Raw genomic sequence first — 57,671 nt, 5'->3', positions numbered from 1 at the left:
GCTTTGACCTTTTCCCGCCTTATTGGTGGGCTTTTCTTGGGATGCAGAAAGTGAGTCGTGAGGCGGGCATTTTTTAAGCGAGGTGCTGAGTGCCACGAGGGAAAACTTGTAAGGCAGTTTGTCTGTGAACGGTAAGGGCAGTTTAGTGCCAATAGGGGCCCTCAGAAAGACCCCAAGCAAGGGTGAAAATATTGCTTTAGGACCACAAGCACTTGTTAGAATGCATTTCTGAGCACTACACGTGCTGCCTTTGTTACTTCGGCTTGCGCTCCCAGAATACGGTGAACGTTCCGGTCGCCTGTTTCAGCTGCTTGCACCGCAAACCCGAGTTGGCCAATAGCTTTGTTCAGCCGCTCCTCATCAGAGTTACTTGGGTCGATGAGAAGTTCGATGCGATGGATAAGAGTTACGACTTCTGAATAGTTGAATGTGGTGTGTAATTCTGGGTCCGCAGCGGCCAGGAGTTTGGGCACTGCTTCGAGAAGGCCGTCCTGTTTTCGCGCGAGAAAGCGGGTTCTAGCTTCTCCTTCAAGCTGCACTCTCAGCTTGTTTAACTCAGCAACAATGAGGGTCTTGGTATTCGATCGCTGGAACCAGCCTGTCAGCAGACCTCCGAGCGCTACGCCGGCTAGGGTAAGTAGGGCTGTTTGTAGCGCTTCAGTCATAGATACCCCTTGCAAATTCTAACGCCCTGTTCACCGAGCAATTTTTTGACGGCGGCTTTTATGCGCCTTTTTACACAAAAGGTGACACCGAAAATTTGTCCGGTGCAGCCGCTTGTTATGCCCCTTTGCATTTTGTGAAACTGAAAATACAGCTACTCCTTAGATTTTCCATCCACGAGTGAGCGAATCACCAACCTAAGAATCATCCACCAAGCATAAATGGTATGTATTGATGACGAAGTATTATCATCCAACAAACCATGGGCAACTTCATTGCGCAAATTAAATCCAAGCGCATCTGTAAAAACACTCTTTATCTCAAAGGTTAAATCTTCACCGAATAATCTATGCGCTTCTTCCATCTCCATCAATGTACTTAATCCATTTTCATTTTCAATGCCTTCCCTATCAATATTACTCGTATGGGCACCAGCTTCCTTTAACTGTGAACGCACGATATGTTCAACCTGCGGACAAAGTAAGTGAATTGCAGCTCCAAATTCGTACTCAAAACCTAACCAAAGCGCATATCCAAGTAGCTGCTCTCGACTTTGGGGAACTATAGGCGAGTGATGACAAGCGGCCACCATAAGCTCTTTTGTAAACCTATGCTCCATTAGTAATTGTCTAAGTGCTGGCAATATTTGACCTTCAACCACAAGCTGAATTTCAATAGAAAGCTGTTGTTGAATTTGTCTATGGAGCGCTGCTTGATTAGCAGGGTCATCTTCACCAGCCCCCAAATTCATGGCAGGAGTTTTTGCGATCACACGCCCATCACTGCTCATGTGGCTTGATCCAAACAAGCTGCCAAGCAGGCTGTTCTGCATTACTTCTTTCGCGCTTTCACTAAGATCCTTGTATTTTGGGCCGCTAAATAATCCCGTGAAATATATCAGTGCTTCTTCTGAACTTCGCTTCCCAGAGACATGTTCAATAGATTGCTTTGCCATGTCGGAAATATCGATCCCAGGGGTCTTTATCATACCCATTTCGTCTAGGGACGCTTTTCCTGAGACTACTATTTTGTCACGAATTGATATTATCTTTTCATCGACGCCATAATTAGCTCGATGCTTAGTAGGAATACGGCGATATGCTTGAATTGCGTTTTCATAGAAAGAGTTAGCCACCATATTGCTCCCACTAGATCGCGAATCTGCTTCTAGCTCAAAACATTCAGCTATCGCAATTAGACATTCCAGCCAGCCATTCTTGTCATCGCATTGCTGGTACTTCTTTGAAGCCAATTCAAAGTACGATCTGGCAGAGTGGAAGTCACCATCTCCCAGCAAGTCTTTTGCTTTTCCGTGGAGAGAAGGCGCTATATCCTCTCTAAAATCACTATCAATTTTAAGATTATCCAATAAATCTGCTATCCAAAGCGTCATAAATTTGCTTCTTGGATATTCAGAACAAAAGGCTGAAAATAGCTGCCTCTTGATTGCGCTCAAGCGATCAAAGTCTCTGATTTGCATACACAGCCGTGCAGCTCGTTCCCAACAGCCGTTTACATCGCGATGCCACGTTTCATCGTCAATTGGTTGGGTAACATATGAATCTATTGCCGCCTTCGCATGCTCTGTTTTTTTTGGTTTTCTCAACAGCCAAAGAAGATCAGCAAGCCTTGCCTTTAACCATGGTTCATTGACGTCATTCAGAATCTCCTCAAAAAACACCAACTCTTCTTGCGTAAAGTCATCAGGCAGAGCCGATCTACGCCCTGCCTGAAAGTCTTGAAAGTACGCTTTGAAGGGTTCGTTGATACTGTTCGGCACTATCATCATTGACGCTGATCGTGCTAGCAGTTCGAGAACTTCGGAATGCTCTTTCTTTCCCTGCTCTAACATTTCCTTTGAATACTTCTGCAGACACCGCATAACCGAAGAATACCCATAGCGGTCATCTTGGGGAACGTCATAAACCCAGTTGCATTCTAGAAATAGATCTCGAGTTAACTCTAAGGAATTTGTCATAATTACTTTTTTGCTTGGAGAGTCAGGTAATCACATAACAGTGTATTACCATGAATTCGTGGTATGCTACAGGCTACGCAGTGCCGCTTATTCACAGTTTCTATTTATTTTTCCCATACTAACAATAGCTTGGAGTCAGCTACCAGCGCTTTGCGCATAACCTGCAGTGGGGAAAGCGAGAATTGGTATTTATATTAGTCCGGCATGCCTGTACAGCAGCGAATATCAACTATTCGCTCGTGGCAACCAGTCAGATTGGCTCTAAACCTCGAAGGAAAAGCGCCAGGTCATACACAACCCGCCACTCCTCACCCCTAACGCCTCACTCCCGCACCTCAAATCCCAAATGCAAATAAGCGCGCTGGGTGGCAATACGGCCACGGGGGGTGCGCTGTAAGAAACCCTGTTGAATAAGGAACGGCTCTATCACATCTTCGATGGTGTCTTTTTCTTCGCCGATGGCGGCGGCGAGGTTATCCAGGCCTACGGGGCCGCCGCTGAATTTATCGATAATGGCGGTCAGTAGCTTTCTGTCCATATAGTCAAAGCCTTCCTTGTCCACATCCAGCATATCCAGGGCGCTGGCAGCCACTGCTTGGTCGATCAGGCCATCGGCTTTGATTTGCGCATAATCCCGTACACGGCGTAGCAGGCGGTTAGCGATACGAGGCGTGCCGCGGGAGCGGCGAGCCACTTCCACCGCGCCTTGTGGCTGCAGATCCAGGTTCAGATAATTGGCCGAGCGCTGCACTATGGTGGTCAGATCCCTGACATTATAAAACTCCAGGCGCTGTACTATGCCGAAGCGATCACGTAGCGGTGATGTCAGTGAGCCGGCTCTGGTGGTGGCACCCACCAGGGTAAAAGGGGGTAGGTCGAGCTTGATCGAGCGTGCCGCCGGGCCTTCGCCAATCATAATATCCAGTTGGTAGTCTTCCATGGCCGGATACAGGATCTCTTCCACCACCGGACTTAGGCGGTGGATCTCATCGATAAAGAGCACATCGTTTTCTTCAAGATTGGTGAGTAGCGCAGCCAGGTCACCGGCTTTTTCCAATACCGGCCCCGAGGTGGTTTTAATACTCACGCCCATTTCATTGGCGACGATATTGGCTAATGTGGTTTTACCCAGGCCCGGAGGACCGAATATCAGCAGATGATCCAGGGCATCCTGACGGTTTCGGGCAGCCTGGATAAAGATTTCCATCTGCGCGCGCACATGGTCCTGACCGGTATAATCGGCCAACAATTTGGGGCGTATAGCCCTGTCCACCACTTCATCTTCACCCCTGGCACCGGGTTGTACCAGCCTGTCTGCTTCAATCATAGGTTACTCTCAGCTTGCCTTTGGCTATTAAAGCATGGAGCGCAAGGCTTCACGAATTATGGTTTCGCTGGTCATGCCGTCTTTATAGACAGTGTTGACCGTCTTACTGGCTATCGGCTGCTTATAGCCTAAGGCTAGCAGCGCGCTGACGGCTTCGTCTTTGGGGCTGTCAGAGACCACAAAAGTGTTTTCGATACTTTTGCCTTCAGGCATGGGCAAGGAAACGCTATTACCTTCAGGAATAAAGTCTGCCAAGCGGTCCTTAAGCTCCACCAGCAGACGCTCGGCGGTTTTGCGCCCCACGCCAGGCAACTTTATTAGGGCGTTGACGTCCTGATGCTGCACACAGAAGATAAAATGGCTGGCCGACATGCCGGAGAGGATAGTCAGCGCCAGTTTCGGTCCCACGCCATTGGCTTTGATCAATTCCCTGAAAAGCGCACGCTCGCCTTTAGTGGCAAAGCCAAACAGCAGCTGGGCATCTTCGCGCACTACAAAGTGGGTGTAGATCACCGCTTCCTGGCCCACGGCCGGCAGCTGATAAAAACTGGTCATCGGCATCTGTATTTCATAGCCAACCCCATAAGCTTCTATCAGCACCTCGGGCGGCTGCTTCTCAATGACGATACCTCTAATCCTGCCTATCATTTTTTACCTTCATTTTTCTTTTTTTCACCACAGAGACACAGAGAGCACAGAGTTTTTGAAAACCTGATTTTGACTCCCCTTAATCACCTTCGGATATCTCTTTCTAGTGAACTTCTTTCTTAATTGAACCACAGAGACACGGAGGACACAGAGAGATTCAAAAAATAACACAACCTAAAATCTCCGTGCTCTCTGTGTCTCTGTGGTTATTTTTCTAATCCCGTTTGCTTACTTTCTTAACCTGCACCTAACCGTCTTACTGGCATGTCGTTGTCATTGGGTCAATGTACTTACTCTTTGAACCACAGAGACACAGAGGGCAGGGAGGGGTTCTATTCAGTAACCAATATCAATTCATTAGTCTGCAGATGCCTTTGGTTAACTGGGCTTCGTTGAAATTCAGTATCAATCCGCATCTAAGTCCTTTGAGTTTCTAATACGTCAGCAGTTGCGCTTTATGTATTGGAAGGATGGATTCTACTGCTTTTAGCTCCACCACTACTTCCTTATCAACCAGTAAATCAATCCGATAACCGGCATCAACTTTGTGCCCCTTGTACATAACGGGCAATGCTAACTGACTCTCAAAAGCCAGTCCTGACGAGTCCAATTCCAGCTTTAGACAGGCTTCATAGGCCGACTCCAATAAGCCAGGCCCCAAATGCCGGTGCACCTCGATGGCACAACCAATAATCTTGCCCGTCAGCTCATCCAGATCCACTTCCTCTCCTTCGTACTTTCCATGCAGCTGCGTTTTTAAAACTCTGATTGAACCACAGAGACACGGAGGACACAGAGAATTCTAAAAACAACAAAACCTAAGATCTCCATGCTCTCTGTGTCTCTGTGGTTAGTTTTTTTATTCTCTTGCTTACATTATGAAGCAGCTTCTAACCGTCGTACTGACATGTCTTTATCATCGGTTTAATGTTCTTAATTTTTTGAACCACAGAGACACGGAGGACACAGAGAGATTCAAAAAATAACACAACCTAAGATCTCCGTGCTCTCTGTGTCTCTGTGGTTTTCTGTCCTTACCTACTTGTTGCGACTACAGCCTTAGCGGTTTTACTGACATGTCTTTGTCATCGGTTTAATGTTCTTAATTTTTTTGAACCACAGAGACACAGAGGACGCAGAGAGAGCAATAGCTAAACCCCTTAAGATCTCCGTGCTCTCTGTGTCTCCGTGGTTCACTTTCTTATTCTCTAAGGTTCACTTACGAAGTCGGCCGCGCACGGTTTTGCTGGCCTGGCCGGCCATACGAATCAGGCTTTGTTGGGTTTGTCCGTGGCACAAGGCCACGGCCAGGGCATCGGCCGCATCGGCCTGGGGCTGGCCCGGAAGCTTTAACAAATAGGCCACCATATGCTGGACCTGGTTTTTCTCGGCGCTGCCTTTACCCACCACCGCCTGCTTAATTTGCCTGGCCGAATATTCCGCGACAGGCAGATGCTGATTGGTTGCCGCCACAATGGCCGCGCCCCTCGCCTGCCCCAATTTGAGCGCTGAATCCGGGTTTTTAGCCATAAACACTTGTTCGATGGCAAAGAGATCGGGGCCAAACTGGCTGATAATCTCCGTTACCCCATCGTATATCTGCTTTAAGCGCTCAGGCAACTCGCCCGATAACCGGATGCAGCCACTGCCAAGGTACTCAAAAACGCCGCTGCGCTGACGAATAATGCCATAGCCGGTTACCCGTGAGCCTGGGTCAATGCCAAGGATAATGCTCAATGCTCACGACTCCTGTGTTTCTTGGCTTAACAGACGCAGAATCGCTTCTTGATTGGTGGGTGACCAGGCAAGGGCCGCCGCCTCTTTAGCCGGCAACCAGCGATATTGGCTATGCTCGGAAAGCTCGACGGCTTGGCCCTTTTTGACCTTCAGGGCAAAAAGGTATTCGGTGTTAACTGTCACTTCGGGTGCATAACGATAGCGCCAGGCTTCACGAATGGCGTATTGGCTGACCAGGCGGCAATCCACAAGAGCATAGCCTTGGGCTTCAATATCGATGCCCACTTCTTCATTGACTTCACGCAGGGCGGTCTGAAAGGGAGTTTCCCCTGCCTCCAGGGACCCGGTGACCGACTGCCAGAAGTGAGGATCATCGAGACGCTGCAACATCAGTACCTGGTGGTCATCGTCATAGATGACCACCAATACTGATTCTGGCCGTTTAAAGGGCATCAGGCAGGCTTGTGGACCTGGATAGCCAAATCCTTAAGTGCATCCGGATTGGCCGGGGATGGTGCATCGGTCAGCGGGCACGCGGCGGTGGTGGTCTTGGGGAAGGCCATCACATCACGAATCGAGGTAGCACCAGTCATCAGCATCACCAGACGATCCAGACCGAAAGCCAGACCGGCGTGCGGCGGCGCACCGTAGCGCAGCGCTTCGAGCAGGAAGCCGAATTTCAGCTCGGCTTCTTCGTCGCTGATACCGAGGATTTTAAACACCTGGGCCTGCATGGCTTGGTCGTGAATACGCACCGAACCACCACCCAGTTCAACACCGTTCAGCACCATATCGTAGGCATTGGAGATAGCGTTTACCGGGTCGGCGACCAGCTGCTCAGGGGTCATATCACGGGGAGAGGTAAAGGGGTGGTGCAGCGCATGCAACTGACCGTCGATTTCCTCGAACATGGGGAAATCCACTACCCACAGCGGACGCCACTCACCTTGCAGCAACTGCAGATCTTCACCCAGCTTCAGACGCAGGGCGCCCAAGGCTTCGGTGACCACGTTCTTGCTGTCGGCGCCAAATAGCAGGATATCGCCATCCTGTGCACCCGCGCGCTCGATAATGGCCTTGGCCACGTCTTCACCGAGGAATTTAAGGATGGGAGACTGAATGCCTTCGGCGCCTTTGGCCAGTTCATTGACCTTCATCCAGGCCAGGCCTTTGGCGCCATAAATGCCGACAAAATTGCCATAGTCATCCAGCTGCTTACGGGACAAGCTGGCGCCACCCGGCACTCGAATCACCGCCACACGGCCTTTGGCATCATTGGCCGGGCCGGAGAACACCTTGAACTCAACGTCTTTGACCAAATCGGCCACGTCGGTCAGCTCCAGCGGGTTACGCAGGTCCGGCTTATCGCTACCGAAACGGCGCATGGCTTCGGCGTAGGTCATACGCGGGAATTCGCCTAAGTCCACCTCCAGCATTTGCTGGAACAAATCGCGGATCATGGCCTCGGTAATGGCCATTACGCCTTCGGCATCGAGGAAAGAGGTTTCAATATCAATCTGGGTAAATTCAGGCTGACGGTCGGCGCGAAGATCTTCGTCACGGAAACACTTCACGATTTGATAATACCTGTCCATGCCGGACATCATCAGCAGCTGCTTAAACAGCTGTGGCGATTGTGGCAGGGCAAAGAATTCGCCTTTGTGGGTGCGGCTTGGCACCAGATAATCACGGGCACCTTCCGGCGTGGCCTTGGTCAGGATGGGCGTTTCGATATCCAAAAAGCCCTGGGATTCCATAAAGCGACGCACGGCGCCGGTGACTTTGGCACGGAACATCAGGCGCTGGGTCATCAACGGACGGCGTAGATCCAGATAACGGTACTTCAGGCGCTGCTCTTCGGAGTTTTCCTGATTAAAGTCCAGCGGCAATGGCGCGGCTTTGTTTAAAATGGTCAGGCCTTTACCGAGGATTTCGATTTCGCCGGTGCTCATGTCTTTATTAACCTGCCCCTCTGGACGGGGACGCACCAGACCGGTGATCTGCACGCAGAACTCACCACGTACTTTGTTGGCCATGTCGAATAACTCAGGCAGGTCGGGATCGTACACCACCTGTACAATGCCCTGGCGGTCGCGCAGATCCAAAAAGATCACGCCGCCCAGATCGCGGCGGCGGTTAACCCAACCTCTAAGAGTGACTTCTTGTCCGATATGAGAGGCATTGATATTGCCGCAATAGTCTGTGCGCATGAAACCTACCTAGTTAATTGTCTTGGCTGATGTCGGCAGGCATTTACCTGCCGTGCCTTTCGCTGGCGGGCTCTTCTTTTCCAGCGGCGAAAGGCAATAGAATAAAGGCCGCATAGTATAAACAAATCGCGGTTAAAGCACAGCTTGATTAGTGCCTTTAACATCAGCGTATTATTGCAATTTAGCTAAAGGAGTTTGCGATCAATCCAACCGCTTCAAACAAGCAAAACAGGCTCTTTTATGGCTGCCCCATGTGGCAACATCCCTTTTGGGCCAAACAAGGGTTTGTAAAAAACAGTACGCTGTCAGAATACGCGCGCACCTTTAATTCGGTGGAGGGCAATACCACCTTTTATCAAGTACCAAGCCGCGAACAGATGACACGCTGGATGGAGGCTGTACCCGATGGCTTTCAATTTTGCTTTAAGTTTCATCAACACATCAGCCATCAGAAGTTACTTGTCGACGTGGCAGCGGAAACCCATGACTTTTTGCAGTTGTTTGCCGGCTTTAAGGAGAAGCTGGGATGCCTGATGTTGCAACTGCCTGCCCACTTTGGTCCTGAGCATTTGTCCCGTTTATCCGCTTTTTTGCAGCATCTGCCAGAGGACTTTCACTATGGCGTTGAAGTACGCCATCCGGCCTTTTTCCAAAAAGGTGAAGCTGAGATAGCTCTTAATCGCTTGCTAATGGAGCAGGACGTTAATCGGGTGATAATGGATACCCGCGGGCTGTTTGCCAGCGAGAAAAACAGCGGGCTGATAGCCGAAGTGAAACAGAAAAAACCCAGAGTGCCGGTGAATGTGATTGCCACTGGCAATCGCCCTGTCGTGCGCTTTGTCGGTCATCCTGAGCTTGCCCAAAATCAGGCTTTTCTTAATCCCTGGCGCGCCAAACTGGCAAGCTGGATCCAGGAAGGCAAACAGCCCTTTATGTTTTTTCATATGCCGGATAACGGTTTGGCTCCCTGGCTGGCCCAGCAGTTCTTCAACCATTGGCCACAGGCTCAAGTAAAGCTGGATCTCCCCTCCCTGAGCGAACAAACCACTTTATTCTGAAGACTTGGCCTCTGGCTTGGCCTCCAGCTTGGCTTTAATAAACTGGCTATGGGGAAGATGCAGCAAATCGGCGATACGGCGGATTAGGTGCTCCTCATGGGCATCCAGATGATTGTCGGCAAAGGCGAGGTGCCAGAGGTTTTCAAGGATCCGGATTTTTTGCGGCACATCGCACTTGGCATTGATTTGACGGGTGAAGCTGACCAGATCGGCAGAATGTTCAGCCTTTTCAGAAGATTGCGTTACCAACGTATCAGCTTGTTCAGTACTGAGAGCAAATTGCTGCTTCAGTAATTTGACCATCATGCTTCGCTCTTCCTCAGCAAGCACATTATCAGCCCTGACAATTTCGCAGTAGAGCACGGCGGCGGCCAGATCCAGGCGCTGTTGCTGGTCTGTGGTCGCAGGCTGTGCCAGGTTTTCCTGGATCCAGCGAGAGAATGCTTTAATCATTAAGGACCTTTAATACCTCTTCGGTCTTGGCTAAAGCCATAAACTGTGGTCGGCAAAAGTAATAGCCCTGCATATAGCGAATGTCGTGATCTTTGAGGTACAGGTATTCCTCACGGGTCTCCACTCCTTCTGCCAGCACGGTGATACCGAGCAGACTGGAAGTGAGTACGATCCCTTTTAAGATCGCCTGCTTGGCACTGTCTTTGTGAATATCTCTGATCAAGAGCATATCCAGTTTCAGAATGTTGGGTTGGAATTGCGCCAACAAGTTCAATCCGGCAAAGCCCTCACCAAAATCATCGATGGCAGTCAAAAAACCACGTTGTTGGTAAGTGGAGAAAATTTCGATCAGCTTCTTGCTGTCTATGCGCTCATGTTCGGTCACTTCAAAGATGATATTTTCCCTTGGAAAATCATATTCATGGGCCGCCTTGAGTGTTTCCCTTAAACAAGCCGCCGGCTCATACACCGCATTGGGCAAGAAGTTGATACTGATCTTGGCGTCCCTATCCAAGCTACTGGCAATACGAATGGCAGTGACCCGACAGGTTTGATCGAAGCTGTAACGGTTTTCATCGTTGACTTTGGATAGCACCGTCCCTGCCCCTTCGCCATTGGGGCCCCGGACTAAGGCTTCGTGAGCAAAAATACAGCGCTGCTGAATGTCCACTATGGGCTGAAAGGCCATGGCAATTTCAAAGCCTAAGGCCTTCTCGCACTCGCACTGCTGACAACTGGACATGATTTTCGCTCCACCGAACTTTGCAACCAGCTTATCAAGTTCTGCAACAAGCATGGAACCCATGTGCAAGCTGATATATTGTTTTTTAAAGATATTACACTATGTTACGGCACAAACGAATGAACAGCCCACCCTTCAGTCATCGACTTTATCGATTGCTGGCCCAGGCTAAAGTCGATGCCGACAACAATGATTTGCAAGCCCCAGCCCAAAAGGCGCTCGGCCTTAACTTCTCGTTGATTGTCTGTAGCCAGATATTGACCAAGCTTGGTGACCTGCTCTCCTCGCCTAAAATCGTGCTGACCTGGTTATTGGGCAGTATTGGTGTGTCTGCGTCCATCATTTCTTATTTGGTGCCGGTGCGCGAATCCGGCTCCTTACTGCCACAAATATTTGTCCAGGCCTGGGTTAAGCGCTTTGCCTACCGCAGACAGCTGTGGGTTTTGGGCGCGGGATTGCAGGGGCTCAGCGTACTTGGCATGGCCTGGTCGGTGTGGGCCTTACCGGCTGATATTGCCGGCATCTGTGTGCTGACGCTACTGGCCATGTTTAGCCTGGCCAGGAGCGTTTGTTCCCTGACCAGCAAGGACATTCTTGGTAAAACCATTCCCAAGAAGCGCCGGGGGCGGCTCTCAGGCATTGCCGCCACCTTTGCCGGTCTGCTTACCGTTAGCGTAAGTTTAGTGTTCTTGCAGCACCAGGAAGACAACGCACAACATCAGTATTTGCTGTTATTACTCTTTGCCGCTTCCCTGTGGTTTGTAGCCGCCACCCTCTTTTACCAAATCCGTGAGCCCGCGGGGGAGCAAGATCAAAAAACGGCCCCTATGGCGCAATTAAAGAACGGGTTATCCCTTTTGGGGCGGGACCCTACTTTTCGTCACTTTGTTTTGTCCCGTGCACTCGTCATGGGATCAGGCTTGTCGGCTCCTTTTATTATCCTGCTGGCACAAGGCAAAGATCAGGCACTGTCCACCTTTGGTGCGTTTTTATTGGCCGGTAGCCTGGGTAGCAGTCTGTCCGCGACTGTTTGGGGCTTTATGGCCGACAACTCCAGTCGATTGGTGCTGTTTAAAGCCGCCATGGCCGCTGCTAGCTGCTGTTTGCTGGTATTTGTGTCTGAATACTGGCTGGCTATTGACGGCGTGTGGCATTTTGCCCTGCTGTATTTTTTGCTCAGCATCGCCCATGCCGGTGTGCGGATCGGGCGAAAAACCTATCTGGTGGATATGGCTGAGGGTAATCAACGCACAGATTATGTCGCCGTCAGCAACAGCATCATTGGGCTGCTGCTGTTATGTATGGGCGCAATCACATCGTTTCTGGCGGCCTGGTCTGTACCCATGGTGGTGTTATTATTGGGGCTACTCTGCTTTATCGGTGCGCTGTCGGCATTGCTCATGAAAGAGGTGGAATAGTCTCAGGATAGTTCCTGCCATCTTGCAAAAAAGCCCTCTGTGGCGCGCCAGGCGGCATCCAGGGAGCCGCCCGTAGACCAATCGCCCAGCGCCGCCAACCCCAATTGCGGATGCATCACAATACCCGGCAAAGGTGCACTTCTGCTGGCTCTGGCGTAGTGCCAGTAGTGCTGGTAATGACCTTCTATTGATAGGTTTTTCAGTCCGAACAGGGATGTCAGTGCCTCTGCTGCCAAGAGCCAGACATCTTCCTTGGCGTTTTCTCTCAGGTACGCCGAATAATCATGAGCAAACTGCAGCACCCAAACCTCATTTTCACCCTTGCGACCGGGCTTGGCACTGTCTTTTACCAGCATTTGTACTTTGCCGTGCGCCGGATAAGCCAATTGGATGGGGGTATCCAATGGTTTACTCAATTGCAATGCCACCGACCAACAACTTAACCAGTGCTGCTCGTCCAGCGCAGGCAAATCCGCAATATGCGGCGCCAAAATCGGACAGGTTTGCGGCCAGGGTGCGGTCAGTATGACCCAGTCAAAAGGCCCTTCAAAACGCACCTGATCATCCCATAGCAACCAGCCCTTTTTGTTTTGCTGCAGATGTTGCACTCGGAATTCGGTGGTGACATCTATGTTTTCAAGCAAATGCCGGCAAAGGCTGTTCATGCCCGGGGCGAAAACATAGTGCCTGGCGTTATCTTTCAGGGGAGACCAGCCAGAATCATTGCTGTAGGCAGGCACATTCCATTGCTGCACCAGCTTTTCAGCCTCAAACTGGGATAGAAAATTGATAAATGCCTGATCGTTGGTGCGCACCAGCCCTGCGCCCATATCGGCAACGCCCCATGACAGACGCTTATGCGTGCTGCGACCGCCACAACCCCTGGATTTCTCCAGCACGCTGACGTAATGCCCCATCTGCCTGAGCCTATGGGCAACCAGGCTACCGCTAAATCCCGCACCTACCACTGCAATCTGCATACTTCGCCCCCTGATTTTACGAGCAAAGCAATACGTCGGAACAAGCGCAGGGATCAGGGCTTAGAGAGTTGGTTGTTGAGCAGGTGGGCCAGGCGCACGCCGGCTTGTTTGATGCGCTCAAGAGCCAGTTTCTGATCCTGACGTTGACGGGCGTTGGAGATTTTACTGACTTTACCAACGTAGATACGCCTTGTGATGTCATAGGATTCGTTAATCCATTGATTGACCGATGCTACCTGCCACTGTTGCCAGGACTGCTGGTTAGAGGCATTCACCCGCGCAGAAAGGCGACTCAACATATTTTCTTCAGTGCCAGCGCCACGCAGCACCACAGTATCCCAGTAGTGGTGCAGATTAATCATTTCTTCATCCACTTTGACCTGATAGTCGTTGCCGCCCCGATCGAAGGCATAGCTGACATGCAATGGCTGATGAATATCGCCAACCAAATGAGAGACAAAGGCCAGGGCTTCAAATTGCTTGTCGGGATCAGGATCCTGGAGCTGCTTAATCATGTCTTCCAAGGCACTGACAATACAGGGCTTAACACAATCACGCGCGCGGTCAAAGTTAAGGGCATCTCTGGGCAGATTCACAAAGTGCCAGGGACCGGTGTGCTCATAGCCGATGGCTTTGGTGTCCCGCAGCACATCCGGCCAATTGGCGGCGCTGCCAAGGTTTTTAAAACCTTTATGGGCAAGCAGCGCATCAACCTTAGTGCGCACCTCGGGAGTCAAATGCTCATAGGCAATCGCTGCAACAAGATTGTGTCCTGTTTGTCCCCAGGCAAAGACATTGGCGCTGACCAACAACGCCAATACCCCAACTACCAACTTGCTACTGCACTTTCGCATTTAACTTCCTCATCAACCTATTGTCTTGAAGTCTGCCACAGCCGGGACACTTAAGCATCTGCTTACGCCAGTAGCGTCAAATCGGTTTTGTTTAATGTCAGGTTAACGGCCTGGCCAATCTGTACAAACTGCCTGCCGTGGCAACGAATAAGCAGCTCAGTGCCATCCTCAAGGGCAACCCGACAAAGGCTTTGCGCCCCCTGGTAACTGATGGAAACGATGGTGGCTGGCACGCCGTCATCCCCCATTAACACATCCTCCGGGCGCACCAGACAAACGGATGCCTTTTGTATGTCTTTATTGCCCAAGCCCCCCAACACACAATGCCAGGCGCCAGATTCCTGCCACAGGGGTAACAACGTACCCTTGCCTACAAACCCGGCAACCATGGAATTTGCCGGTCGCTCATACAGGGCCTGCGCACTGCCCCACTGTTGTAATCTGCCCTGGTGCAACACCCCTATTTCATCAGCTATGGCAAAAGCTTCGTTTTGATCATGGGTGACCAATAACGCGCTGATCCCCTCCAACTTCAGAATATCCCTTACCTGTGAGGCCAGACTCTCTCTCAGCTCCAAATCCAGGCCGGAGAAGGGCTCATCCAGCAGCAACAGATCAGGCTTGGGTGCCAAGGCTCTGGCCAACGCAACCCGTTGCTGCTGACCGCCGGAAAGCGCATGACTGTAGCGCTTGCCCAGCGATTGCATGCCCACCATTTCCAGCAACTGTTCGACCCTGGCTTGGCTGGCACCGCTGCCCTTATCTTTCAGTCCAAAGGACACGTTTTGCGCCACGGTAAGATGAGGAAACAAGGCAAAGTCCTGAAAGACCATTCCGATACGCCGCTTCTCTGGCGCCAGCATGGTTTCATTGCTGGTGACCAGACGTTCGTGCAACAGGATCTCACCGGCTACAGGCCTTTCAAAACCAGCGATGGCACGCAAGATAGAGGATTTACCGCAGCCAGACGGTCCCAACAAGCAGCCAATGCCACCATTGGGAATGGCAAACGACACATCAGAAACCACCTGATGCTGGCCATAAGCAAGACATAATCCATCGATCTTAAGCATCGGCAGTCTCCATGGATGTGGCTTTTTCGATGGCACGGGACAAGATGATCACGGGGAATATGCCCACCAGCAAAATAGTCAACGCGGGCAAAGCCGCATCGGCGAGGCGTTCATCGGAGGCCATTTCATAAGCACGGATGGCCAGCGTATCGAAATTAAAGGGACGCAGGATCAGCGTGGCAGGCAACTCTTTTAACACATCCACAAAGACCAACAATAACGCACCCAGCAGACTTGGCGTTAGCAGCGGCAAATGAATACGGGTTAACACGCCCTGGGGACTCAGGCCCAATGTGCGTCCGGCCTGGTCCATACTGGGCTTTATCCGCTCAAGACCGGCTTCAACCTGATGCAAGGCCACTGCTAAAAAGCGCACCGCATAAGCCAATATCAGGGCAAATACAGTACCTGACAACAACAGGCCAGTGCTTATTCCCAGCCAGGATTGCATCAGCGCATCCAAGGTTTTGTCAAACCAGACAAGGGGCACCATGGTGCCTACCGCGATAACTGTGCCGGGAATGGCATAACCCATGGCCACCAGCGTGACGGGAGCATGTACCCAACGGCTCGCACTGAGGCGACGGGCGTAGGCAAAAATGAGCGCTACCAACAAGATCACCAGTGCCGCCAGAGCCGCCAGCGAAAAACTATTCCAAGCCAAGGCCAAGAAGCGCGAATTCCAGTGCCCCTCTGCGGTTAACCAGGCCCAGTGGATCAGCATGCAGACCGGGAGCAAAAAACCCAGCGTGACAGGCAAAGCACAAAATAGCCACAGCCACAGCGCTTTGAAGCCCGAAGCCGGTACCCGTTTAACCTGATGCTGTCCACCCAGATGGAAATAGCGTACCTTGCGCCGCGACCAGCGCTCGAGCAGCAACAGGAGTAAGACAAAACTGCAGAGCAACGCTGAAAGCTGCGCGGCGGCCAGCCCATTCCCCAAACCAAACCAGGTGCGAAAAATGCCGGTAGTAAAAGTACTGATGCCGAAGTACTGTACAGTTCCGTAGTCGGCCAACGCCTCCATCATGGCCAAGGCAGTACCGGTCAGAATAGCCGGTCTCGCCAGGGGAACAGCCACTTTTACAAAATGCGCAAAGGGCGAAAGTCCCGCCACCCGACTGACCTCCAGCAGGCTTTGCGATTGCTCCCGAAAGGCGGTCTTGGCAAGCATAAACACATAGGGATACAACACCAGCACCAGCATCAATATGGCGCCGTGTAAAGAACGGATTTCCGGAAACCAGTAATCCCCATAGCCCCAACCAAAAACCTCGCGCAAGGCTGTTTGCAGCGGTCCGGCGAAATCCAGCAGGCCGGTGTAAGAATAAGCAATGATATAGGCTGGCATGGCCAGTGGCAGTAGCAACAACCACTGTAATGGTCGGCGGCCCCAAAATTCATAATGATGGCAACACCAGGCTAAACAGGTGCCCAGCACTAAGGTGCCCGCACCGACACCAAAAGCCAATATGAGACTGTTTTTGACATAGTCACTGAGCACGGTCTCGGCCAGATGCTGCCACACCTGCCACTGTGGCTGTAGGAGACTAAGCAGCACCACCAATACAGGCAGGGCCAGCACTAAGGCTGGCCCGATGGTAAGCATGCCCCAAAGCCCGGGGCCTGAGTGCGGGCGTTTTAGTATCAAGACAAGCCTACTTCCAACCGGCTTTGTCCATCAGTTTCAGCGCAGTGGCATTTTGCGCCCCGACTTTGTCGAGAGGGATGTTTTCGGCTTTAAATTCTCCAAATGACTTAAGGACATCACTTTGCTCAACATCACTGCGTAGCGGGTATTCGCCGTTATGCTCGGCATACCAGGCCTGAGCTTCTTTACTCAGCATAAAATCAAGCAATGCCTGGGCATTGGCTTTGTTTGGGGCATGACGGGTGATCCCCGCACCGGAGATATTGATATGGGTGCCACGATCGCCCTGATTGGGCCAAAGCACCTTAACCTTATTGGCAGCTTCCACCTCCTGACTGTCGGCGCTGTTTAGCATCCCAGCCAGATAATAGGTGTTGGCAATGGCAATATCGCATTGCCCGGCCGCCACGGCTTTGATCTGATCCCGATCGCCGCCTTTGGGCGGACGGGCAAAGTTGGCAACCAGGCCCTTAGCCCAGTTCAAGGTGTTTTCTTCACCAAGCTGCTCAATCATGGCAGAGACCATCGACTGGTTATAAATATTGCTGGAGGAACGCACGCAGATACGGCCTTTGAAGCGCGCATCGGTGAGTTCTTCCATTGTCGTCAGCTGCTTTACATCCACGCGTTCAGGCGCATACATAATGGGGCGTGCACGAATGGTCAGGGCAATCCACTGTTGATCGGCATCACGCAGGTGGGTGGGTACCTGACGTTCAATCTCTTCAGATTGCACCGCTTGCAGTAAGCCCAACTCTTTGGCGCGCACCAAACGACCAACATCTGTGGTCACCAGCATATCTGCAGGGCTGAACTTACCTTCATTGGCAATGCGGGAAATCAGGGCATCGGCATCACCGGTGATTAAATTTACCTTAATACCGCTTTGAGCACTGAACTGGTCCAAAACCGGCTTGATCAAGGCTTCCTTGCGGGCAGAATACAAATTGACTTCATTGGCTTGCACCAGAGGGACAACCAGAACAGAGCAAATCGTCAGCGCCAGGAATTTTTTTAACATGATGATCCTTATTTAGAACAAAGAATGGCAAGCATACTATCGCCAATGCGAACCATTCTCAATATCACTCAAGTGCATTAACCGCAGGAAATAGACATGTGAACCCGGTTCAGCCTTTTTTACTCTGATACATGTAATACTGGCACTCTTCCATCCCCAGCTTTTGATAGGTAGCCTGGGCAGGCAGATTTTCCTTCTCTACATACAGACGGAAACCACACACATTGCCCTGCTCTGTTGCCATTTCTTTGACCTTCTCATACAAAGCGGAGTAAATGCCCTGGCGGCGGCAATCGGGACGCACATAAACGCTTTGGATCCACCAGAACAGACTGTTGCGCCAATCGCTCCATTCATAGGTCACCATCAAGCTACCCACCAACTGTCCCTCGCGTTCGGCCACCAGATAGAAACCATATTGTGGTTGATTTAACAGGCCGGCCACGCCATTACCCAAAACATTTTCATCCAGGCGTTTACCTTCGGTTTCCAGGGCCATAGCCTGATTAAACTGGGTAAGGGCTTGTTGATCGGAGGGCACTGCGGCGCGAATAGAATACGTAGTCATATGGAACATTGGTTCGTTGTTGTGGGTTGATTCTATCCTATTGATACCCTGTAAAAAACCTGGTTTCTTGGTACACTTGCCGCAAATTTTCAACAGTGCTTGGATCATGAAAGAGAACAATCTGGTCTATTCTACCGAGACAGGCCGTATTAAATCAGAAGCCCCCACCAACGCCGTGCCAAGTGGCGATGGGATCGCCCGCATCCGGCGCGAAACCAAAGGCCGCAAAGGTAAAGGGGTAACCACTGTCAGTGGTGTGTTAATGGCGGAAACAGAGCTTAAAATGCTGTGCGCCGAACTCAAGAAGCTCTGCGGTACCGGCGGTACACTGAAAGACAATGTAATTGAAATCCAGGGCGACCACCGTGACAAAATCAAGGCCGCACTGGAGAAGAAGGGCCTGCAGGTCAAACTGGCCGGTGGCTAACATTTAGTAAAGGATAAGTCATGGTTTCCATCTCCCGCTCCGAGCTCCAAATTCTGTTGGTAGAGCCATCGGATACACAACGAAAGATCATCAGCAATATGCTCGCCAAAGAGCAGATTGGTCGTATCGAAACCGCAGGCTCGGTTAAAGATGCGCTGGATAAGATCCACGCCCATCAACCCGACTTGGTGGTCAGCGCCATGTACTTTGAAGATGGTACGGGCTTGGAGCTGCTGACCCAGATTAAACAAGACAGCAAGACCCAATCGGTGTCTTTTATGCTGGTATCCAGTGAGTTTCGCCCAGCCAAGTTAGAGGAATTTAAGCAAGCGGGCGTCGTCGCCATTTTGCCCAAACCCTTCGAGCCCATTCACCTTAACCGTGCGGTGAACGCCACCTTGGACTTGATCAATACCGAAGAGTTGGAACTGGAGTTGTTCGATATCGCCGAAGTGCGGGTGCTGTTAGTGGACGACAGCCGCCTGGCGCGCAACCATATCCGCCGGGTGCTGGAGGGCATGGGCCTGGAGAAAATCACCGAAGCGGAAAATGGTGCTCAGGCGCTGACTCTGCTTAAAGATTTTACCTTCGATCTGCTGGTCACCGATTACAATATGCCGGAGATGGATGGTCGCGAACTGTCCGAGTTTGTGCGCTTTAATCCCGATACCGCCCATATTCCCATCATTATGGTTACCTCCGAGGCCAACAGCGCGCATATGGCCAATATCCAGCAAACCGGCGTCAATGCCTTGTGCGACAAACCCTTCGAGCCTGCCGAAGTACGTAAGATGCTCTCCACCCTGCTCGGGCATGTCTGATTTATAAGCGCCCCCCTCACTGTGGGGCGCCTTTACTAGCCAACCTTATTAATCCTTCGTAAGATGACTTCTGCAACTTGCTAAGTGCAGGTAAAACCTAGAGGTTTAATTCAAAAGAAGGAACTCACTGTGGCTAAGCTCTCCAAGCGATTGTTTCAGATCGCCCTGGCTCTTCTGCTGTTGTTGATACTGATGATATTGGCAGGCTATGGCGTACTGCGAGCCAGCCTACCGCAATTGGAAGGTGAGCAAGTCTTACCGGGCTTGCAAGGACAAGTCAGCATTGAGCGGGACGCCGGTGGCATGGCCGTGTTGCATGCCGAGGATCGCATCGACTTAGCCCGGGCCCTTGGCTATGTGCATGGACAGGACCGATTCTTTCAGATGGATCTGCTAAGGCGCAGCGCCGCCGGTGAGTTATCAGCATTATTTGGCGAAGCAGCATTAGAAAGAGATAAAGAGATCCGTCTGCATCGCTTCCGTCATCGTGCACAAGATCAGTTACAACGCCTGCCAGGTGAGCATTTGCGATTGGTTGAGGCTTATGCCGAAGGGGTTAACCAAGGACTTGCCAGCCTTAACGCCAGACCCTTTGAGTATTTCCTGCTTGGCACTAACCCATCGCCATGGCAACCCGCTGACAGCCTGCTAAGCCTGTTTGCCATGTATCTGGATTTGCAATATCACGATGGCAGACGAGAGTTTTCCTTAAGTCTGATGAAAGACGCCCTGCCCTATGATCTCTATCATTTCCTGCATCCTGCAGGCAGTCAGTGGGATGCTACCATTGATGGCAGCGACGCCAGCATCAATCCGCTACCGCAAAGCGCCTGGCCTAAGCGGCAGGGTGACCTCAATGCCAAGACCTCCCCTCCCATGGACGGCGAAGCGGAAGATCTTTTGCCCGGCAGCAACAACTGGGCTGTAGGCGGGGCACTGACCCCCTATGGCAGTGCCATGCTGGCAGACGATATGCACCTGGGTATTCGTGTACCCAATATCTGGTTCAAAGCCCAATTCAACTGGCAACAAGATGGCCAGCAACATCAGGTCACCGGTGTCACCTTACCGGGCACGCCGTTGATGGTGGTAGGCAGCAACACAAAACTGGCATGGGGATTTACCAACAGCTATGGGGATTGGAGCGATCTTATCCGTTTACAGTTGGATGAAAGCGGTCAGCAGTATCTGACCCCTGAGGGATATCAGTCTTTTACCCTGGCAGAAGAGGAAATCGCCGTTAAAGATCAACCTGCCTTCAAGCATGTGGTAAGAGAAACCATCTGGGGCCCGGTAATTGGAGAAGACGCTTCGGGCAATCTGCTGGCCTATCGCTGGGTAGCCCATGATCCGCAGGGCGCTAATCTGAACTTGATGAACCTGGAAACCGCCAAAGATGTGTATGAAGGCGCCAAAGTCGGTGCCAGTGCCGGTATTCCCGCACAAAACCTGATGATGGCAGATGCAAAGGGCAATATCGGTTGGACCATTGCCGGACCAATGCCTGTCCGAATTGGCTACAGCGGCGACTACATCAGCGATTGGAGCGATGGCAGTCAGCGTTGGGACGGCTATCTGAGTGAAGATGAGTATCCCAGGATCATTAACCCTGAGCATCATCGCCTGTGGACCGGCAACTCACGGGTAGTCGGTGGCGAGATGTACGACAAAATTGGCAATGGCGGTTATGCCCTTGGGGCACGTAGCAAACAAATCCGTGATGACTTGTTCGAAAAACAACATTTTACCGAACAGGATTTACTGGCCATCCAGCTTGACGATGAAGCCATTTTTCTCACGCCCTGGCGCAATTTGTTGCTGCGTGAAGTACTGCCCCGCTCTTCCCATCGGCACAAAGAACGGCTTACACAGGTACTGGAAAACTGGTCGGGTCATGCCAGCATAGAAGATTTGGGCTATCTGGTGGTGCGTCAGTTCCGCTTGCAGGTGCGCGATAAGGTTTATCGTCCACTGAATAACGCCATGACTGACCAATCACAGCATTTTAACTTCAATGCCGTGCGTAATCAGTTGGAAGCACCGCTTTGGCAACTGGTGTCGGAGCGCCCCAATCATCTGCTCCCGGCTGATTACGATAGTTGGAATGAATTACTGGAAAACGCCCTGGGGCGAAGCTTAAGTGAGTTGGATAAGCAATATGGCGACTGGCGGGATCTGACCTGGGGTGAATTTAACAAGGTACAAATCCAACACCCCATGAGCCGCTTTGTACCGCTATTGGGCAAGCTTACCGATATGCCGCAAGAGCCACAGGCTGGCGATACTTTTATGCCAAGAGTCGCGCGCGGGGATTTTGGCTCGTCACAGCGATTGGTGGTTTCCCCTGGGCATGAAGACAAAGCCATATTCCATATGCCGTCCAGCCAAAGTGGGCATCCCCTTTCGCCTTTCTTTGGCAAAGGCCACGAAGCCTGGCGCAGCGGTACTTCGCAACCACTGTTACCTGGCCCGGTTACCCATAAATTGCAACTGATGCCGAACAACAGTTGACAAGCTACGACGGGCACAATAGATTCGAGAGCATGAAAGCGACAAATTTTGCCTTTACCCTGTTTTTTACCTCACCCGACTCGGGAGGTTAATGGCTGGGTAAAAGCCATAAGTTAGAAACCTCCCCCTCGGGAGGTTTTTTCGTTTTGGGGCCAAGAAAATAATCAAGGGGACATGATGACAGACTACCAAGCACAGCTAAACGGGATCCGACAACAGATCAGCCACTTGGATGGCGAGCTGTTGGCTTTGTTGGCCAAACGCCAGGGCCTGACCAACGAAGTAGCAGAAACCAAAATCAAAGCCCATATGCAGGTGCGCGATGCCGCGCGTGAAGAAGCGCTGCTGATCAAGCTTATCCAGCAAGGACAGGCATTGGGCCTTACCCCACAATATGTCACCGCACTGTTTCATGTGATTATCGAAGACTCGGTACTCAATCAACAGATGCTGCTGGCCCAGCGCGCTAATCCTGACAATGCCCAGCCCCTTAATCGCGTGGCCTTTTTGGGTGACAAAGGCTCCTACAGCTATTTAGCCACACAGAAATACTTTGCCCGTCGTCCCGGCGAACTGCATGAAATTGGCTGCCAGAGTTTCAGCGAAATCATTGATACCGTGGAGTCCGGTGAAGCCGATTATGCGGTGCTGCCCATTGAAAACACCTCATCTGGCAGTATTAACGAAGTCTATGACGTGCTGCAGCATACCAGTCTGTCCATTATCGGTGAGCTGACCCACCCGGTGGAGCATGCGCTGTTGGTAGCTACCGATACCGACATCAGCCAGCTGAAAACCCTGTACGCCCATCCCCAGGTATTTGCACAGTGCAGTTTGTATCTGTCGAGTCTTGGCCTTGAACATAAAGTGATGGATGCCAGCTCTGCCGCCATGGCTAAGGTAGCCGAACTCAAAGATCCCAGCGTAGCCGCCATCGCCAGCGCCGCAGGCGGTAGCCTGTACGGCCTGCAAGCGATTAAATCCAATATCGCTAACCAGAAAGAAAACCATAGCCGCTTTATTGTTATTGCCCGAAAAGCGGTCAGCGTGCCACTGCAGATCCCGGCCAAAACCACCTTGGTGATGAGTACCGTGCAAAAGCCAGGTGCCCTGGTGGAAGCCCTGCTGGTTCTCAGGGACAATCAGATCAATATGACCAAGCTGGAATCCCGGCCAATCACCGGTAACCCTTGGGAAGAAATGTTTTATATCGATGTGGAGGGCAATCTGCAGGACGGTCCGATGCAAACAGCCCTGGAGCAACTGAAAGGTATGACCCGCTACCTGAAAGTGTTGGGCTGCTACCCCAGCGAGCAGATTAGCCCCACCCGTGTGGCCGCCGCCAAAGCCCTGCAGCAGTAATCATTGGGGGGCAGAATCATTAGGGGTCACATTAGGGGTCAGGTCTTGAAATTTGCAGTATTGCTGCAAATTTCAAGACCTGACCCCGTTCCAAAAGCTACACTTCGTCGAAACGGAAATACGATCACGCATTAGAACTTCTCTTTGGCTTTTTCCCAGGCCTCAGCGAGTTTTTCGTAAGCATCGGCAAAGCCGGCTTTGAGTTCACCCCAAGCCCCGCTTGAACTGTCTTTCATCTTAGCCAGCCAATCGGCTAATTCGGCCCGTTGGACTTTCAACTTATCCAAAAAGGCCTGGCGCTCCTGTCGGGTTGACTCATCCAGATCCTGCCACTGTTCCGCTAATTGCTTGTCCAGTTTGTCGATGCGCTCATCAAGCTTTTCCAGCGCTTCAGCGGTTTTGGCAATGGCTTGCTCTTTTTGTTCGGCCGAATACGCTTTGATGGCCTGCATTAATTCTTCGGTTTCTTTTCTGACTTCTTCAAGGTTGGAGGTGCTTTGTTCAGCCATCAATGATGGCGCCCATAGTTGTGCCGTGGTCGCGATCATCATCGCGGCAAAAATACTGAGGGGTTTCGTCATCTTTAAATCCTTGGTCAGTGCTCAAGCCAATAATGCCATTGTGCTTCCTTATAAATGGGGATAGGCAGAGAAATAGCAAGCCATGGGACGGATAAAGAGGAGTCAACAAAGGCGCTATCAGGTATTTAATAAAAATTTTGGGGATATGGGGACAATTGCCAAGACCTCATGTCAGACTGAGTACTTTGAATAATTTGCCGCCCTTATGACCAAAACCACCAAAGCTGTTCTGCTCAGTGCCCTGTTGCTTCCCGGTTCGGGACAACTGTTACTAAAACGTTATTTTACTGGCGTGGCTTTTATTGTTATCGCGCTGTTTTCAGTGACTGTAGTTCTTTCTGCGGCCCTGGAGCAGGCGCAGGAAATAGCCAATCAGATCCTGCAAGGCAAGATAGCACCTGATTCTGCGGCCATTGCAGAGGCCTTGGCGCAACAGTCACAACAAGCCGATAGCACCATGCTACAACTTTGCACCTATCTTTTGATTGCCAACTGGGCCATCAGTATCCTCCATGCGCTGTGGATTGGTTACAAGTCACCCAAGCTTCCGCCCCCTAAACATTCGACGTCCCATTAATGGTACAGGTGCAATTCAAAAAGCGTCCCATTAATGGGATGCCTGTCACCGACAAAAATTTAAATAACCTTATAATTCAATCAGATAACCTTTGGCACGAATACTGCGATAGACACATCATCATTAGCAGTGAACGTGGCAAACCATGGATATCAGGAAAGAAACCGTTAAACCCGCACACTGGCGCAAATTTCTGCTGCCGGCAGCAGGTCTGTGCCTACTCGGCGGCATTTATTGGGCAAGTCAGTCCTATTTAACCGGCGGTTATATGGTCAAACAGGACAACCTGCTACTTGGCGAAGTGCAGCAGGGCCCCATGCAGGTTACCGTGCGTGGCGCAGGTGTACTGGTGCCTCGCGATGTGCGTTGGATCGCGGCCACCGTAGAAGGGCGCGTGGAGCGTATTTTAGTCAAGCCCGGCGCACTGGTCAGTAAGGGTGAAATGCTGCTTGAAATGAGCAACCCGCTGCTGAACCAGCTGGCCGAAGAAACACAGTGGGAACTCGAGGCACTACAAGCGCAAAGTCATGCGCTGAAAGTGGAACTCGAGTCAGTACTGTTGGACCAACAAGCCTCCCTGCTCAATGCCAAGCTGAATTATGAAAGCGCCAAGCTTAAGCTCGAAGCGGAAACCGAACTACTCAATAAGGGCATGGGCACGGTATCGATGCTGGAGTATAAAAACAGTCAGCTTAACACCCAGCAATTTCTGGAGCGCTGGGATATCGAAAAAGCACGGCTGGCCAAGATGAAGGAAAACCTGGAGGCACAGTTAAGCGCCCAGGCAGCCAAGGTCGCCAAATTGCAAAAGACCCTGGAGCGGGCACAGGAACAAGTGGACTCGTTACAAGTGCGAGCCTCCATCGACGGTGTGTTACAAGCGCTGCCTTTAGAGCCCGGTCAGCAGGTATTGCTGGGTGGCAATATTGCCAAATTGGCACGCCAGGATGTGCTGTTGGCTGAGCTTAAGATCCCAGAATTACAAATTCGCGATGTACGCATTGGTCAGCGAGTGGAAATCGACACCCGCAACAGCAAGATAGAAGGCCAGGTCATGCGCATTGATCCGGCAGTAGACAAAGGTACCGTGCAGGTAGACGTCGCTTTACCCGGCACCCTGCCAAAAGATGCACGGCCGGATCTCAGTATCGAAGGCACCATCGCCATCAGCGAGTTAGACAATGCCCTGTATGTCCCCCGCCCACTGTTTGCACAAAGCCACAGCACCGGAACTTTATATCGCCTCTCGCCTGATGGCAGCGTGGCAGAGCGGGTTCAGGTGACCTTTGGCATTGGCTCCAGTCAGTTTATTGAAATCAAGCAAGGCCTCCCTGTTGGCGCCCAGGTCATTTTGTCCGACCCCAGCGCCTGGGAAAGCTATCAAACCATTCGTATCAACTAAGGATAAAATCATGAATAAGCCCCTGTTGGAACTAAAGCAAATTAAAAAAGTTTTCCACACCGACGAAGTGGAAACCCATGCCCTGGACAATATTAGTCTGGTGATTGAGAAGGGTGAGTACGTCTCTATCTCCGGTCCTTCCGGCTGCGGCAAGTCAACCCTACTGTCTTTGCTTGGCCTGTTGGATGACTCCAGCGACGGCAGTTACAAGCTTCAGGGCAACGAAGTCAGCAGCCTTAGCAACAGTGAAAAGGCAGTTATCCGCAATCAGCATATTGGTTTCGTATTCCAGGCCTTTAACCTGATTAGCGATCTGACGGTAGAAGAGAATGTAGAACTGCCCCTGACCTATCGTAAAGATCTCTCCAAAGCCGAGCGCAAAGCTTGGGTGGCAGAGGCCCTTGAGAAAGTGGATATGAGCCATCGAGCCAAACACTACCCGTCGCAGCTTTCTGGTGGCCAACAACAGCGTGTTGCCGTAGCCCGGGCTATCGCCGGTCGTCCGGCCATCCTGCTGGCGGACGAGCCGACTGGCAACTTGGACTCAAAGAATGCCGAAGCGGTAATGGCATTGCTGGATAAATTACATCAGGACGGCGCCACTATTTGCATGGTCACCCACGATCCGCGCAGCGCCGAACGTGCCAAACGCAAGGTGGAGCTTTTTGATGGCAAGGTGGTAGCCGATGATGTCACTCAGATGGCTGCGGCCTAGGAGGCATAATGAACAGCTTTTTGGATTTTAAATACGCTTTGCGCCTGTTGTTGCGCAACCCAGGCTTTAGCCTATTGGCGCTGCTAGTGATAACCGCCGGAATGGCCATCTCCATCTACCTGTATTCCTTTCTTAACAGCATGATGATTAAGCCACTGCCCTTTGCCGAAGGCGAGCGCATGGTAGTGGTAGATAGCTTGGTCAACGGCACACAGTTCAACGGTGGCTCCATGGAGCTGCATGATGCGTCAGAGTTAAAAAGCCGCCTGCAAAGTCTGGATGAAATGGGCCTGTATTTTAACGGCACGGCCAATGTCAGTGGCAATGATGCGGCGCGCCGCTTTCTGGGTACCTTTACCGAGCCTCATATGTTCAGCTTTACCCAAACTCAACCATTACTTGGCCGTACCTTTACCGCGCAGGAAGCGCTCGAGGGAGCCAAACCTGTGGTGGTATTGGGCTATGATACCTGGCAGGCCCACTTTGCCGGTGATCCTGCCATTCTTGGACGACTGGTAAAGATCAACGGTGAGATGACCGAGGTCATAGGTGTCATGCCTTCTGGCTACGAATTCCCGGAGCGCACTGAACTTTGGCTGCCTTTGAAAAAAACCGTCCTCAACACCAACCGTGGTGAAATCTCCGTGGCCATGTTTGCCAAACTAAAACCCGGTGTCAGTATGGCGGCTGCCAATGAAGAGGTCCGTAGCATTTTTAAAGAGGTAGAAGCCAAATTCCCTCAAACTAATGCGGGTCGCAGTGGGTACGTCACCACCTATGCCATGTCAGTGCAGGGTAGCGGCGGTGACATCATTACCATTATGATGTTCAGCGTGGCGGGTTTTATTCTGCTGCTCGCTTGTATCAATGTGGGCAACCTGTTGTTGGCCCGTGCCAATGAGCGTGCAAAAGAAGTGGCCATCCGAGTCGCCCTTGGCGCTCCCCGTCATCGTTTGGTCATGCAGATGATGTGGGAAAGCCTGATCATCTGTGTCAGTGGTGCAGTCTTGTCATTACTTCTGGCCGGCTGGGCATTGGATATCTCCACCGAGGTGGTGACCACCTTCGTCGATGGCAAACCCTTCTACTGGTGGAAGTTTGGCCTGGACAGCGACACCATGATTGCGACAGCGTTAATCACTGTGTTTACCATTTTCATGACCGGCATGCTGCCAGCCTTAAAAGCCAGCAAAAGCAATGTTAATAGTGCCCTTCGTGACGGCACCCGCGGCGCCTTGAGCAAAAAAGAAGGTCGCGCTGCCAAGATCCTGGTGACCATGGAAGTCGCACTGTCCAGCGCCGTACTTATTCTGGCGGGTTTGATGATCATTTCCACTTATCTTGCCACCCATATCGACTATGGAGTACAAACAGATAATCGTCTGACCGCCCGCATAGGATTAACCACTGACCTCTATGAGGAACCAACGGCACAAGTCAGATTCTTTGAAAGCCTGAAGCAGGAACTGCAGAGCCAGTCCAGCATTAAGGCTGTCAGCTTGTTCAGCACTTTGCCCGGCAACTACGCCTGGGGGCCAAACGTCAGGATTGAAGATCAGGAAGACAGCGGCAAGGACTATCCCCGATACAACTTCGTCAGTGTGTTGCCCGGCTCTTTGGCACCGGTCGGCATTGATCTGATTGAAGGCCGCTACCTGACAGATACCGACAACGCTGACAGCCTTGATGTAGTCCTTATCACCCAGTCTCTGGCTGATAAATACTGGCCGGGTCAATCCGCCATCGGCAAGCGCCTGCAAATTGCAGATAATGGCAATGATACCCCCTGGCGCACCGTAGTGGGCGTGATTGAACATGTGATCCATGGTCAGCCCACCAGCCATGCCCTGACCATGCCCAGCATCTATGCGCCTGTTGCACAATCGCCAAGCAGCTTCTTGTCAGTGGTGATTGAACATCAGGGCAACGAACAGCAAGCCCTGAAACAGTTGGATATCGCCCTCAAGCGCCTGGATCGTGAGATCCCTGCCTACAACATCAAAAGTTACCAACAAGTGCTTGATCGCAACACCGCAGGCATTGGCTTCGCCAGCAAAATGTTCCTGGTGTTTGGGGTTGTCACGCTGCTACTGGCTATCAGCGGCATTTATGGTGTTATGTCCAATACAATCACCCGCCGGACCCAGGAAATTGGCGTGCGCCGAGCCTTGGGCGCGCAGGATAGCGATGTGATTAAGCTCTACGCCTGGCAAGGTGCCAAGCAACTGATGATTGGTCTGGTGATTGGACTGGGACTGGCCATGGCTATCGGCTTGTCCCTGGCAGAAATGCTGCGGACCCCGGACTGGGTTCTGTCTGGCTTGTTTATCGGCATTCCTCTGCTGATTGCAGTGGTAGTCATGATGGCTACGTTGGTACCTACCTTCAAAGCCCTGCGTTTGCATCCCAGTGCAGCCCTTCGCTATGAGTAAACGAGTTCAGGGGCGATTGCCCCTGGCTTGCCAGATAAAAAAGCTCTAGGCTAGTGCCATTCCAAAAAAGCAATAATGCCAATGCAAAGCAACGACAAAGCGGCCGCCAAGATTTTGGTGGCCGATGATGATCAGGCCATTCTTTCCTCTCTACGTATTTTACTGCGTAGCGAAGGCTTCGAGGTACAAACCTGTTCCACCCCGGCCGAGGCCGAATTTTACGTCAAACAACAGCAGTGGGACCTGGCCCTGCTGGATTTGAATTACGGCATGGATACCACCTCTGGCAAGGAAGGCATGGCCCTGATAGCCAAACTCAGAGAGCTGGATGAACAGCTTCCAATAGTGGTCATGACCGGCTGGGCCAGCATTGAACTGGCGGTGGCATGCATGCAAAATGGCGCCGGGGATTTTGTACAAAAGCCCTGGGAGAACACACGCTTACTAACGACCCTGCGTAACCAGCTGCAATTGGCCGGACAACGCCGCCAGTCGGCCCGTCTGCAGGAAGAAAATCAACTGCTGAAAAAGCAGTTGCAACAAGGTAGCAGCAGTCAACTGGTAGCCGAATCTCCCCTGATGAAGCGTCTGCTCGAACAATTGTTGCAGGCGGCGGCAGTGGATATCAATATTTTGATCCTGGGCGAGAACGGCACCGGCAAAAGCCTGTTGGCGGAGTATATTCACCAGCACTCGGCCCGGCGCGACGGACCGCTGATCCAGGTCAATATGGGCGCCATTCCGGAAAATCTGTTTGAAAGTGAGATGTTCGGTCATGTGCGAGGCGCCTTTACGGATGCCAAGCAAACCCGCATCGGTCGCTTCGAATTGGCCGATGGCGGCAGCCTGTTCCTGGATGAAATTGGCAATATTCCATTGGGCCAGCAGAGCAAACTGTTACGTGTTTTGGAGCAGCATAGCTTTGAAAAAGTCGGCGCCCAGCAAACTCAGCAGGTGAATGTGCGGGTGATCTGCGCCACTAACGCCGATCTCAACAGCATGGTCAGCCAGGGACAGTTTCGCCAGGATTTACTCTACCGGCTTAACAGCCTGGTAGTGGAAATACCCCCTCTGCGCAGGCGGGTAGAGGACATTGCCCCCATGGCGGCGCTTTTCCTGAAAAGCGCCTGTGCGCGCTACAAGAAAACGCAACTAACACTGAGCGAAGGGGCGCAGAAGACCTTGGAGCAATATGACTGGCCCGGCAATATCCGAGAGCTGGCTCATTGTATCGAGCGCGCTGTGGTGCTTTGTCAGGGGCAAAGCATTGAGCCAGAGCACTTGCAGTTAAGCCCGGTGAAAGCTTTAGCAACCGAGACTATGGAATTTGAAGAGCAATCTTTGGATGATATCGAACGGCAAGTGATAAAGGCCCGGCTTAGCCACTACCAGGGTAATATGCAAGAGTGTGCCCGCTCCCTGGGCCTTAGCCGCAGCGCGTTCTACCGCCGCCTGGAGAAATACCAGCTGTGAGCAATCTGTATCGCCAGTTGCTGGGCCTTTTTTTGCTGGCTAGTCTGCCTGCCGCCTTAGGCTTTCTGATTCTGCTCTGGCAAATAGAAGTTTCAGTCTATCTGGCAGTACTCTTAAGTCTGCTACTGACGCTGACCATTTTGTACAGCCTGTATAGGCTGCATGAACGCCTGGATCAGCAGTTCAATACCCTCTCCAGCCTTATGGAAGCCATGATCAGAGGCGACTTAAGTCTACGGGGCCGGGAAAAGGCCGGCAAAAATGCGCAAACAGCCTTGCTTACCCAGCTCAATGCCTTGGCCGACACCCTCAGTCAGCAGCGGGCGCAGGTGCATGAAACGGCGCTGTTGATGGACAAAATCAACCGCCAAATTGACGTGGCTATTCTGGCTTACGATGACAAGCACAAGATTCAGCTTATAAACGGCAGCTTCTGTCGCTTGCTACAACAAGAGGCTGAAAATCTTAAGGGACAAACATTGAATCAGCTTGGCATTAACAATCTGGCCGATGCCCCCGCCGGCGCAGTGCTGGACTGGGATTTTCCCGGTGCCAAGGGCCAATGGCGTTTGTATCGCGATCACTACCAGTCTGGTGGCCGCCGTCATCATCTGCTGTTTATCACCGATGTACGGCAAATGCTGCGGGCTGCAGAGCGCCGTGCCTGGCAAAGACTGGTGAGGGTGTTAAGTCATGAAATCAATAACAGTCTTGCCCCCATTGCGTCCTTAAGCGACAGCCTTAAACGGCTGCTGGCCAATCAAGACTTTGAGCATCAGGACGATGTGCTCGAGGGCCTGGGGATTATCAGCCAGCGAGCTACATCATTGCAGCGCTTTACCCAAAGCTACAGTCGCCTTACCCATCTGCCTGAGCCGCAGCGGCGCTATCAGCCTTTGCGCCCGATACTGGATAAAGTCGCCGCTATTTTTGGTAGTCAGCGTCTTTCCCTGGTGGGGGAAGATGTGCAATTGCTTTTGGACGCGGACCAATTGGAGCAGCTTCTGATTAACCTGGTGAAGAACGCTTTTGAGGCGATGGTGGACAAGCCTGAGGCGCGAGTGGAGATCCGATGGCATACCGAACATGGTTGGCTGCTTTTGGAAGTGCTGGACAGCGGGCCTGGGATCAGCAATGCAGAGAATTTGTTTACCCCCTTTTACACCACCAAAGCTTCTGGTTCGGGTATTGGTTTAGTGCTGAGCCGTCAGATTGCCGAAGCCCATGGCGGTAGCTTAAGTCTGTCAACCCGCCAAGGTGCGCAAGGCGCCGTAGCCAAATTGCAACTGCCCATGGCTTGATCATTTTACCTTCCGTATTTGCGAATTCTCACCCTCAACCAAAGCATATGATAATCATTTGCATTTATATCCGCATGCGCATATAGTTCGGCTCCTCTTTGGAATACACCAATAACACTGAATGGAGCAATGCATGTCTGTTATCACCCGCCTCTCTCCTCTGGCCACCGCGATTGCCTTGAGCAGCGCGCTGACACTTCCCGCTCAGGCCACCGAAAGCCTGTTTGGTTTTGTAAAAGGCGCGGAGACCTTACCTGAGGGGGCCATCGAGTTGTATCAGGCGATCAAGCGTCGCTCCGACAAGGGGCAAGGCGATTACACAGCCTACAACCTGGCCACTGAACTGGAATATGGTGTCAGCAACAGATTCTCCACAGGTGTCGCTCTGAAAATGCAAAGCCTGGAAACGTCCGGCTTGATTATCGATGGTTACCTTCCCAAAGCGGTAGACAACGGATTAAAGTTTTCTGGTGTCGAAGCTTCAATGAAATATATGTTCTTAAGCCCGGCCAAGGACGATATCGGCCTCTCTGGTTATATGAGCTTCAACTATGACTGGATAGACCCCCACTCCGGCCAGGACAAAGACACCTACTCCCTGGAATCGGAACTACTTTTGCAAAAATATTTCCTTGAAGGAGAGCTGATTTGGGCAGCCAACGGCGGTGTGGAAGCCACCTATGCGGATCGCGCCGAGATTGACGATTTACCCGAAGACTTCGAGTGGCCAACCGATCCTGAAATGGAAATCGAGCTGAAATTTGGCACCGGACTTAGCTACCGATTCGCCCCTAAATGGTTTATCGGTATTGAGACCTTCTATGAAACCGAGTTTGAAACCGAAGTGGGTCAGGAGCGCTGGTCTGTCTTTGCCGGTCCGACCCTGCACTACGGTACGGCCGATTGGTGGGCCACCCTGACCTGGTTCAACCAACTCTCCGGAGGCGGTGAGCAATATGAAAACCAGATGGACGATGATTTGCACCTGATAGAAAAAACAAAAAATGAAGTCAAGTTGGTGGTGGCTTACAACTTCTGAGAAATCTGCCCGGGTCTGTCCCAGGCATTTTAACAAAGGAAATAGCACAATGCATTTCGATGGTCTTAACAGCCTCTGGCTGTTTCCGGTGGCGGCACTGTCAGTGCCGGCCTATGCAGTCAACTACTTCTCAGTTAGCGATGCACAGCAGGCACTTTTCCCCGGCGCCGACACCTTTATCGAGAGCCCGCTGCCCTTTAGCGATGATGACAAAGATCGTATCAAGGACCTGGCAGGCGTCAGACAGCGTCAAGACCAACAACCCATCTGGCGCGTCCAAGCCCAAGGGCAGTTTAAAGGCTGGTTTATCGTCGATGATGTGGTCGGCAAACATGAATATATCACCTATGCCCTGGCGCTCTCCCCCGAGGGCAAAGTGCTTGGCATGGAAATCATGAGTTACCGTGAAACCCACGGCGATAAGGTCAGGCAAGCCAATTGGCGCAAGCAGTTTGAAGGCAAGGACGTGAATGCCAAGCTTAAGCTGGACGAAGATATTATGAATATCAGCGGTGCCACCTTAAGTTGTCGCAACTTAACCGACGGGGTTAAGCGCCTGTTAGTAGTTCACCAACAATTCCTGGCCAGTAACCAGATTGCCGGTGGCGCCTTTGATCCACAGACGCGTTAAGCCACTGCTCGGTACCTTTGTTGAAGTAGGATTTACTCAGCAAAACCAGGTCGGCAGTTTATCAGTGGCTGTTTGTCTGGAAAGAGCTTTTGCTGCTATTGCCAATATTGAGCAGTTGCTGAATGGCCATGCAGCGGACAGCGAACTGACGCTGCTAAACCGGCGTCCGGGAGTCTGGTTGTCGCTGCATCGTCATACTCGCCGGGTACTTCGTCTGGCGAAAGCACTGGGACAACAGACTCAGGACAGATTTAATGTCACCGTGGGCGGAGAGCTCACCCGAAAGGGCCTGCTACCCTGCTTCGTCGAACATGACTATCTCGATAGAGGTGATGCACGGGATATCGAACTGCAAGGCCATCAGGTCAGACTCAAGCGTCCCGTTGTTATCACCCTGGATGGTATCGCCAAAGGCTATGCGGTCGATATGGCGGTAAGCGCATTAAGAAAGGCCGGTGTTAAAGGCGGTTGGGTGAATGCCGGGGGCGATCTCAGAGTATTTGGCGAGCAAAGCCTTGCAGTCAAAATCCGTGATGTGGATGGCTATCAACAACCACTGAAGCTGCATAATTGTGCTTTGGCCAGCTCCCGATACGCCGGTTTTCAGGTGCAGGACTTTACCAGTGCCATCATCGCCAAAGACGGCATTCCCTCGCCACAGACAGAGGAAATTATCAGCGTGCAGAGCCGCTTTGCCTGGCGTGCCGACGCCCTGACGAAAGTGTTTGTCGGCATTGAGGGACAAGCGCGAAAAGAGATTATTGCGTCGTTAAAGGGTAAACTGCCCGCCCTACATGGCGGCGAGTAGAAAAAGAACCAAAACCATGCGCAGAATTAAAGGTTATCCAGACAACTTTTATCCCATCTTACTATTTGTAGTACTGGCTGTGCTGGTCTCTGGTTTATTGCTGATCCCGGCCATGCTCGAATTCAAACTGGATATCCTTATTGACTGGCAGTTGCCGCGTGACCTGCGTGTACCGGTGCTCTTCCTGCATGCAGCCACAGGCTGGATTATCAGCATGCTGATTGGTGCCTTGTGGCAGGCGCATATGCGTAACAATTGGCGCCGTGCAAAACACAGACTCACTGGCACAGTGAACGCCATCACCTTCTTGTTACTCGGTGCCAGTGCATTGGGCCTGTATTATGCTGGCAGCATCGAAACGCAAGTATCTAGCGCCATCGTGCATACCTTGTGCGGCTTACTGTTAATCCCCATTTTCACTTTGCACGGGCTGTTAAGACGTTAAAAATGTCGCTCCCAACCCCTAGCAGCCAGGACCTATGGGTAGTAACGGCTTGTCGGCACGCACGTCGGTAAAGGCTCGGCTCGTCACCCCTTCATGCTCTGAAGCCAGTACGTTAGCGATGGCCTGATGAAGTCTGGGGACCAAATCCGCATGTTTCTTATGTAATACGTGATAGGCGTAGCTTTCAAACAGCGGCAGACGCTTTAATTTCTTAACGCCCTCTGGCACGGGCCAATCGTTGGACATCACGTAAAAGGCATAGTCAAAATGCCCGCTTGCCACCAACTCGGGCATTTTACCCAGGTAATTCACTTTGTAGATATGCGAGCCGGCGGCGTTGGGAATTCGTCTTACCACGCTGTTGTATGACTCATCGGTCGATGCAATGGTAATGGTGGGATTGCCCAGAATCTCTGCGGTGCAATCCACTCTTGGCTGGCATAGCAATACAAAGGTCACAGAAGAGAGCGGCGGTCCCACTGCAATAATGTCCGGGTACGGATAGAAAATATCTTCCGCCAGCACCACGTCGCCATCGAGCTGCCCTTGCAAAATGGAGCTTATCAGGCGGCTGGCCGGCATGGCCACCAGTTCTAGCTCAATACCCAGCGCCTGGTAGGCATCCCGTACAATTGGAATAGCGCGAGTGACGACACTGGGATGTTCGAGATAGGACAGACTTATTTTGGTCAATGGCTCAACGGCATTGGCCTTCAGATTTGCTGACAGACAAAGTAAAGATAATGCACAGACCCATCTGGTCATATACCACAACTCCTATGACGCTGGCGGGAACAGGGCGCATTCTAGTGACTTAATGTTTCGGTACCTTTGCGCTGGATCAGGTTACATTCTTAAAAACAGATTAGCGGAAAGGTTAGCTACGATCATCATCAGCTTTTAACAATAATTTCTTGCTCTCTACCAGGCTCTTCTTGGCAAAATCACCGAACCACTGTCCGATGTGGAAAAACTCTTTGATAAACTCCCCTTTCCTACCTTCCTCCAACATGGTTAGCGCCGTGTCAAAGCGATTTCGAAAACGCTTGAGGAGTTCAATACTGTCCGGATTATTAAAGATGATGTCGGCATACAGATCCGGTGATTGTGCGAACAGACGGCCAACCATCACCAGCTCTAAGCGATAGATGGGTGAACTGAACTGAATAAGTTGTTGCAGATTGGGACTTTCCCAGGCCAGGTGGGCGCCGTACACAAAAGAGCAGAAGTGGCGCATGACCTGGATAAAACTCATGGCATCGTCATGCTCTTTGGCGGTGCTTTCGTGCAGGATGGCCCCCCAGCTGCGCATTTGCTCGAGCAACCACTGATAGGCCTCAGGTTGGCGTCCATGGCATACTACTACCACTTGTTTGACCAAACTGGACACGTCCGGGCCAAACATAGGGTGCAACCCCAGCACCGGCCCTTTATGCGCATCGAGCATGGCTTTTAACGGGCCACGCTTGGTACTGGTTATATCGGCCAACACACAATCGGCAGGCAGATTGGTCAGTTTGGCAATCACCGATTCGGTCAGAATAATGGGCACAGAAACCAATACCAGCCCGGCACCATCAAAGATCTCATCAGCGCGATCCCAGTCATCTTTCTCCAGAATCTCTACGGGATAACAACTGCGCTCGAGCATATCCACAAATACGCCCCCCAATGCGCCGGCGCCACCTATGACGACCACTTTTTTAAGCTCAGGTTTACAGCACAAATAGCGCATATTCTGGGTTTGGTAGGACTCGCGCATAATGCGTCGGAGTAAGTCTTCAATTAAGGCCGGTGACAAGCCCCGCTGCTCGGCCTCTTCACGTCGCTTGGCCAGCAACTGCGCTTCACGGGACGGCACGTAAATCGGTAAGCCAGTGCGGCTTTTATACTCGCCTACTTTGCGGGTGATCTGCAGGCGCTTTTGCAACAGCTCCACCAACTGACTGTCAAGGGCATCAATTTGCGCACGTAATGCAGCTAATTCATCGTCCTTATCAGTCATACCATTATGCATTTCCTTCGGCATTTCAGTGGCTTCTTCTGATCTTGTTAAGACGCATGGGCAATATCGTGATCAGTCTCTCCCGGGTCTGTTTCAGCAGTTTTTCGGTACTTGTCCAGTCAATGCAACCGTCGGTGATGGATACCCCATACTCCAATTCGGACAGCGTTTTGCCACTGTTATTCTGATTGCCGGCTTTCAAATGGCTCTCCAACATGATGCCAATAATCGACTGATTACCTTCCAAAATCTGATTGACCACGTTGGCTGCAACCAGGGGCTGTCGACGATAGTCTTTATTCGAGTTGGCATGACTGCAGTCCACCACTAATCCGGCTTCTAACTTCGCCTGTTGCATCTGCAACTCACATTCGCTGACACAGACCGAATCATAGTTAGGCTGCTTGCCGCCTCGTAAAATAATATGGCCGTCGGGATTACCCTGGGTTTTGATAATAGTGACCTGCCCCGATTTGTTGATACCCATAAAGCTATGGGGGGATGCCGCACTTTGCAGCGCATTAATGGCGATATCCAGACTACCATCGGTACCGTTTTTAAAACCGACCGGCATCGACAAGCCACTGGCCATCTCCCTGTGCGTCTGGGATTCGGAGGTACGGGCACCGATGGCTGACCAGCTGAACAACTCGGCCAGATATTGCGGGCTGATGGGATCCAGCGCTTCGGTTGCCACAGGTAACTCCAACTCTGATAACCAAATCAGCAATTCCCTGGCTTTGCGAAGTCCGGCTTCGATATCGAAGGTACCGTCAATATTGGGGTCGTTAATCAGGCCTTTCCAACCCACTGTAGTGCGCGGCTTTTCAAAATATACGCGCATCACGATATACAAGGTGTCTTTGGTTTCTTCATGCAACTGTTTTAGCTTTAGTGCATATTCTTTGGCGGCTTCCACATCATGAATGGAGCAAGGCCCGCACACCACCAACAGGCGATGATCGCGACGATGAATGATATCGGCTATGGTTGCGCGGGACTGCTCGATGACCTTCAGCGCGCGTTCGCTGACCGGCAGTTCTTTGGATAACGCATCCGGTGTTACTAATACCTGCTCACCGGTTACGTGGACGTTGTGAATGGCATCTCTCAGCATGGTGGGCACCTATGATAAATCGGAGTTAAAAAATTTAGAAAAGTATGGCACTGCTTGGCAATGTCAGCAGAAAACTTGTTTGTCAGATTCAGGATAATCAACTTGATGTAACGTTTTCTTTACCAATTTGATTTCAATAATGACAATCACAATATTGACTTTTTAGCATTTACAGAATCTACCTGCAAGCGCATTTAACGGCTAACCCTGCCCTAGTGTCATATATTGCACAACTCCCCCCTTCAGCTGGCAAATAAGCTGTCATCAGCTTGTCATAACCATCACCTAGGATGCCGCCACGCGCGCCAACAGGTGATCCTATGAAGTTCAAAAAACTCAGTCTTATCGTCTTCTTACCAGTGCTGTTTGGTTTGCTGGTATTGATTATGCTGAATGTCCTTGCGTTACATCAGAACAAGCAATTGCTCGAAGAGTTTGACTTGCTTGAACAGCGCACTGTGGCGGCAGAGCGGCTCACAGCCACCATCTTGTCAGATTTCAAGACTCAGGTGCAGGAGTGGAAAAATGTGCTGCTGCGCGGCCGAGATCCTGAAAGCCTCGACAAATACTGGCAAAGCTTTGTGGCTAAAGAACAGCAGATCCAAAAAAACCTGGATCAACTGACCACAAGCTACGCGTTGCCTGACAGCATCAAGGCCGATATCCAGGCGTTTGCGCAGTCTCATCAAACCATGGCTAATCAATACAGAGAGGGATTGGCGCAATTTTCACAAGCCGGTTTTGATCCCTACATTGGCGACAAAGCGGTTAAAGGCATGGACAGGGAGCCCACTGCAAAACTCAAAATAGTAGAACAACGCATCGCTGAGCATGCCCGCATGCAACTGGCAACATTAAACGCCGAGGCCGGCGCCAGCAACAGTTCTATTTTGCTGCTGAGCATTGTGTTGTTTCTGGTGACGGTTGCCGTGGTGATTTGGGTGTTACGATTACAGGTCATTGGCCCTGCCAAAGCGGTAACAGCAGCCGTGCGGGATTTGGCAAATTGTCGCTATGACAATCCTATTGACTATCAAAGTGAGCATGAACTGGGCGAACTGGCCAATGCTACCCGCCGCATGCAAGGTAAAATGCAACACTCAAGAGAACTATTGAGTCAGGCAGAAGAAGAAGTGAATCACGCATTCGCCAGTTTGCATGACATCAGTGACGTTATCAGCAGAGGGGCCACTATCCAACAGCAAACCAGCAGCCAGTTGGATGATGGTATGCAGGAACTATCACGGATCGTCTCAAGGCTGATGCAGGTAACGCAGACCATCTCAGATACGACTGCAAAGGCAACACAGAATGTGGAGGCCTGTTTTAGCATTTTTAATCAAGCCAACCGGGGCTTTGAGAGTCTGGTTGAAGATACCGGACATACCACCGCACTGATAGAAGATCTGCAACGTAAAAGCAGTAACATTACAAAGGTCGTGGGCGTGATCAATGAGATTGCAGACCAAACCAACCTGCTGGCGCTAAATGCAGCCATTGAAGCAGCGCGTGCCGGCGAACACGGCCGGGGCTTTGCTGTCGTCGCCGATGAGGTCCGCAGCCTGGCTTCCAAAACACAGGGCTCCACTCAGGAAATCAAAGCCATTTTGCAAAGCTTTGAGCAGGACTCTGCTCAGGCGGTGACCGCCATGAATAACGGCAAACAACTTTGTGTACGCAATGCCAAAGAAGCCAACAACGCGTTAGCCAGACTGAACGAGTTGGTTGAAGATGTGGCAGGTATCAATGCAGTTGTCGCTGACTTGAACCAAGCCTCTGATGAACAAACCGCTGTATTAGACAGAATGCAACGGTCTGTACAACAAGTCCTTCGAGCTTCAGAGGACTACATGACACTGGCTGCACGTAAAGATGTGTCCGACGCCGTTAAGCAAGCTTCAACCAATCTGCATCAGGTAGTGGCTTCATTAACCTACAGCCAGCCTGCGGGGTAACCCCCCTTTTAAAGCAGTTTTTGATAAGCGCTTGTCAGGGCCTGACAATAGGTCCTGTCTCCCCCTTTGTCAGGGTGATGTTGATGCATCAATTGCCGGTAGCGACGCCGGATTTGTTGTTCGTCTGCATCTGCTTCCAGCCCCAAAACAGTCAGAGCCTCGGTGCGTTGCTGATCTGAAACCACGCCATCAAATCCTCGCCAAAAGCTCTCCAGCAATTCATTCACATCTTCCTCAAGAGTGCTGTCAAACTGTGACCAATCCAAATAATAGCTACGCAATTTATCTTCTTGTCCAAGTGCGTATTCACCAGATTTATATGGATTTAGCCGAATGTTAGAAGCGCTGATTTCAAGCTCGTGTAAGTGCTGAGCACGTAATCTATCTCGTAACAGATAAAGATGATGAAAAAGCGCGAAATGTGCCCTGAAAAGCGGCAACGGTTCAGATAGCGACAGATCAGGTGAGAAAGGCCCCGCCGGGTCCGCCTTGAGCATATTGATAAGGGCGAACTCACTGATCCCTTCTGGATGCAGCCTCAGAATGTCATACAAAAGCCCGGAAAAATCCGGGCTTTTGCTGTGTTGTTCAGGGCGCGGGGTAGACATAGCTGGATTGTAGTCCAAGCGGGATACCCGCCGCCCAGTAAAGCAACAGGAAGGCGGTCCAGGCCACCAAAATGCAGATAGAAAACGGCAGCATCATTGCCAACAAGGTACCAATACCGGTGCCTTTCACGTAGCGCTGACAATAGACCACCACCAGCGGGAAGTAAGGCATCAGTGGGGTAATAATGTTGGAGCCGGAATCGCCTAACCGGTATGCGGCCTGTGTCAGATCCGGCGAAATATTCAGTTGCATCAACATCGGTACAAAGATAGGACCAAGCAGCGCCCATTTAGCCGAGGCGGAGCCCACAAACAGATTCACAAAGGCAGTCAAAAACACCAGACCGACGATGGTCACCATGCTGGGCAGGGCCAAGCTACGCAGTACTTCTGCTCCTTCGATGGCGAGCAAGGCTCCCAAGTTAGACTTGGCAAAGGCGTCAATAAACAAAGAGCAGAAAAAGGCCATTACCACATAGTAAGACATACTACCCATGGATTTACTCATGGCGTTAACCGGATCCTTGCTGGTTTTAAAGGTCCCGGCTACAAAACCAAAGACAACGCCCGGAAGCACAAACAACAGGAAAATCAGTGGCACGATACTGCGCATTACCGGCGCGCTAAACGAGGTGATCTCCCCCTGAGGTGAGCGCAGAGGAGAATCCTCCGGCCACAGGGCCGCCACCAATAAACCAATACCGGCCAGCATCACTAAAGAAGCAATACGCAAAGCTTTACGCTCCTTATCCCCCAACTCCTCAAACTTGGGGATCTCAGCAGGGTCACCATCTACTGGCGTGTTGTTAAGTCTTGGTTCGATCACTTTATCGGTCAGATACCAGCCCAACAGAATGATTAAAATGCTAGAAGCACTGGTGAAAAACCAGTTATTGAGCGGGTTGATTTGGATGGCGGGATCGATTATCTGCGCGGCACTTTGGGTAAAGCTTTGCAGTAACGGGTCGATGCCAGAAGGAATAAAGTTAGCGCTAAAGCCACCGCTGACACCGGCAAAGGCAGCGGCAATACCTGCCAGGGGATGACGCCCCATGGCATAAAAAATCACCCCGGCCAGCGGAATGACCAGCACATAACCGGCATCGGTGGCGGTATGGCTGACAATGGCCACCAAAATAATAGAGGGAGTTAGTAAGGATTTCGGGGTCGCATCCAGCATGCGCTTAAGACCGGCATTAATAAACCCGGAATGCTCAGCCACCCCCACCCCCAACATAGCAACTAAAACCACGCCAAGGGGTGCAAAGCTGGTAAAAATGGTCACCATCCTGGACAGGAAATCGGCGAGATTGGCACCGGATAACATATTGTTGACCACCACCGCTTCACCGGTACGGGGGTCGATGGCGCTGAAGCTGACATCCGCTAACAAGGCAGATAGCGCCCAAACTATAAACAGGCTGATCAGGAAGATCATGGCAGGATCGGGTAGCTTATTCCCTACCCTTTCGATCCAATCCAGCGCTCTGCTGGTCCAATTTGGTTTTGTCATCGCCGTTCTCCTTTTTGTTGTTGCGATGCGCCATGCAAGGCTAATTCATGTGAGGGGCTAACTTGCGCCAGCCGCAAAACTTTTTCAAGCTTGCTGGGGTGATGTCAACTCCTCACAACTTGAATCCCCAACTTTGCCATATTGCGTGACTAAGGCCAGCAACTTTTTCCGCTCATAGGGTTTAGATAGGCATGCATTAAAGCCCAATTTCAAATAACGTTCGACATCACTGGCAAGCACATTGGCAGTGACCGCAATCACCGGTAGCTTGGCGTATTCTGGCTGGGCGCGAATATGCTCAATGGCTTCGCAACCATCCATCACCGGCATTTGAATATCCATTAACACGACATCAAAAGGGCGCGCCTTAATCGCCTCTAATGCCTTCGCACCGTTCTCGACACAGTGAACCAGCGCGCCCTGTTGAGTCAGCATTTCACGACATATTTCAAGATTGATGGCATTGTCTTCCACCAATAATACCTGAATGTCTTGCAAGCCTTCCGGTGCATTTTGAACTGACTCCACACTGGTGTTTGTCGCAGACTGCACCACCGGTAATGTCAGTCTGACCACAAACTCTGTACCTTTTCCAAGCACACTGTTCACGCGGATATCTCCGCCCATTTTGTCAACCAGTTGACGAACAATGCTCAGTCCCAGGCCGGTCCCGCCAAATTTACGGGTAGTGCTGGTGTCTGCCTGGGTAAAACTGTTGAACAAGGTCGGTATTGCCTCATCTGCGATGCCGATACCAGTGTCTTTTACTTTAAAGACTAAGTCAGCCTTTTTGCCGCGGCTCCACCAGGTACAGGAGAGCTTGACGCTGCCTTGATTGGTAAATTTAACAGCGTTACCGCACAGGTTCAGCAGGATCTGTTTAAGACGGGTATCATCGCCCTCCAACAACAGTCCTTTAGGCGCATCTGACTTGCAATAAAATTGCACATCCTTACCTTCCAGCAGGGGAGTAACGTGCTCTTGTAATACTTCGAGCATCTGTTCCAATTCGAAGGGATGACGGTCCAAAGTGAGTTGTCCTGCCTCAATTTTGGCCAGATCCAAAATATCGTTAACAATATCCAGTAAGGTTTTGGCCGATACTTTGGCCTTGCTAAGATAGTCCTGCTGCTTGCTATTTAGCTCGGTATTAAGACAAAGCTCTAGCAGCCCCATCACTCCATTGATGGGCGTACGTAACTCATGACTCATATTGGCTAAGAAGGCTGTCTTAGCAGCATTGGCCTGTTCAGCCTGAAGTTTGGCATCATGCATCAGCATCTCAGCCCGTTTTAAATGGGTGATGTCATGATAAGTACATAGAACCCCAACGATATCGCCGGCATGATCGACCAAAGGCATGCGATCAGTGGAAATGTAATGTGTATTGCCTGATTTTACCGTCTTCTCCTGGGAGTCGATAATGGCTTTCCCGGATGTTATTACTTCAATATCCAGGGCTCGATACCGCTTAGCTGTGGTGGCATCGGTTATATCAAAATCCGTCTTGCCCAAGATATCTTGAACCTTGTTCTTGCCCACTTCCTGAAGGAAGCTCTGATTGGCGCCTAAAAACCCCCCATTCTTGTCTTTCCACAGAATACCCATGGGAATAGCGTTAACTACACCATCGATAAGTGCTTTGGAATCATCCAGGGAACGGGACTGGTCTTGTACTTTTTCGTGGTAATGAGCCAGAAGATCTATCAGATAATCGAAAAATCGGCGGGTCAGATACAGGATCATGGTGATTAAAAAGGTGAAGGCCATCGCCACGTTAAGCCAGGCCGAGCCACTTTTCGCATAGTCACCAATGTCCAAGCCGTAGCTCAGTTCCCCTTTGAAAGCCAACCACCACTGGGTCATCAACACCAGCAGCGACAAGGTTGCATAAATCCCTGCGGTTCTGAAACTTAATAAAAAGCAAGCGAAGAAAGCCGCACCTATCAGTAACAGGATCCCACCGCCTGACAGGCCGAAATTGATCACCCCACCAACTCCTGCAAGGAAAAAAATCGCGCACAAAATATGTGCACTGACGGTCTGGGGAATGCGCTGACGAAATAGGTAAAGGGCGGTAAGGATAGTGCCGGCGACAACATGAAAATACATCACCGGTTGGAACCCAAATTCTCGGATCCGCAGTATAGAAGCTAGGATAGCGATTCCCACTAAAGCTGTCGCAACCAGAATCAAAGTGTCGGTCAGACCCTTTTTGATAGTGGCTAATGAAAGCGCTTTTTGCTGGACTACCATAAGAACGGCTTTGGTCAGAAGGCTGTGCCTGATAACATAGCATCCGATATTCAACTGCCTCTAGTGAAATTAGCAAGTTAAGGACGAAATGGTCTCTTCAGAACAGCGTGAACAAGGTCCCACCATTTGGGTGGATGCTGATGCCTGTCCCAATGTAATCAGAGAAATCCTTTACCGGGCGGCGCAAAGAACAGGCACGCTGACCATGCTGGTTGCTAACTCAGCGCAAAAACTACCGGCTTCAAAGTATGTACGTGCACTACAGGTTGAAAAAGGCTTTGATATGGCTGACAACGAGATTGTCAGAAGGGTCTCGTCCGGCGATTTGGTGATTACTCAGGACATCCCTCTGGCGGCAGAGGTGATAGCCAAAGGTGCCGAAGTTATCAGTCCAAGAGGGGAAACGTTCAGTAAAGAAAATATTCGCCAGCGCCTGAATATACGCGACTTCATGGATACAATGCGCGCCAGTGGCATTCAGTCCGGCGGTCCTCCCCCCTTAGGCGCCAGAGAAAAACAGGCTTTTGGCGGGGCGCTGGATAGGTTTCTGGCGAGAATTAAGCGCCCCGGGTAAAGAGCCTTCACATCCCCCTATACAGATACCCCCAGAAACTAGTAATTATTTCTCTTATTATTGTTTCAAATTGGGCAGGAAAAACATTCTTCTGTTAGGCTAAAAATCTGTCCCAATTGAGTATCGATGGATACCTTGAGAGCCTCACTTTTCTTTTTAGCCTTTACCTTCATCCTGTCTTTGAAAGACGCTGGTGCTGCCGATCTTAAAATCGTCACAGAGCACCATCCTCCGGTGCAATATCTGCTTGAGGATGTGATCACCGGCTCGGCAACTCAAATCCTTAAGATGGTGCTGGAAGAGGCCGGTCTTGAGGCCGACATACAGATCATGCCTTGGGCAAGAGCCTACAGCCTGGCCAAAGACAACGAAAATACCCTTATCTACTCCATGCTACAAACCCCTGATCGGGTTGAACATTTTCACTGGATTGGGCCAGTGGCAGAGCTCAATGTTGCGGTCGTCGGTTTAGCCGAGAGAGAGGACCTGCAACTAACCGAATTGGATCAATCACAAGCCTATGTATTTGGCGTTATTCGCGATTCCTATTCTCACGAATATTTAACCAAAGCCGGCTTTACGGATGATAAGAACCTGTTTTTGGTAGCCACCTTGCAGGAGCAGGTTAACCTGCTGCTAAATAAACGTATCGATCTGCTTTTTACCGATCCGATCGCCATCCGTTATAGGCTGAATGAACTGGGGGTGGGTGAAAAACGCATCAAGGTGTTATTCAAGCAACCTGAGCTCACCAGAAAGCTATATTTAGCAGCGGGATTGAAGACCGAGCCATGGATGCTTAAACGTCTGAATAAAGCCATGAAAAACGTCATGAAAACTGACACTTATCAGCTTTTAATGCAGTATTAATCCAAGATGCGGCTAACACAAAAGTCCTTTAGAGGCATTATCTTCGACTTGGATGATACCTTGATCACCTCCCCTTTGAATTTCCCCCGTTTAAAAGCAGAAATAGGCGCACCGGAGCACAGCTATGTGCTTGAGCATATCGCTTCACAACCAGAGGAGCGACAGGCCGGACTCATGGCCATTGTTGAGCGTCATGAGTTATATGCTGCACATCAGGCTATTTTGCTTCCGGGTGTGCAAACCACCCTTGGTGCTTTGCAAAGCAAGAACATTCCGATGGCCATTTTGACCCGCAATCGACGCCAGACCACCGATATTATAATGCAGCGACTTAGTATTCCGATTTCCCTGGTGTTAACCCGCGAAGATTGCGCTCCCAAACCGGCGCCGGATGGACTTTTGCATATCAGCAAACGATGGAAAATACCGGCTGAGGAGTTAGTGTTTGTGGGCGATCATGCGATTGATATGCAAGCCGCAGCCAATGCCGGTATGCCATCCTGCTTGGTAGCGGCTCGCGATGATGGCGGCCTCCCGACAGGGCTGCGCATCAAGCAATTAGATGAGTTATTGGTATGGTTTGACGGATATTAAAAAGCCCGGCAATTGCCGGGCTTTTTCGTAAGTAATGTCAACGGGATAAAAATTCTTAGTTAAGCTTTTCTCTGATACGTGCAGACTTACCGCTACGCTCACGCAGATAGTACAGCTTGGCGCGACGAACAGCACCACGACGCTTCACTTCGATAGAAGCAATGGCCGGGCTGTGAGTCTGGAATACACGCTCAACACCTTCACCGCTGGAGATTTTACGAACGGTGAAAGCCGAGTGCAGGCCACGGTTACGCTTAGCGATTACAACGCCTTCGTAAGCCTGAAGACGCTCTTTGTCACCTTCTTTAACGCGTACCTGAACAACCACGGTGTCACCGGGGCCAAACGCAGGTACGTCTTTCTTCATCTGCTCTTCTTCAATACGCTTGATGATATCTTGATTGATCTTGCTCATCATAACCTCTCATCCTGGATTAACTGTCGTCTTGCTGCGAAGACTCGCGCTTGAACTGCTCAAGCAGGCGTCTTTGCTCCTCAGTCAGAGCCAGGTCGTTTAACAATTCAGGGCGTCGTTGCCAGGTTCTCCCCAGCGACTGTTTTAACCGCCACTGCCTGATTTTTTCATGGTTACCGGACAATAATACGTCCGGTACCAGGCGCCCGTTGAGGTCTTCAGGACGCGTATAGTGCGGACAATCCAGCAATCCTCCGGTAAAGGAGTCCTGCTCGGCGGATTGATCGTGCCCCAGTACACCGGGCACAAACCGCGCTACTGCATCCATCAACACCATGGCCGGGAGTTCCCCGCCACTCAAGACATAGTCCCCTATCGACCATTCTTCGTCGATTTCGGTTTCTATGACTCGCTCATCGATGCCTTCATAGCGACCAGCAACCAGGATAAGATTCTCCATTTCAGAGAGTCGCTTGACCCCTTGCTGGTCTAATTTTTTGCCCTGAGGCGATAAATAAATCACCTTAGGATTGTCTCCCACCACCTGTTTGGCGGCGTGAATGGCATCTGTCAGCGGCTGCACCATCATCAGCATCCCCGGGCCGCCGCCGTAAGGGCGATCGTCAACCGTACGATGTTTATCATGGGTAAAGTCCCTCGGATTGAAGCACTCTACCGACAGCAGACCGGATTTTACTGCCCGTCCAAACACCCCTTGCTGAGTGAATGTCGAGAACATTTCCGGAAACAACGAGACCACACAAAACTTGCGGGTCATCAGAACTCCGGATCCCAGTCCACCACCATGGTTTTCGCTGCCAGATCCACCTTCTTCACTACCTGTTCCATCAGGAAGGGGAGCATGCGTTCTTTCTGACCAAAGGCGTCATTAACATTAGCCTTTACCACCAGCACATCGTTGGAGCCTGTTTCAAACAGTTCCCTGATAGTCCCAAGGTCATAACCTTTTTCGGTTACCACTTTGAGTCCCACCAAATCGCGCCAGTAATAATCACCTTCTTCCAGCGGCGGCAGTTGATCGGCAATGATGCAAATCTCCAGGTTCTTCAACCTGTCGGCTGCGTCCCGATCCTCAACCCCAACCAGTTTGGCGATCAGGCTTTTGCCTTGCTCACGCCATAGGTCCACCTGCAATTCCTTCAGACTATCGCCCTGACGAATCAGCCAGGGTTTGTAGTCGAATATCCCCGCAGGGTAATCGGTATAGGAAGTGATTTTAACCCAGCCTTTAACGCCATAAGGCGCACCGACCTTGCCAACCACCAGAGTGTCTGATGCTTTACTCATCCTATACCTTCTTTAGCAGCTTAAGCGGCTGCTTTTGCATCTTTGACCAGGCGAGCAACGCGCTCGGACAGGCTTGCGCCTACGCCGACCCAATGCTCAACGCGGTCCAGGTCGATACGCAGTTTCTCTTCCTTACCCATAGCGGTAGGGTTGAAGAAACCGATGTTCTCGATGAAACGACCATCGCGTGCGCGACGGCTGTCTGCTACTACGACCTGATAAAATGGACGCTTTTTGGCGCCACCACGCTGTAAACGAATAGTAACCATAATTGCCTCAAACTCGTTAAGCGTTAACATTACTTACTTGCCCAAAGCTCAGCCAAAAAGGATGACAGGCTAAAGGGCCGCGGTATTGTACGGATTATGGGGGCTAATGCAAGGTTTATTCACGTGAGGCGTGAGGCGTGAGGCGTGAGGCGTGAGGCGTGAGGCGTGAGGCGTGAGGCGTGTCCAGTTTAAAGGAACGCGCCTCAAATCAATAAAAGCTTAGCCGCGCGGGAACATACCGCCTGGGCCGCCGGGGGGCATCATGCCCTTCATGCGTTTCATCATCTTGGACATGCCGCCGCCGGTCATCTTTTTCATCATCTTCTGCATTTGGGTGAATTGCTTGAGCAGGCGGTTCACATCCTGAATTTCTGTGCCCGACCCCGCTGCAATACGACGTTTTCGTGAACCTTTGATGATATCTGGGCGCTCACGCTCTGCCGGGGTCATGGAATTAATAATGGCTTCCATCTGATTAAAGGATTTGTCGTTAGCCTTATCTTTAATTTGCTCGGACATCTGCCCCATACCCGGCAGTTTGTCGAGCATAGACATCATGCCGCCCATATTACGCATTTGCTCGAGCTGCTCTTTAAAGTCCTGCAAATCAAAGCCTTTGCCTTTTTGAACCTTTTTGGCCAGTTTCTGTGCCTTGTCCTTATCGACCTTGCGTTCCACTTCTTCGATCAGGCTAAGTACATCGCCCATGCCCAAAATACGAGAGGCGACCCGATCCGGGTGGAAAGGCTCTAAGGCATCGGATTTCTCACCCATACCCATAAATTTGATCGGTTTGCCGGTAATGTGACGCACCGACAATGCGGCACCGCCACGGGCATCACCGTCGGCCTTGGTCAAAATCACGCCGGTCAGTGGCAAGGCATCATTGAAAGCTTTGGCGGTATTGGCCGCATCCTGGCCAGTCATGGCATCCACCACAAACAAGGTTTCCACCGGCTTAATGGCTTGATGCAGAGCCTTGATCTCTTCCATCATCTCGCCGTCTACATGCAATCGACCGGCGGTATCCACCAACAGCACATCGAAGAATTGTTTGCGAGCGGCATCGATGGCCCCTCGCACGATATCCACCGGCTTTTGTTCTATCGTGGATGGATGAAAGGTTACCCCTACTTCGCTGGCCAGGGTTTCCAGCTGTTTAATCGCAGCCGGACGGTAAATGTCGGCACTGACCACCATCACCTTTTTCTTTTCCCGCTCACGCAGGAATCGGGCTAGCTTGCCGACACTGGTGGTTTTACCGGCCCCCTGCAAACCCGCCATCATCACTACTGCCGGCGGTTGTGCAGCCAGGTTCAACTTTTCATTGGCCTGGCCCATGATACTTTCGAGTTCGGTGCGTACTATTTTGATAAACACCTGGCCGGGGTTAAGGCTCTTACTGACCTCAATACCTACTGCCTTTTCTTTTACCTGGTTAATAAACTCACGCACAACCGGCAGGGCGACGTCTGCTTCTAACAAGGCCATGCGCACTTCACGCAGAGTGTCCTTGATATTGTCTTCAGTTAACCGGCCTCGTCCGCTGATGTTTTTCAGCGTTTTGCCTAATCGTTCGGTGAGATTTTCAAACATAGTCTTTCTGTCCTGCTAGGTTGCCCGGCTGATATCCAAACCACGCTGGGTTAATCGGGCTTTTCTGCGCCGCAAGAGTCATTGGACACGGCGCGCAAATCTGATAACGGTATGTGGGGGCGGATTATACAAGAGTCAATCGAATATATGCACCGGCTTTTCCCCATTAGGTAACAACAGACGCGTCCTCTGGATCTCAGGACTGTGCTTTGGCTATACTGACGGCCGTTTTTAAGCGATGCTTGAGGCCTGTGTCTCTGGCTTAATCTGTTGAAAGGAAATCGTTTTATCATGGTAATCGGGGGGCAAAGGCCATGCATTGGTTAGGAATACTGGCCAGTGTGCTGTATATCGTGGCAGCAGCCCAAATCGCTGCCCGTCTTTTTCACCATGAAGGGCCTTCCCGCAAACTGACCACGGCAGTGGCTTCCCTCGCGGTCGTTCTGCATCTGTTTGCGCTGATTGACGCCATCTTCGCCTCGCCCGGCCAAAATATGAGTATCACCAATGTCGCGTGCTTAGTGGCTTGGATGATTGCGCTGGCCATGACCATCGCCTCATTTAATATGGCAAATGCCATCATGTTGCCGGTAGTGTATGGGTTTGCCGCGCTTATTTTGCTGATCACCCAGTTTTTACCTGACACCTATTTAATGCATATCGAAATGCAGCCCGGCTTGATTGCCCATATTACGCTTGCGCTTTTTGCCTATGGCTGCCTGATGATAGGCATGCTGTACGCACTGCAGTTGGGCTATATCAATTTTCGCTTAAAGCAACGACCCAAAACCTTATTGCATTCTTCTTTGCCGCCATTGATGATTGTCGAGCGCATTCTGTTTAAGTTGTTGCTGGTCGGTACGGTGTTGTTAACATTGTCCTTGATCAGTGGCTTTGTCTTCCTGGAAGACATGTTTGCACAGCACCAGGCCCATAAAACCGTTTTATCTATCGTCGCTTGGTTGGTCTTTGTTATTTTGCTGGCAGGTCATCATCGCTTGGGGTGGCGGGGGAAACCCGTTGCTATTGCTACCATCGTTGGCGCATTGCTGCTCACCCTGGCGTATTTCGGCAGTCGCTTCGTAAAGGAAGTTTTGCTAGGAATGTAGGGCAGACTTTGGCAAACTTGAACACCTGTTTGATGGCTTGCTTACCAAAGCAGACATCATGTAAAAACTCATAATCTGTTCAACTGGCCCCGTTTAAAGGTAAGCCAAAAGGCAATAGATATACAGGAACCCATTCTTGGACGATATTTCTACCGGCACGCTCTTTATACTGCTGGCCATTCTGATCCTATTCTCCGCCTACTTTTCAAGCTCAGAGACAGGCATGATGTCTATCAACAGATATCGCCTGAAGCATCTGGTCAAAGAGAATCACAGCGGCGCCAAACGCGTCAGTCAGCTTTTAGACAGACCCGACCGCTTGATTGGCCTGATATTGATTGGCAATAACCTGGTTAACATTGCCGCCTCAGCCATTGCCACCATTATCGGAATGCGTTTATACGGCGATGTCGGTATCGCCATTGCCACCTTTGTATTGACGCTGGTGATCCTGGTTTTTGCGGAAGTCACGCCAAAGACCGTGGCGGCGCTGCATCCTGAAAAGATTTCCTATCCTAGTTCTTTCCTCCTGTTGCCGATGCTAAAAGCCCTTTATCCGATAGTGTATATCGTCAACGGCATCACTAACGGCATTTTGGCATTGCTACGCATCAATTCTAAGGATGGCGATGAGCACAGCTTAAGCCGTGAAGAACTGCGCACTGTGGTGCATGAAGCCGGTGCCATGATCCCCAAGAAACACCAGGATATGTTGGTGGGCATTCTGGATCTGGAAAAAGTCACCGCCGAAGACATTATGATCCCCCGCAGTGAAATTGTGGGCATCGACATCAATGACGAGTGGAAGGATATCCAGAAGCAATTGGTACATTCCCAACACACCCGTGTACTGCTTTATCGGGATACCATCGACGATGCAGTGGGTTTTATGCATGTCAGGGATGCCCTGCGCCTATTGGCAAAAGATGAGTTCTCTAAATCCAACCTGCTACGTGCCGTCAGGGAAATCTACTTCACCCCGGAAACCACGCCACTGCATACCTTGCTGTATAAGTTCCAAACGGCGAAAGAACGAATCGGCCTGGTAGTGGATGAATATGGAGACATTCAGGGCTTAGTTACGCTTGAAGATATCCTTGAGGAAATCGTAGGCGATTTTACCACCACCATTTTGCCCACCCACAGTAAAGACGTGAACATTCAAGATGATGGCAGTGTAATGGTGGATGGCAGCGCTAACATTCGCGATCTCAACCGAGAAATGGGCTGGCATTTCCCTACAGAGGGGCCAAAAACCCTTAACGGTCTGTTGGTAGAATATTTTGAAGCCATTCCCCCTGCGGGTATCAGCTGTCGTTTGGCGGGTTATCCGATGGAAATCATTGAAATCAATGAGAATATGGTAAAAACGGTGAAAGTCATGCCAATGGCTTACCGTGCCGAGAGCATCAGTAACACCGAGCCATCCGGTACTTAATTAGCGATGGCCCGATTCCGTCACCTGTGTGCGGCGCATTTTGATCGTCTGCTTAATCTTTTCGACACTGTCATTGAGTTTTCTTAAGCGCTGAAAAATCGCTTCCAGCTCTTCATCATGAGCAATGTCAGACTGAGCAACATGATTCTCCAGCACTTGTTGTAAGTGAGCTGGCAGTGATTTTGTCGGCATTTAACTTTCCTCCCAGCTTGTTATCGGTTAACGGAGCATAAAGCTAAAGGAGAAAATGCAAATTTGTAGGTTTTATTTGCCCGGATCAGTTAGTCCGGGGTGAACTGCCGGGTTAACGAGGCGCGGCCGGTGGTTGGATCATAATCCAACTGCACGACTGAAGCGGTGGCAAACAGCAGTGAATAGAAATGGCCACAAAGTTCATCCACCAAGGCACTCACGAAGGGCATATGGCTGACTAGCAGAACAGAGTTCAAGTTAATGCGCGCAGCACATAGCGCGTCAAGATACTGATGGAAATTCACTACTTCACCACCTGGGGTGATCTCCGACGTCTCCACCGTCTCACCGACAGTCACCCCTTGAGTCACTGCGGACAAGGTTTGCTTGGCCCTCACGTAGGGGCTAACTAAAACCAGATCCAGCTCCGGAACTCTGGAGCGCAGCCATTCCCCAGCCTTGCGGGACTCATCCTGACCAACAAGCGTAAGCTTGCGGGCTGCGTCCTGAAACATATTATGTTCCGCTTCGCCGTGACGCATGATAAAAAGCTGCATGATTAAAAAATTCCCAACACTGTGTGGCATCTAAAAAATGGAGCGCAACTATAGCAAATACTGACATATACGCGACTCAAGTTGCTTTTTGTCACGTTATCCTTTTTTATACTCTTTAATATTTGATGAAGAGTGGACGATTTAGTGATCCGCAGCACCTATGATAAGTGCCAATATCGGCTCCTGACATTAAACAATGGTCTCAAGCTATTACTGGTTCAGGATCCGGACTGCACCAAGTCGGCCGCATCTATCACCGTTAATGCTGGTCACTTCCAAGATCCTAAGCATTGCCAAGGCCTTGGACACTTATTAGAGCACATGCTCTTCCTGGGCTGTAAGGACTTCCCGCAGCCTAACCATCTGGCTGATTTTTTGGCCAATCATGGCGGCCATGTTAACGCTTGGACCGGCACCGAAACATCCAGCTTCTATTTTGATGTTTTTACTGCGGCTTTTGAACAGGCTTTAACACATTTTTCTGCCATGCTGCGCGCCCCGCTGTTTGATCCGGCGCTAATCAGTAAAGAAGTACAAGCCATAGACGCTGAATTCAAGCTGAAGCGCAGCGATGATTTACGCCGTCTGTATCAAGTTCACAAAGAAACCTGCAATCCAGACCATCCGTTCAGTAAATTTTCTGTGGGCAACATAGAGATTTTTGAGCAATTCAGTGCAGGTAGGTTACAGGAGATGCTGCAAGAGAGCTTTTGCCGCTATATGGGTGCCAGCAATATGACAGCCTGCCTGGTGTCTGAGGCGGATTTGGATGCATTGGAAGCGCTGGCAAGAGATAAATTGGAGGCCATACCCCGTGGTACAGCGCTGACGCCAGAAAAAAATCCAGCCCTTTATTTGCCTCACCAGCTTGGCACCTTGATAAAAATAGTGCCGCTGAAAAGTGCCAAACGTCTTATCGTTACCTTTGCCCTGCCGGATATACAACCCTACTTCAAAAGTAAACCTCTTAACATGATAAGCCATCTCATCGGCGATGAGGGCGAAGGCAGCCTGCTCAGCTACCTAAAGCAAAAGGGATGGGTAACTAGCTTAAGTGCTGGCGGTGGAATCCAGGGACGTAACTTCAAAGATTTTAATGTCAGCATGCAACTCACTGACGCCGGAGCAGAGCATGTAGAGGAGATTTTAGAGAGCCTGTTTTGTTGCTTGGAATTGATCAAGCAAAAAGGTATCGAGCAGTGGCGTTTTGAGGAGCGGCAAAAATTTGGGCAACTTGCCTTCGACTTTCATGATAAGCCCAAACCTATTGAGCTGGCGAACCACCTGTCTGGGCAGCTTTTAGACTATCCAGATGAATATTTACTCTGCGGCGAATACCTGGTGCAGGAGTTCTCTCCCGAGGGCGTGCGGCATCTGCTTAGCATGATGTCACCACTCAATATGAGAGTGAAACTTATCCTGCCAGAGCAAGATACTGAACACCTGGCCAAGTGGTATGACGCCCCTTACAGCATTAGTCCACTCAACGGCAATTTGCTCAAAAGGTTATTAAATCCTGGTAAGATAAAGGCCCTGCAACTACCCACTGCTAACCCTTATCTTGGTGTCAGTACCCTGCCTCAACCGCTCCAAGGTCACTATGCTATCCCAAGAAAAATATTGGAGGAGCCTGGTTTCACTTTCTGGTTCGGTCAAGACCACCAGTTTAGACAACCCAAAGGAGAGCTTTATCTTTCCTTCGACAGCAAAGCCGTTGAACAGGGGGTCGAGGTAGCCTGTTACAAACGCATTTGGACTAACATGGTTCAGGAAGTACTTAGCCAGGAATACTATCAGGCATTGATCGCAGGTTTAAATTTTCACTTCTATGCCCATCAGGGCGGATTCTCTCTGCACACCAGTGGTTTTAGTGAAAAACAGTTTGAACTGGCAAGCGACATGCTAGAACGTGTCTTGCATTTCAGCTTTACCGAGAAACAATTCGAACAAGCTAAACAGAAGCAAATTCAAGCCTTGCGTAACAGCCTGTTAAACAAACCCATCAACCGGCTGTTTACACGTCTATCCGTATTGCTACAACCTTTAAGTCACGCGCCATTAGAAATGTTGCCTGTGGTTGAAAGTGCTGACTACGGAAGCATGAAAATTTATCAACAACAGTTGCTGCTATCTTTGCACTTAGAAGCCTTCGCTTATGGTGATTGGCCACTGGACTACGTTACGCCCTTTGTTAAAAAGTTGAGCGCATTCCAGCCTGTAGAAACTCGCCTGAAGGATGCAATTCCCAGACAAGTACTGGACTATCGCGGTGACAAAAACTATCTGCACCAAGTCCCAAGTCATCATGAGGACAGCGCCCTACTCTTATATTTTCAGGCACCCGATACAACGGTAAGAAGTATTGCCAGCTGCATTCTGACCGAACAACTTCTGGCTGCACCGTTCTTTAATCAGTTAAGAACTGAAAAGCAATTGGGCTACTTGGTGGGTAGCGGCTACATGCCTTACAACCAGCATCCAGGATTAGGCTTCTACCTGCAGTCTCCCAACGCCAGTGCATCAATGTTGCAGGATGCCTTGTTTGACTTCTTGCAACACAGCCAGCAAATGCTGGCGGCTTTGCCCGAGCAGACTTGGCAAAGTGTCAAACAGAGTATCGCTAAGCAACTGCTTGCCAAGGATACCAGTTTATCGATGCGCAGCCAGCGACTCTGGTTGGCAATCGGCAACCGCGACTGGCAGTTTGACCAACAACAGCGGTTATGTGAGGAAGTCATGTCTTTGTATCCCCAAGACATCCTCAATTTCTGCCAAAAAATGCTTAAAGAACATAACTTTGGTGAGTTACTGCTGGTGAGTGACGAAAAGGACAATTTGCCTGCAGACGGCTCGAGACTAGAGATTCTTGATTTGATTACCTTTAAGTCAAAGGCAAAAATTCTCACATAAAAGTATGTGAATTTATCCTTATTCCCTTTGACTTGCCCAGCCACATATTTTACCTTACTTGCTTGCCCCGCAAGGCGCGCCAGCTTTGCGATGCAGTACGGCAAAGTCACGCCAGTGACAGCCCCAAAACAGATAACAACAATAAGCGGCTAAGGCTGCAAGGGTAGTGCGTGCTTCAAAGTCTGATCAAACTGACGGTTTATGGGTTACTGCTGATATCGGCAGCCCTTCCCCTTTCCAGCCGCGCTTTCATTAATGTTTCTAACATCCAGTTTGAAAACCTCACCGTTGCAGACGGCCTCAGTCAAAGTACCGTCTTAGATATAGTTGAGGATTCTCAAGGTTTTATCTGGTTTGCGACTGGTGATGGACTGAATCGGTTTGATGGTTACGAATTTAAACACTACCTACCTTCGCAAACAGACCAACAAACATTACCTGACAAACTGATAAGAAAGTTATTTGTTGATACACAGGGGGCACTTTGGGTTGGCACTCAAAATGGATTAGCTAAATATAATCCAGAATCAGACAGTTTCTTTAGTTACGCAGCGTCTAATAGCAATCTGAAAACTCCTGTTATTGGAGAAATTGCTCAGGGATTAAATGGGGAAATATGGGTGGCAGATGAATCCCATTTATACGCATATAATAAAGCTAGCGACCAATTCAACATCGTTACTCTTGATGGAAAAGATGTTTTCAATGAAGTACGTGTTATTTTAGATACCCAAGACTACTTGTGGATTGGTAGTTATGGTTATGGCATAGACATATTTGATAAAAAATCTCAGAAGCTACATGCCCTTAATTCAGACAATCCTTGGTCAATAAACATCCCCGCCACCTATCTTTTTGACCTGGCAATAATTGATGGAAGTTATTGGCTGGCGACGGAGCAAGGGGTCTTTATCCTTAGCGACAAGTTTGAGCTTCAAAAACATTTATATTCTGGCAGTGCCGATGGCGATATTGTTGGAAATACAGTTAGCAGCATTATTGTAGACAGAAATGGATTAATTTGGATCGGTACAACCGAAGGTCTGAGTATATTTTCAAATGATTCATCAGAGATAGTTAATGTTGGCAAGAACAATATTAACTCTGTAAACCTCAAAACTCATTACATTCTTAAACTCTTCAAAGATAGAAACGGTACCATTTGGTCAGGCGGTTTTGCCGGCGGAGTACATATTCAAAGGTATCTTGAATACAGTTCATATTCGAAACAGTATGCCAGCATACCTGGTGTAGAGTCTTCTCTCTCTGACAACTTGGTATGGGCATTTGCAGAAACGCAAGATAAGAAAGTTTGGATAGCCACCCAATCAGGTAATTTGAATCTATTTTCACCCGATAGCGGAACAATAAAGCAATTTATTAATGCTCTCCCTATGTCCACTTGGGACCTAGATGTTGATAGATATGGCAGACTATGGCTGGCAACGGAACGAGGGGTTTTGGTGTTCAAGCGTGGCA

54 protein-coding genes (1 of these 54 cut by a window edge) are annotated in these 57,671 nt (G+C 50.6%); 24 read left to right on the top strand and 30 right to left on the bottom strand.

Going from position 1 to position 57,671, the window contains the following annotated elements; all coding sequences use genetic code 11:
- Positions 1-215: 215 nt before the first annotated feature.
- The 8 genes from P2G88_RS02830 to aspS form a co-directional block, all read right to left on the bottom strand.
- The gene (locus tag P2G88_RS02830) at positions 216-665 is read right to left on the bottom strand and encodes a hypothetical protein (protein ID WP_275794128.1); all 450 of its coding nucleotides are present in this window, start codon (positions 663-665) and stop codon (positions 216-218) included.
- 152 nt (positions 666-817) lie between these two features.
- Complete coding sequence (locus P2G88_RS02825; protein WP_275794127.1) at positions 818-2,641, bottom strand: DUF4209 domain-containing protein; 1,824 nt, start codon at positions 2,639-2,641, stop codon at positions 818-820.
- Positions 2,642-2,963: 322 nt separating this feature from the next.
- Positions 2,964-3,968: a Holliday junction branch migration DNA helicase RuvB gene (gene ruvB / locus P2G88_RS02820; protein WP_275794126.1), complete on the bottom strand. Its 1,005-nt coding sequence runs from the start codon at positions 3,966-3,968 to the stop codon at positions 2,964-2,966.
- 27 nt (positions 3,969-3,995) lie between these two features.
- A complete protein-coding gene (ruvA, locus tag P2G88_RS02815) occupies positions 3,996-4,616 on the bottom strand; it encodes a Holliday junction branch migration protein RuvA (RefSeq protein WP_275794125.1) in 621 nt (206 codons plus the stop codon).
- A gap of 433 nt (positions 4,617-5,049) precedes the next feature.
- A complete protein-coding gene (locus P2G88_RS02810; protein ID WP_345798870.1) occupies positions 5,050-5,337 on the bottom strand; it encodes a GxxExxY protein in 288 nt (95 codons plus the stop codon).
- Between the two features lie 494 nt (positions 5,338-5,831).
- The gene (gene ruvC, locus P2G88_RS02805; protein WP_275794124.1) at positions 5,832-6,353 is read right to left on the bottom strand and encodes a crossover junction endodeoxyribonuclease RuvC; all 522 of its coding nucleotides are present in this window, start codon (positions 6,351-6,353) and stop codon (positions 5,832-5,834) included.
- Between the two features lie 3 nt (positions 6,354-6,356).
- Positions 6,357-6,806 (bottom strand): dihydroneopterin triphosphate diphosphatase, encoded by a 450-nt coding sequence (nudB, locus tag P2G88_RS02800; RefSeq protein ID WP_275794123.1) that lies wholly within the window; start codon positions 6,804-6,806, stop codon positions 6,357-6,359.
- Positions 6,806-8,563: an aspartate--tRNA ligase gene (gene aspS, locus P2G88_RS02795; RefSeq protein WP_275794122.1), complete on the bottom strand. Its 1,758-nt coding sequence runs from the start codon at positions 8,561-8,563 to the stop codon at positions 6,806-6,808. Before aspS ends, nudB begins: the two co-directional genes overlap by 1 nt.
- A gap of 251 nt (positions 8,564-8,814) precedes the next feature.
- Here aspS and P2G88_RS02790 point away from each other — a divergent pair, with 251 nt between their 5' ends.
- A complete protein-coding gene (locus P2G88_RS02790) occupies positions 8,815-9,621 on the top strand; it encodes a DUF72 domain-containing protein (protein WP_275794121.1) in 807 nt (268 codons plus the stop codon).
- Here P2G88_RS02790 and P2G88_RS02785 read toward each other — a convergent pair.
- Together P2G88_RS02785 and P2G88_RS02780 are read right to left on the bottom strand one after the other, a co-directional pair.
- Positions 9,613-10,074, bottom strand: coding sequence for a TerB family tellurite resistance protein (locus tag P2G88_RS02785; RefSeq protein ID WP_275794120.1), 462 nt, complete (start codon positions 10,072-10,074; stop codon positions 9,613-9,615). The genes P2G88_RS02790 and P2G88_RS02785 overlap by 9 nt on opposite strands.
- Positions 10,067-10,816, bottom strand: a complete 750-nt coding sequence (locus P2G88_RS02780; RefSeq protein ID WP_275794119.1) for an EAL domain-containing protein — start codon at positions 10,814-10,816, stop codon at positions 10,067-10,069. The genes P2G88_RS02785 and P2G88_RS02780 overlap by 8 nt, the downstream gene beginning before the upstream one ends.
- Before the next feature lie 119 nt (positions 10,817-10,935).
- On the opposite strand from P2G88_RS02780, the gene P2G88_RS02775 reads away from it, so the two are divergent.
- Positions 10,936-12,234: an MFS transporter gene (locus P2G88_RS02775; protein ID WP_275794118.1), complete on the top strand. Its 1,299-nt coding sequence runs from the start codon at positions 10,936-10,938 to the stop codon at positions 12,232-12,234.
- Between the two features lie 2 nt (positions 12,235-12,236).
- Here P2G88_RS02775 and P2G88_RS02770 read toward each other — a convergent pair whose 3' ends face one another.
- The 6 genes from P2G88_RS02770 to P2G88_RS02745 form a co-directional block, all read right to left on the bottom strand.
- Positions 12,237-13,214: an NAD(P)-binding protein gene (locus P2G88_RS02770; RefSeq protein ID WP_275794116.1), complete on the bottom strand. Its 978-nt coding sequence runs from the start codon at positions 13,212-13,214 to the stop codon at positions 12,237-12,239.
- A gap of 53 nt (positions 13,215-13,267) precedes the next feature.
- Positions 13,268-14,068, bottom strand: a complete 801-nt coding sequence (locus tag P2G88_RS02765; protein WP_275794115.1) for a S1/P1 nuclease — start codon at positions 14,066-14,068, stop codon at positions 13,268-13,270.
- Between the two features lie 62 nt (positions 14,069-14,130).
- Positions 14,131-15,141 (bottom strand): ABC transporter ATP-binding protein, encoded by a 1,011-nt coding sequence (locus tag P2G88_RS02760; protein ID WP_275794114.1) that lies wholly within the window; start codon positions 15,139-15,141, stop codon positions 14,131-14,133.
- Positions 15,134-16,750, bottom strand: a complete 1,617-nt coding sequence (locus P2G88_RS02755; RefSeq protein ID WP_275794113.1) for an iron ABC transporter permease — start codon at positions 16,748-16,750, stop codon at positions 15,134-15,136. The genes P2G88_RS02760 and P2G88_RS02755 overlap by 8 nt, the downstream gene beginning before the upstream one ends.
- A 49-nt stretch (positions 16,751-16,799) precedes the next feature.
- On the bottom strand, positions 16,800-17,813 hold the full coding sequence (locus P2G88_RS02750; RefSeq protein WP_275794112.1) for a Fe(3+) ABC transporter substrate-binding protein: 1,014 nt from the start codon (positions 17,811-17,813) through the stop codon (positions 16,800-16,802).
- Between the two features lie 109 nt (positions 17,814-17,922).
- Positions 17,923-18,381, bottom strand: coding sequence for a GNAT family N-acetyltransferase (locus tag P2G88_RS02745; RefSeq protein WP_275794111.1), 459 nt, complete (start codon positions 18,379-18,381; stop codon positions 17,923-17,925).
- 106 nt (positions 18,382-18,487) lie between these two features.
- On the opposite strand from P2G88_RS02745, the gene yciH reads away from it, so the two are divergent.
- The 4 genes from yciH (at position 18,488) to pheA (ending at position 23,502) form a co-directional block, all read left to right on the top strand.
- Positions 18,488-18,808: a stress response translation initiation inhibitor YciH gene (gene yciH / locus P2G88_RS02740; protein WP_275794110.1), complete on the top strand. Its 321-nt coding sequence runs from the start codon at positions 18,488-18,490 to the stop codon at positions 18,806-18,808.
- Positions 18,809-18,828: 20 nt separating this feature from the next.
- On the top strand, positions 18,829-19,629 hold the full coding sequence (locus P2G88_RS02735; RefSeq protein WP_275794108.1) for a response regulator: 801 nt from the start codon (positions 18,829-18,831) through the stop codon (positions 19,627-19,629).
- 129 nt (positions 19,630-19,758) lie between these two features.
- Positions 19,759-22,140 carry a penicillin acylase family protein gene (locus P2G88_RS02730; protein ID WP_275794106.1) on the top strand — a complete coding sequence of 794 codons (2,382 nt, stop codon included), beginning with the start codon at positions 19,759-19,761 and terminating at the stop codon, positions 22,138-22,140.
- Positions 22,141-22,314: 174 nt separating this feature from the next.
- The gene (gene pheA / locus P2G88_RS02725) at positions 22,315-23,502 is read left to right on the top strand and encodes a prephenate dehydratase (RefSeq protein ID WP_345798869.1); all 1,188 of its coding nucleotides are present in this window, start codon (positions 22,315-22,317) and stop codon (positions 23,500-23,502) included.
- 131 nt (positions 23,503-23,633) lie between these two features.
- On the opposite strand, the gene P2G88_RS02720 is transcribed toward pheA, so the two are convergent.
- Complete coding sequence (locus tag P2G88_RS02720; protein ID WP_275794102.1) at positions 23,634-24,083, bottom strand: hypothetical protein; 450 nt, start codon at positions 24,081-24,083, stop codon at positions 23,634-23,636.
- Positions 24,084-24,288: 205 nt separating this feature from the next.
- Between P2G88_RS02720 and P2G88_RS02715 the strand changes: the two genes are divergently transcribed.
- The 10 genes from P2G88_RS02715 to P2G88_RS02670 all read left to right on the top strand — a co-directional run bounded on the left by P2G88_RS02715 (position 24,289) and on the right by P2G88_RS02670 (position 34,906).
- Entirely contained in the window at positions 24,289-24,660 is a 372-nt protein-coding gene (locus tag P2G88_RS02715; protein WP_275794100.1) for a hypothetical protein, read from the top strand.
- A gap of 145 nt (positions 24,661-24,805) precedes the next feature.
- Entirely contained in the window at positions 24,806-26,062 is a 1,257-nt protein-coding gene (locus tag P2G88_RS02710; protein ID WP_275794099.1) for an HlyD family efflux transporter periplasmic adaptor subunit, read from the top strand.
- Between the two features lie 10 nt (positions 26,063-26,072).
- Positions 26,073-26,777, top strand: coding sequence for an ABC transporter ATP-binding protein (locus P2G88_RS02705; RefSeq protein WP_275794098.1), 705 nt, complete (start codon positions 26,073-26,075; stop codon positions 26,775-26,777).
- A gap of 8 nt (positions 26,778-26,785) precedes the next feature.
- Complete coding sequence (locus P2G88_RS02700; RefSeq protein ID WP_275794097.1) at positions 26,786-29,209, top strand: ADOP family duplicated permease; 2,424 nt, start codon at positions 26,786-26,788, stop codon at positions 29,207-29,209.
- A gap of 81 nt (positions 29,210-29,290) precedes the next feature.
- A complete protein-coding gene (locus P2G88_RS02695; RefSeq protein ID WP_275794095.1) occupies positions 29,291-30,682 on the top strand; it encodes a sigma-54 dependent transcriptional regulator in 1,392 nt (463 codons plus the stop codon).
- Complete coding sequence (locus tag P2G88_RS02690) at positions 30,679-31,983, top strand: ATP-binding protein (RefSeq protein ID WP_275794093.1); 1,305 nt, start codon at positions 30,679-30,681, stop codon at positions 31,981-31,983. The genes P2G88_RS02695 and P2G88_RS02690 overlap by 4 nt, the downstream gene beginning before the upstream one ends.
- A gap of 133 nt (positions 31,984-32,116) precedes the next feature.
- Complete coding sequence (locus tag P2G88_RS02685; RefSeq protein ID WP_275794092.1) at positions 32,117-33,022, top strand: DUF6662 family protein; 906 nt, start codon at positions 32,117-32,119, stop codon at positions 33,020-33,022.
- 49 nt (positions 33,023-33,071) lie between these two features.
- On the top strand, positions 33,072-33,653 hold the full coding sequence (locus P2G88_RS02680; protein WP_275794090.1) for an FMN-binding protein: 582 nt from the start codon (positions 33,072-33,074) through the stop codon (positions 33,651-33,653).
- Positions 33,634-34,461, top strand: coding sequence for an FAD:protein FMN transferase (locus tag P2G88_RS02675; protein WP_275794089.1), 828 nt, complete (start codon positions 33,634-33,636; stop codon positions 34,459-34,461). The genes P2G88_RS02680 and P2G88_RS02675 overlap by 20 nt, the downstream gene beginning before the upstream one ends.
- Before the next feature lie 16 nt (positions 34,462-34,477).
- Positions 34,478-34,906, top strand: a complete 429-nt coding sequence (locus tag P2G88_RS02670) for a hypothetical protein (RefSeq protein WP_275794088.1) — start codon at positions 34,478-34,480, stop codon at positions 34,904-34,906.
- A gap of 18 nt (positions 34,907-34,924) precedes the next feature.
- On the opposite strand, the gene P2G88_RS02665 is transcribed toward P2G88_RS02670, so the two are convergent.
- From P2G88_RS02665 to P2G88_RS02655, 3 genes are all read right to left on the bottom strand, one after another.
- Entirely contained in the window at positions 34,925-35,671 is a 747-nt protein-coding gene (locus P2G88_RS02665; protein WP_275794086.1) for a hypothetical protein, read from the bottom strand.
- Positions 35,672-35,783: 112 nt separating this feature from the next.
- Positions 35,784-36,911, bottom strand: coding sequence for a bifunctional chorismate mutase/prephenate dehydrogenase (gene tyrA, locus P2G88_RS02660; RefSeq protein ID WP_275794085.1), 1,128 nt, complete (start codon positions 36,909-36,911; stop codon positions 35,784-35,786).
- Between the two features lie 25 nt (positions 36,912-36,936).
- The gene (locus P2G88_RS02655; protein ID WP_275794084.1) at positions 36,937-38,028 is read right to left on the bottom strand and encodes a 3-deoxy-7-phosphoheptulonate synthase; all 1,092 of its coding nucleotides are present in this window, start codon (positions 38,026-38,028) and stop codon (positions 36,937-36,939) included.
- Positions 38,029-38,348: 320 nt separating this feature from the next.
- Between P2G88_RS02655 and P2G88_RS02650 the strand changes: the two genes are divergently transcribed.
- Positions 38,349-39,983, top strand: coding sequence for a methyl-accepting chemotaxis protein (locus P2G88_RS02650; RefSeq protein WP_275794083.1), 1,635 nt, complete (start codon positions 38,349-38,351; stop codon positions 39,981-39,983).
- Between the two features lie 8 nt (positions 39,984-39,991).
- Here the strand turns inward: P2G88_RS02650 and P2G88_RS02645 are convergent, their stop codons facing one another.
- From P2G88_RS02645 to P2G88_RS02635, 3 genes are all read right to left on the bottom strand, one after another.
- Positions 39,992-40,591: a DNA-J related domain-containing protein gene (locus P2G88_RS02645; protein ID WP_275794082.1), complete on the bottom strand. Its 600-nt coding sequence runs from the start codon at positions 40,589-40,591 to the stop codon at positions 39,992-39,994.
- Entirely contained in the window at positions 40,572-42,104 is a 1,533-nt protein-coding gene (locus P2G88_RS02640) for an AbgT family transporter (protein WP_275794081.1), read from the bottom strand. The genes P2G88_RS02645 and P2G88_RS02640 overlap by 20 nt, the downstream gene beginning before the upstream one ends.
- A gap of 84 nt (positions 42,105-42,188) precedes the next feature.
- A complete protein-coding gene (locus tag P2G88_RS02635; protein ID WP_345798868.1) occupies positions 42,189-44,360 on the bottom strand; it encodes an ATP-binding protein in 2,172 nt (723 codons plus the stop codon).
- An 88-nt stretch (positions 44,361-44,448) separates the two neighbouring features.
- On the opposite strand from P2G88_RS02635, the gene P2G88_RS02630 reads away from it, so the two are divergent.
- From P2G88_RS02630 to P2G88_RS02620, 3 genes are all read left to right on the top strand, one after another.
- Positions 44,449-44,934, top strand: coding sequence for a YaiI/YqxD family protein (locus P2G88_RS02630; RefSeq protein ID WP_275794079.1), 486 nt, complete (start codon positions 44,449-44,451; stop codon positions 44,932-44,934).
- Positions 44,935-45,060: 126 nt separating this feature from the next.
- Entirely contained in the window at positions 45,061-45,804 is a 744-nt protein-coding gene (locus P2G88_RS02625) for a transporter substrate-binding domain-containing protein (protein ID WP_275794078.1), read from the top strand.
- Positions 45,805-45,810: 6 nt separating this feature from the next.
- Positions 45,811-46,398, top strand: a complete 588-nt coding sequence (locus tag P2G88_RS02620; protein WP_275794077.1) for an HAD-IA family hydrolase — start codon at positions 45,811-45,813, stop codon at positions 46,396-46,398.
- A 55-nt stretch (positions 46,399-46,453) separates the two neighbouring features.
- On the opposite strand, the gene rplS is transcribed toward P2G88_RS02620, so the two are convergent.
- The 5 genes from rplS to ffh all read right to left on the bottom strand — a co-directional run bounded on the left by rplS (position 46,454) and on the right by ffh (position 49,986).
- Positions 46,454-46,813, bottom strand: a complete 360-nt coding sequence (gene rplS, locus P2G88_RS02615) for a 50S ribosomal protein L19 (protein ID WP_275794076.1) — start codon at positions 46,811-46,813, stop codon at positions 46,454-46,456.
- 19 nt (positions 46,814-46,832) lie between these two features.
- Entirely contained in the window at positions 46,833-47,591 is a 759-nt protein-coding gene (trmD, locus tag P2G88_RS02610) for a tRNA (guanosine(37)-N1)-methyltransferase TrmD (RefSeq protein WP_275794075.1), read from the bottom strand.
- Positions 47,591-48,121 carry a ribosome maturation factor RimM gene (gene rimM / locus P2G88_RS02605; protein WP_275794074.1) on the bottom strand — a complete coding sequence of 177 codons (531 nt, stop codon included), beginning with the start codon at positions 48,119-48,121 and terminating at the stop codon, positions 47,591-47,593. The genes trmD and rimM overlap by 1 nt, the downstream gene beginning before the upstream one ends.
- Before the next feature lie 20 nt (positions 48,122-48,141).
- Entirely contained in the window at positions 48,142-48,390 is a 249-nt protein-coding gene (rpsP, locus tag P2G88_RS02600) for a 30S ribosomal protein S16 (RefSeq protein ID WP_275794261.1), read from the bottom strand.
- Positions 48,391-48,609: 219 nt separating this feature from the next.
- Positions 48,610-49,986 carry a signal recognition particle protein gene (ffh, locus tag P2G88_RS02595; protein ID WP_275794072.1) on the bottom strand — a complete coding sequence of 459 codons (1,377 nt, stop codon included), beginning with the start codon at positions 49,984-49,986 and terminating at the stop codon, positions 48,610-48,612.
- A gap of 314 nt (positions 49,987-50,300) precedes the next feature.
- Between ffh and ccsA the strand changes: the two genes are divergently transcribed.
- Both ccsA and P2G88_RS02585 read left to right on the top strand, forming a co-directional pair.
- Complete coding sequence (gene ccsA / locus P2G88_RS02590; RefSeq protein WP_275794071.1) at positions 50,301-51,095, top strand: cytochrome c biogenesis protein CcsA; 795 nt, start codon at positions 50,301-50,303, stop codon at positions 51,093-51,095.
- Between the two features lie 136 nt (positions 51,096-51,231).
- Positions 51,232-52,533 (top strand): CNNM domain-containing protein, encoded by a 1,302-nt coding sequence (locus tag P2G88_RS02585; protein WP_275794070.1) that lies wholly within the window; start codon positions 51,232-51,234, stop codon positions 52,531-52,533.
- Here P2G88_RS02585 and P2G88_RS02580 read toward each other — a convergent pair whose 3' ends face one another.
- Together P2G88_RS02580 and sixA are read right to left on the bottom strand one after the other, a co-directional pair.
- Positions 52,534-52,725, bottom strand: a complete 192-nt coding sequence (locus tag P2G88_RS02580) for a hypothetical protein (RefSeq protein WP_275794069.1) — start codon at positions 52,723-52,725, stop codon at positions 52,534-52,536.
- Between the two features lie 89 nt (positions 52,726-52,814).
- Entirely contained in the window at positions 52,815-53,282 is a 468-nt protein-coding gene (sixA, locus tag P2G88_RS02575; protein ID WP_275794068.1) for a phosphohistidine phosphatase SixA, read from the bottom strand.
- 144 nt (positions 53,283-53,426) lie between these two features.
- Here sixA and P2G88_RS02570 point away from each other — a divergent pair, with 144 nt between their 5' ends.
- Positions 53,427-56,192, top strand: a complete 2,766-nt coding sequence (locus tag P2G88_RS02570) for an insulinase family protein (RefSeq protein ID WP_275794067.1) — start codon at positions 53,427-53,429, stop codon at positions 56,190-56,192.
- A gap of 170 nt (positions 56,193-56,362) precedes the next feature.
- Positions 56,363-57,671, top strand: the beginning of a protein-coding gene (locus P2G88_RS02565) for an EAL domain-containing protein (RefSeq protein ID WP_275794066.1). It continues 3,203 nt past the right edge of the window; the window shows 1,309 of its 4,512 coding nt (coding positions 1-1,309); its start codon is at positions 56,363-56,365; its stop codon lies off the right edge, out of view.

It is taken from the genome of Aliiglaciecola sp. CAU 1673 (assembly GCF_029223185.1).
Lineage (GTDB): Bacteria > Pseudomonadota > Gammaproteobacteria > Enterobacterales > Alteromonadaceae > Bowmanella.
Note: the sequence above shows the minus strand (reverse complement) of the source record. Positions and strands in the feature narration are given on the sequence as shown.

Coding starts and splice junctions, on each gene's coding strand:
- rplS (WP_275794076.1), bottom strand. CDS start 46,813: ATGAGCAAGATCAATCAAGATATCATCAAGCGTATTGAAGAAGAGCAG.
- P2G88_RS02775 (WP_275794118.1), top strand. CDS start 10,936: ATGAACAGCCCACCCTTCAGTCATCGACTTTATCGATTGCTGGCCCAG.
- P2G88_RS02670 (WP_275794088.1), top strand. CDS start 34,478: ATGCGCAGAATTAAAGGTTATCCAGACAACTTTTATCCCATCTTACTA.
- P2G88_RS02695 (WP_275794095.1), top strand. CDS start 29,291: ATGCAAAGCAACGACAAAGCGGCCGCCAAGATTTTGGTGGCCGATGAT.
- P2G88_RS02645 (WP_275794082.1), bottom strand. CDS start 40,591: ATGTCTACCCCGCGCCCTGAACAACACAGCAAAAGCCCGGATTTTTCC.
- P2G88_RS02750 (WP_275794112.1), bottom strand. CDS start 17,813: ATGTTAAAAAAATTCCTGGCGCTGACGATTTGCTCTGTTCTGGTTGTC.
- P2G88_RS02770 (WP_275794116.1), bottom strand. CDS start 13,214: ATGCAGATTGCAGTGGTAGGTGCGGGATTTAGCGGTAGCCTGGTTGCC.
- P2G88_RS02825 (WP_275794127.1), bottom strand. CDS start 2,641: ATGACAAATTCCTTAGAGTTAACTCGAGATCTATTTCTAGAATGCAAC.
- ruvB (WP_275794126.1), bottom strand. CDS start 3,968: ATGATTGAAGCAGACAGGCTGGTACAACCCGGTGCCAGGGGTGAAGAT.
- sixA (WP_275794068.1), bottom strand. CDS start 53,282: ATGCAGCTTTTTATCATGCGTCACGGCGAAGCGGAACATAATATGTTT.
- P2G88_RS02755 (WP_275794113.1), bottom strand. CDS start 16,750: ATGCTTACCATCGGGCCAGCCTTAGTGCTGGCCCTGCCTGTATTGGTG.
- aspS (WP_275794122.1), bottom strand. CDS start 8,563: ATGCGCACAGACTATTGCGGCAATATCAATGCCTCTCATATCGGACAA.
- P2G88_RS02640 (WP_275794081.1), bottom strand. CDS start 42,104: ATGACAAAACCAAATTGGACCAGCAGAGCGCTGGATTGGATCGAAAGG.
- P2G88_RS02765 (WP_275794115.1), bottom strand. CDS start 14,068: ATGCGAAAGTGCAGTAGCAAGTTGGTAGTTGGGGTATTGGCGTTGTTG.
- tyrA (WP_275794085.1), bottom strand. CDS start 36,911: ATGACTGATAAGGACGATGAATTAGCTGCATTACGTGCGCAAATTGAT.
- ffh (WP_275794072.1), bottom strand. CDS start 49,986: ATGTTTGAAAATCTCACCGAACGATTAGGCAAAACGCTGAAAAACATC.
- P2G88_RS02620 (WP_275794077.1), top strand. CDS start 45,811: ATGCGGCTAACACAAAAGTCCTTTAGAGGCATTATCTTCGACTTGGAT.
- P2G88_RS02580 (WP_275794069.1), bottom strand. CDS start 52,725: ATGCCGACAAAATCACTGCCAGCTCACTTACAACAAGTGCTGGAGAAT.
- P2G88_RS02665 (WP_275794086.1), bottom strand. CDS start 35,671: ATGACCAGATGGGTCTGTGCATTATCTTTACTTTGTCTGTCAGCAAAT.
- P2G88_RS02625 (WP_275794078.1), top strand. CDS start 45,061: ATGGATACCTTGAGAGCCTCACTTTTCTTTTTAGCCTTTACCTTCATC.
- yciH (WP_275794110.1), top strand. CDS start 18,488: ATGAAAGAGAACAATCTGGTCTATTCTACCGAGACAGGCCGTATTAAA.
- P2G88_RS02630 (WP_275794079.1), top strand. CDS start 44,449: ATGGTCTCTTCAGAACAGCGTGAACAAGGTCCCACCATTTGGGTGGAT.
- P2G88_RS02655 (WP_275794084.1), bottom strand. CDS start 38,028: ATGCTGAGAGATGCCATTCACAACGTCCACGTAACCGGTGAGCAGGTA.
- P2G88_RS02760 (WP_275794114.1), bottom strand. CDS start 15,141: ATGCTTAAGATCGATGGATTATGTCTTGCTTATGGCCAGCATCAGGTG.
- P2G88_RS02745 (WP_275794111.1), bottom strand. CDS start 18,381: ATGACTACGTATTCTATTCGCGCCGCAGTGCCCTCCGATCAACAAGCC.
- P2G88_RS02650 (WP_275794083.1), top strand. CDS start 38,349: ATGAAGTTCAAAAAACTCAGTCTTATCGTCTTCTTACCAGTGCTGTTT.
- P2G88_RS02830 (WP_275794128.1), bottom strand. CDS start 665: ATGACTGAAGCGCTACAAACAGCCCTACTTACCCTAGCCGGCGTAGCG.
- P2G88_RS02710 (WP_275794099.1), top strand. CDS start 24,806: ATGGATATCAGGAAAGAAACCGTTAAACCCGCACACTGGCGCAAATTT.
- P2G88_RS02720 (WP_275794102.1), bottom strand. CDS start 24,083: ATGACGAAACCCCTCAGTATTTTTGCCGCGATGATGATCGCGACCACG.
- P2G88_RS02685 (WP_275794092.1), top strand. CDS start 32,117: ATGTCTGTTATCACCCGCCTCTCTCCTCTGGCCACCGCGATTGCCTTG.
- P2G88_RS02785 (WP_275794120.1), bottom strand. CDS start 10,074: ATGATTAAAGCATTCTCTCGCTGGATCCAGGAAAACCTGGCACAGCCT.
- P2G88_RS02705 (WP_275794098.1), top strand. CDS start 26,073: ATGAATAAGCCCCTGTTGGAACTAAAGCAAATTAAAAAAGTTTTCCAC.
- trmD (WP_275794075.1), bottom strand. CDS start 47,591: ATGACCCGCAAGTTTTGTGTGGTCTCGTTGTTTCCGGAAATGTTCTCG.
- P2G88_RS02780 (WP_275794119.1), bottom strand. CDS start 10,816: ATGTCCAGTTGTCAGCAGTGCGAGTGCGAGAAGGCCTTAGGCTTTGAA.
- rpsP (WP_275794261.1), bottom strand. CDS start 48,390: ATGGTTACTATTCGTTTACAGCGTGGTGGCGCCAAAAAGCGTCCATTT.
- ruvA (WP_275794125.1), bottom strand. CDS start 4,616: ATGATAGGCAGGATTAGAGGTATCGTCATTGAGAAGCAGCCGCCCGAG.
- P2G88_RS02680 (WP_275794090.1), top strand. CDS start 33,072: ATGCATTTCGATGGTCTTAACAGCCTCTGGCTGTTTCCGGTGGCGGCA.
- nudB (WP_275794123.1), bottom strand. CDS start 6,806: ATGCCCTTTAAACGGCCAGAATCAGTATTGGTGGTCATCTATGACGAT.
- pheA (WP_345798869.1), top strand. CDS start 22,315: ATGATGACAGACTACCAAGCACAGCTAAACGGGATCCGACAACAGATC.
- P2G88_RS02715 (WP_275794100.1), top strand. CDS start 24,289: ATGACCAAAACCACCAAAGCTGTTCTGCTCAGTGCCCTGTTGCTTCCC.
- P2G88_RS02735 (WP_275794108.1), top strand. CDS start 18,829: ATGGTTTCCATCTCCCGCTCCGAGCTCCAAATTCTGTTGGTAGAGCCA.
- P2G88_RS02790 (WP_275794121.1), top strand. CDS start 8,815: ATGTGGCAACATCCCTTTTGGGCCAAACAAGGGTTTGTAAAAAACAGT.
- rimM (WP_275794074.1), bottom strand. CDS start 48,121: ATGAGTAAAGCATCAGACACTCTGGTGGTTGGCAAGGTCGGTGCGCCT.
- P2G88_RS02700 (WP_275794097.1), top strand. CDS start 26,786: ATGAACAGCTTTTTGGATTTTAAATACGCTTTGCGCCTGTTGTTGCGC.
- ccsA (WP_275794071.1), top strand. CDS start 50,301: ATGCATTGGTTAGGAATACTGGCCAGTGTGCTGTATATCGTGGCAGCA.
- P2G88_RS02635 (WP_345798868.1), bottom strand. CDS start 44,360: ATGGTAGTCCAGCAAAAAGCGCTTTCATTAGCCACTATCAAAAAGGGT.